Raw genomic sequence first — 56,457 nt, forward strand, 5'->3', positions numbered from 1 at the left:
GGTGGCTGAGCCTGTGCGGGTGCGCAGACTGACCGACCAGGAGGGGCAGAAGCTGCAGTAGGTCGTGCGCCGGGGATTCACGTCGCTGTGGCCGAGGCCGTCCGGAGCGACCTCGCAGCCCGCGTGTGCATCATCCGGCCGCTCTGCCCCGACCACCGCACCGGCACCCACCCAAAGGCGGTCTCGGACCGGGCGGTGTGGTGGTACCCGCGCAGGGCCCCTGCGAGCGAACCGCTGTGCTGACGGCCGCCCGGCGGATCCGTGCGGGCCTCAGGACATGCTGCCCCGGCACACCGTCCCCGCGGCCGGGGTGCGGCCCGTGCGGAGGTATGTGTCGACCGCCTCCGTGACGCAGCGGTTCTGCGGGTATGTGCCGTGGCCCTCCTCCTCGGCCGTCAGGAGCACGCCGACACCGTCGCCCAGGGCGCGGGCCATGTGGCGGGCGCCGGGATATGGCGTAGTCGGGTCGCCGGTGCCGCCGACCACCAGGACGGGGGCCGCGCCGTCGGCGTTCACCTGGGGCGTGGCGCGCTCGCCGTCGAACGGCCAGTCGTAACAGAGGTAGACGCCGGTGGACCAGGCCGCGCCGAAGACCGGTGAGGCGGCTTTGATGCGGGCCTCGTCCCTGTCGAGGCGTTCGGAGCCAGGGCGCAGGCTGGAGTCCGCGCAGGTGATCGCGGTTCGGGCGACGCGGCTGTTGTCGCGCGGGGTCGGCGCGCGGTCGGCGGAGCCGGAGTCGTCCGCGCCCTTGCTCAGCGGACCGCCGTCGTTGTGGTCGATCAGCGCGGTGAGGGCCTTGGCGAGCGGCGACCAGCCGTCTGTGCCGAGGTCGAGATGGTCGCCGACGGTGTCCGCGAGGTCGTCGGCGTCGAGGTTCCTTCCGCCGCCGGCCGGGGCGGGCTTCTTCTCCAGGCGGTCGGCCAGGCGCGCCATGCGCCGCGCGGCCTCCTCGGGCCCATCGCCGGTCGGGCAGTGGCGGATACGGGCCGCGCAGTGCGCAGCGAACCGGTCGAACGCCGCCTGGACCGCCTTGACCTGCGACACCTGCGCCTCGTTGAGGTCCTCGGTCGGATCGACGGGCGCTTCGAGGACGAGCCGTCCGACGTGCGAGGGGTACAGGTGGGCGTAGACCGCGCCGAGCGTCGTTCCGTACGAGACGCCGAAGTAGTGCAGCCGCTCGTCGCCGAGGAGGTAGCGCATCAGGTCGAGGTCGCGCGCGGTGTGCGAGGTGCCGATGTACGGGAGGAGCGCCCCGGAGTGCTCGGCGCAGGCGTCGGCCCCGTCGTAGCCGGTGTCGTCCGCGGTCTTCCCGCAGCGCACGGGGATGGTCGCGCCAACGCCGCGCGGGTCGAAGGAGACCAGGTCGTAGCGGTCGAGGAGCGGCTTGTACTGGTTGAGGTATTCGGGCAACCGGCTCATGCCGGACTCGCCGGGGCCGCCGAAGTTGAGGACGAGTGAGCCGATGCGCCGGGCGTTCGGGCCGGTGGCCTTGCGGCGGATCAGGGCGACTTCGATCGTCCTGCCATCTGGTTTCCGGTAGTCGAGGGGGGTCTTCATGGTGGCGCAGTCGTAGCCCGTGCGCGCGGTGGGCGGCGAGGTGCAGCGGGACCAGTGCAGGCGCTGGCCGGTGGTGAGCGCGGTGGGCAGACCGGCGGGCGGGTTGCTCGCGGTGAACTCCGTACGCGGCTCCGCACTCCGGCCGTCGGGAGCGTCGCGCTGGAGCCAGGCGCCGACGGCCCCGATCGCGGCGAGGACGACCCCGGCGATGATCAGCGCACCGGCCGAGAGGCCCGGTCTGCGGCTTCGTATCGGATGTGCGTCACTCATCGAAATCCCCGCGCTCCCGCCCCTGGACGCCCGCCCCGTGCCCGCATGCCCGTGTCCGTGATCGTCCGATCGTCGAATGAGTGCAGAGTACAAGCCGTCTCTGACAGCAACTCAGCTCCCTGGCGTCACGGATCCCCAACTCGGTGGACGTATGCGGTCACAGCACTAACCACTGACATCGAACGGGCGAATGGGACAACCGAGGAGCTGTTCCCCAACGTCTATGGAGTTGGGGGCAGCCTCGCCGCATTCCAGGTCAGCAGCAACGCACCCCTCCGCGCGCCCGCAGCACAGGCTGTCACTAGGGTTCAAGGACAGTCGAAGGGTTAACGATGCCGGACAAATCCTCGCCACTGTGGTGGCTCTTCGCAGCGCTCAGCGCGGCCCTCTTCCTCGCCCTGATCTTCCCGGCCATGGTCAACGGGCGCCAGAAGGCCTTCGTGGCGTGCGGCCCGGTAATGGGACTCCTGGTGGCCCTCGCCTACAGTGCCGTCTACGACTGGTCCCCGGCCGAACTGCTTCCCGTCTACTGCGCCATGTGCCTGGCCTTGGCCCTGGGCCTCGTGGGCCACCGGAAGGCGATGCGCACGTTCATGACCTGGAAGCAGGAGAACCCCGGCAAGCCCGACGACGAAGGACCGGATGGCCCCTGGGTCCTCCAGATGGCCTTCACCATCCCCGTCTTCCTCGGCGCCGCGTTCTGGTACATCGGCAACTACTGAGCTTGATCGCCCACCGCAAGCCCTCAAGCGTTGCCCGAACTTCCTTCCGGAAGAAGGAACGGACGTTCTTCCCCGCGGAGTTGGGGGCGGGCTCGTCGGGGTGCGGGGCGCCGAAGCCGAACTGGAGGTGGACATCGGTTCCTGCGCGGCGCTCGGTGCCGACTTCGGCAGCTGGATCGGAGACTGGGCGGGCAACATCCGCTGGGACAGCATCAAGGGCCGCGAGGACGCGGGTGCGGTGCTGCTGGCTGCGTACTGCACCTACGAGGACACTCGTCCCTTCATCGGCTTCAGCAACGAGGGCAAGTGCGGTCCTGGCCCTGTCCGCTCTCCTGACCTCATGAGGGTGGTGGGCCCGGGCTCCGGGCCCACCACCCTTCCCCCGCACAAGAACTGATGAAAGGGCACGACATGCTCCCGAAGGACCGGATCCGGGCACTCCTACTGGAACACGACGATCCCCGCCACCTGGAACGCCCCGCGGACTTCGACCGGGAGACCTCGCGGAACTGTTTCGCCCGACTGGTAAGCGCTCTTGAGGAACGTTTCGGGCCGTCTTGCTCAAGTGGCCTGGGCCAGGACGCCAGTTTCTACGGTGTCATCACTGTCCCAGCGGACGCGACGGGCCTCGGTCGGCCGCTCTGGGTCCTGATGAGCAACTTCGGCAGTTACTTCGTCACCGCGGAAGTGGTGGTCGGTGTGGGTGCCCCCAGCGAAGAGGCATGCCCGCCCGAGGAGTTCGTGACGTGGCTCGACGGCGTCTGTACGGCCATGGGGTGCACCTTCGTCCCGACCGAGCTGCTTCGTGAGCTGTACGACGGGCCGTCGGTCCTGGCGGCGGCAGAGGACGTGGAGCTGGCGGCGGTGCTCATAGCCGCAGGCGAGGCCGAGGCTGAGGAGGACGACGACGAGCTGGGAAAGTCGGACTGGTCCGAGCGCTACTTCGAGTACATGTGAGACACCTGAGGCTCCGGCAGTCACTGGTGATGCGGCCTGCGGCAGCCTTCGCTCTCACTCCGTCCACGTCCCGGCGGGCGATCGGCATGACGGGAGGTGAGGATCGCGCTCACGGGATTGTCGACGGCATGTACGAAACCAGGATCAGCGGGTCCGTACCACAGGGTTGGACTTCGTCTGGCACAAGCGCCGCTGGTGGTGCCGGGAGCCGGAGTGCACCAGGAAGTCGTTCGCCTTCAGGAGTGCGCAGATGCCCGCACCCGGAATTCCGCGCGGCGGGGTTTCCGGGTGCGGGCACACGCTGCTGTACGCGGACGGAGTCGTGCCCCAACTCGGCATAGCCCCCTCGGCGCACGCCCTAGCTCGTGAGATCGAGGGCCTTGGGTGACGAAGGGTTGGTCTCGGTCACGGTCGGGCGCTCGTAGCGGCTGGGGAAGGGGAAGTAGGTTTCGAGGAAATGGTGGAGTTTCTCGGTGATGCGTTGTTGCTGGTCGGCGGGGGTGTTGACGTCGTTGAGGCAGAAGAAGTCGAAGCGGCGGGCCTGTAGCAGTTCGGCCATCTTCTCGGTGGCGTCGGGCTTGGCGACGTCGATGTACCGGAGCTTGTAGCCGGCGGGGACGGCTCGGCCGGTCAGGTAGGCGTGGTGGTGGTGCATGGTGGCGCCCATGGCGATGTCGGTGACGGAGCGGAAGCGGGAGCGGCTGGTGCGCTGGACGCTCTCGGCGTAGCGCTGCTCGATCTCCCGCATCACGGATCGGATCTGGGGGTGCGGGGTGTGCATGAACTTGTTGACGATGAAGCGGCCGTGTTCCTTCTGGAGGAGGGAGCGGACGTTCTTCCCCGCGGAATTGGGGGCGGGCTCGTCGGGGTGCGGAGCGCCGAGGCCGAACTGGAAGGAGGAGAAGGGGAGCTTGGCGATGCCGTTGCCGTGGAAGAAGTGGCCCGCGGTGACAGGGCCTCCGAGGAAGACGTCGTCGTTGAAGTAGAGGTAGTGCTCGGACAGACCGTCGATGTGGTGGAGCTGGGTGCCGAGGGCGTGGGAGTTGAAGACCGGCAGGGCGTCGGGGTTGGTGAAGATCTCCTTGTGGTCGACGACCCTGATGCCAAGGGCGGAAGTGTCGAGCCAGGTGGGGGTCTGGCTGTCAGTGACGATGTAGACGTTCCGAATGAACGGGGCGTACATCTCCAGCGAGCGGAGTGAGTACTTCAGTTCGTCGTGGCTCGTGTACCGGGAGGCGCCGGTCTCGCGGGCGTGGATGCGCCTGACGGCGGTGGAACCGGTGCGGTGCGCCTCGCGCTTGGCGGCCAGCTCGGGATCGTCGCCGTCGACCCAGGTGTAGACGACGTCGACGGGGAAGTCGACGGTTTCGATGGTGGGTTGGAACAGGTCGCGGAACGTGGAGTGGGGGCGGCCGGCTATCTCACGGGTGGCAGGTATTCGGGCGTCGGCGGGTACGGCCTCGGCGATGGCGTTGGGGCGGGGCGCGACGAGGGCGCCGGGCAGGGCGGCGTCGGGCGTCTGGGTGCGCAGGGTCGTCAGGCGCTCGGCGGCTCGTTCGGCCTTGGCCGGGTCCTCGTCGGCGGCTTCCCGGGCGGCGAGCAGAGCGTCGCCGTCCTGCCAGAACTCGACGTCGCAGCCCTGGGAGAAACCCGAGAGGACCTGCCCGGCCGGACCCAGTTGGAGCTCGGCGAAGCGGATCACGCTCTGGCGCTTGAGGGCCGTGGGCAGGGAGCCGTCGGCGTACAGGACGGCGGAGGCAGGCCAGAGATCGTTGCCGGGCTTGACGGCGTAGAGGGGAGCCGTCGGGTAGAGGGCGCGCAGCGCGGTCAGGAACGCTTTGCGGTCGGCCAGGCGGACGCCGACCACGTGGCGCAGCACGGAGCGGCCGGGGACCAGAAAGTAGTCCAGCCCGGCGTGGTCCAAGGCGTCGGTGACGAGGTGCAGGTTGCGGGCGCGTGCGGCCTCAGCGGTGTACGAGCTGACCGTGCGGCCGTAGTACGTGCGGCCCTCGGCGGTGATTGCGGCGACGACCGGGTCGGCGGCGAGCATGGCCGCCCGCAGGGCCGCGATCTTCTCCTCCTTGGCCCGCTGGGTCTTGGCCTCGCACTGAGCTCTCTCGGCGGCCTCGGCCTGGCGTTGCTCCTCTTCGCGGCGTTCGCGGATGCGGCGGGGGAGGAGGCGCTCGGTGGCGGCGGATAAGGAGGTAAGCATCGCGGTATCCAGTTCTCTCCGGCCGAGGGGGGCGTGGACCGGCGGTGTGAGGTTGGAGGCAGACCTCATTGCTCAGGTGGGGTGGGCGGTCTGCAAAGGGAAAAGCAGGGATCGAAAGAGAAGCCTGGGAGGCGGAGAGGCAGACGAGTCAGACGAGTCAGACGTGAGCCTCGGTCCAGGAAAGGACCTTTTCCGGCATTCCGGGGATGGCCGACAGGGCGCCGCCGTGGGCGGAGCTGTCCTCCAGGCGCTCCGCCGCCGCACTTGTCGCCGCGCTCCATGAGGGCGCACCGACCACCAGCGCGGCCACGGCCGGCACAGATGTCCACAGTCTTCTCACAGGCTCACGCCTCTCCAATCCGATGTGGGCAGGCGTGACGGGTGGCCCTCACTGGGGACAGGGAGCCTATGAACCACCTGCGGGGCCACAGTGAAGGAAGTGTGAACTTGAGGTCATGACTCCGTCAAGAAGACTTTGGGCGGAAAGTATGAATTTGCCTTTCAAATTCCCGAAAATGGTCAATCGAATTCCTTATTGCATTTTGGAGTCATCTCTCCTCCGCAAAATGGACACGTACGTGACGTGAAGTGGTCAACCTCCTCTCCTCCACGCCGTCCAGTGCCTCCCCAATCCGGTGATGCCGAGCCGAATCGGCCGAGCCCCGACAACTTCCATGGCGGGCTGGGGACATGGACGTCACCGAACAGGGCGGCAAGGGCGAGGGTCCGGCCCAGAAGGTCAGGGTCCGCGTGTCCATGCCCGCGGGCCTCGTCGCCGCGGTGAAGGCACGGGGTGGGGGCGCGCGGGTTCTCGGCGTACGTCAGCGCGGCGGTGGAGCGGCAGATTCAGCGTGATCTGCTCGAAGAGCTGCTCCAGGAGAAGGAGGCGGAGATGGGCTCGCCCGCCTCCGAGATCCAGGAGAACGCTGCGGAGGTCTTCCGCGAGAGGGCGGAGGGGCATCCCGCCATCGATGACGGTACCGTTTCTTGTACCACTGCCTAGGAGGTGCGGTTTCATGTCCATCACCGCCAGCGAGGCTCGTCGTCGGCTGTTTCCGCTGATCGAAGAGGTCAACAGCGACCAGAGCGCCGTAGAGATCGTCTCCAAGAACGGCAGTGCGTACCTCGTCGCAGCCGAGGAATACGAAGCCCTCCGGGAGACCGCATACCTGTTGCGCTCTCCCGCGAACGCGCGCCGTCTGCTGCGCTCCTACCAGAACGCCCTGGACGGCGAATACGAGAGCCGCGAACTCATCCGTGACGATGCCGGCAAGGACCGCCCGTGAAGCTCGCCTTCACCCCGCAGGGATGGGAGGACTACGTCCACTGGCAGACCGCCGACCGGAAGACCCTCAAGCGCGTCAACCGCCTCATCGACGACACGCTCCGCGACCCTTACGACGGCATCGGCAAGCCCGAGGCACTCAAGCACGCGCTGGCGGGGGTCTGGTCCAGACGCATCACCGACGAACACCGCTTGGTCTACGTCCCCTGGGACGACGAAGTGATCGTGGTCCAGGCCCGCTACCGCTACGGATGACTGCAGGAACTCGCGGCCCGTGGCATTCAGCGACGCACTGATCTGCTTCGATGTCTCCTGTCTCACGAGCCGACAGGCAAGATCAGTCTCACTTTGATGTCAGATACTCGACATCCGACTCGCACCTGACGAGCCTGGCCCTTATCCCGTTGACGTCACGCAGCGTCCTCTGCCGGCTCGGGAACGAGGCTGATCTCGTGGTCCTTCTCCCGGTGATAGACGACCGTGATGGACGCTTCCAGCCCACGGGAGATCTTCTCCAGCAGGGCGGGGGTCGGGTGCGCGCCCGACCCCTCGATGATCGACACCTTGGCCTGAGTGATGCCGCAGCGGGAGGCCGCCTCCGACTGGGAGTAACCCAGCTCCTTACGCCGGTCGTAGAAGATCTGGGCAAGATCACCCTGAAGCCTGTAGGCCCTCTGAGCCTTGAGCCGCTCGGCGACCTCCTCGCTCTGCTCCTTCAGTCGGCGGGCCCGCAGCGCCTTGTACCTCATGTGTCCGGCCATCACGCGTCCCCTTCCCGCTCGTAGTCCTCATGCGCCGGTCCGCGTTCTGCTTCGCAGACCTTCTTGGCGTCTCTCGCCCGTTGCACCTGGGTGTCTTCACGCCGCTGGGTCTTATAGAACCAGGTCAGCAGCACAACGGACCGCCGATCCGTAAGCCAGTAGGTAAGCCGTACGTGACCGGTACCGAGGGTGAAACGCAGCTCACGAACGCCGTCTCCGAGGTACTTGGACTTCGGCTCACCCAGCGTCAGAGGGCTCTCCGCCAGCTCCCCGGCCTTCTGGTCGACCTTCAGGAAGTGTTCCAGCGGGAGGGTGTCCCGTCGATTGACTTCCGCTCCCCGGGCTTGAGCCCGGGGAGCGGAAGTCAAGAATGACCCTCAGTCGCCCTTCGGGAACGTCACCTCCACGCGGCGGTTTTTGCGGCGGCCCTGTTCTGAGGTGTTGTCGGCGATGGGGTAGTCCTCGCTGTAGCCGCGTACCTCGAAGGTGACGTCGGGGCCGAGGCCGGCGGCTGCCAGTTCGTCGTGGACCACCTCGGCGCGGTTCTTGGAGAGGGTCACTCCGTGGGCGTACGAGCCGAGGTTGTCGGTGAAGCCGAAGACGCGGACCTTCGTGGCGTTCTGGGCCTTGATCTCCTCCGCGATCGCCTGGATACGTGACCGGGCGTCGGGGTTCAGTTTCGAGCTGTCCTTGGGGAACAGCACCTCCGCCTGCAGCGCGAACGTCACGTCCTCGTTCGTGTCCTCGCGGCGTTCCTCGCCCCCGAGGTCCTCGACCACCGACTTGATGTCCAGCACCCGTGCGGGCGCGAGCGTCGCGCCGTCGGCGAGCCTCAGGCCGGGGCTGTTGGCGTCCACCTCCGGTGGTTGGGAGGTGGTGACGCTGCCCGGGGGTTCGCTGGGGTCGCCTTCGTCGGCGTACACGGGGGTCAGAGGGGTCATGAAGACGAGGGCGGTGAGGGCCGTGGCGGTGATCGCCGTGGCGCGGAGGGGGGAGGGGAGGGGCATGGTTACTCGCCCTCGGAGAGTTCGAAGGAGGCGGGCGGCATGGAGCCGACCTGGAAGGAGACCTTGGTCGTGCCTTCGGGCGGGGCGGGGAACTGGGCGTACCAGTCAGCGGATTCGCCCTGTCGAAGAGCCCCGCTGAACCTGGTGCACAGACACCGTCCTTCGGTATCGCGAAGGATGAGGTACTTCTTCTTGCCTTCCTGATCGACGAGGCTCGCCCCCGCGACGGACCCGCCGTTCTTTGCAAGCTCGCGCTCGTCGCCGCGCCAGTCGGCCGCCACCCACGACCCGCTGCTGCCGTTCGTCACCGTGCCCTCGACGGTTACGAATCCCCCGTCGTCACGTGTGGCAGAGGTGACCTTTAGCGTGATGCCGTTGCCCGTGGCCTCGGCGAGCACCTGGTCCGGCTCAGCCGCTTCGGACTCCTTGCCCTGGTCGTTGCCCTTGTCGTTGTTCTCGGCCGGGGCGGACGAGGCCGCCTTGTCGGGCTGGTCGTCATCACCGCCCCCACCGCAACCGGCCACCGTGAGGACCAGCCCAGTTGTGATCGCCACCGCGGTCAGCACCGTGCGGCCCTTCATGGTGTGCCGAAGATTCATCGGTTCGGCTTCCTTTCACTCGACCAGATACACAGAGAACAGCACGGACGCGTCGGGAAGGTCGTCCAAAACGAAATCTTCGGGGTCGATCTCGATGATTTGGTCACCGCAGTCGAGCTGTACGAGGTCCAGGGGGTCGTCGGGCGCATCGAAGTCACAGCGCGGTTCGATGACGGCCGTGGCCTGGGCCGTCGCCTCCTGCGTTTCCGTGCCCGGGATGATCGAGTCCCCGACCGTGTAGTTCGTCTGGATCTCCACCTCGTATCCGCGGAAGCCGTTGACCTCTACGAGCTGGGCACCGCCCTGGAGGGCCGAGTCGTTCGCGGCGGCCAGTTGTTGGGCCGCGGCGGTGGCTCCGACACCCGTTGCTTCATCAGGGTTGAGCCAGTCCAGCCAGTTGTCGTCCACGCCGATGGCGCCTTCCAGGCCCTCCATCAGTTCGTCCCGATCCGCCTGTGCAGCCGCCAACGCAGCAGCGTCCGCCGCGGATTGAGCTCCATTCCGCGCGGACGCTGCCTGGGCGAACACGAAAAGTGCGACCGCGGCGAAGAGCAGAATCCCCGTCAACCAGATGTAGATCGGGAGAGTCTGCCCCCGGTCGCCGAAGTGTCGCCGGGCCGTCAGCCTCCGATGACGTCGTTCACGGCGTCGAAAATCGCCTGCGAGATGAGCCCGTCCAAGCCCAGACCGTCGATCAGCGTGAAAATCCCGGCGATCAGGATCATCAGCCCCGCATACTCCACGAACCCCGCCCCGCGATCCCGCTCGCTCCCCCGCATCCGGGAGACAACAGTCCGCCTCCACGTCCCGAGCCCGCGCCTGACGCCGTGCATCGACACCTTCGCCACCATGGCCGCTGTCCTCCCACCCAACAACACCACTACCGTCCCGCGCACCGTACGTGACACCCCGCCCACTCCGAGTGGGCCCAGAGACCCAACTTCCCGACATCGGAGTCATCGGTTCCACCCCCCGTGAGCCGTACCCAGCCAGTGCGCGATCGCTTCGCTGCGCGAAGAACTGTGCAGCTTTGCGAAGATGCGGTTGATGTGGTTCTTGACGGTCTTCTCGCTGATGAAGCAGGTGGCGGCGATCTGGCGGTTGTTCATGCCGGCCGCGATGAGATCCATGACCTCCACCTCACGTGAACTCAGTCCGAAATCCCGTCCGTTGTCGTCGCGGCCGTGGAGCCCCGCCGTGTAGGCGAGTCGGGCCTTGGACGACTGTGCCACAACTGGTTGCACGTGCGAAGAGAATTCGTTCGGTTCGTACGAAACACCGAGCGATTCCGAGACAGTTTCCGCGACAGATTCCGGGACAGCCGAATTCGAGACATTCGCGCCCGAGACGACAGCCGCGGCGGACGCCGTGAACGTAGGCCTACGCTCCCTCAAGTCCCGTACCGCTGTGATCAGTTCATCGGCCGTGAACTCACCATGGACCAGATAACCCACCGCACCCAGGCGCAATGCCTCCGCCACCACCTCGGGTTCACGGCTGTACGTCAGCATCATCACCGGTGCCAGGCGCGCCAGCGAGGGCAGCGCGGTGAGGCCGTCGGTGCCGGGCATGCGTACGTCCAGCAGGACCACGTCGGGGCGGGCGCGACAAGCGAACGCTTCCGCCTCCGCTCCGTTCGCCGCCTGCGCGACGACCCGGATGTCCGGGTGGGCGTCGAGCAGGGCCGCGAGGCCCGCCCGTACGACCGGGTTGTCGTCGGCCACGAGCACACGTAAGGGCGGGCCGGGAAGTGCCTGGTCAGGCATGTGCGGCCTCCTCTTGGGGAGTGTGTGAGGGGGGTGCGGGCAGCGGTGTGCCCGAGGTTCTCAGGGGGAGGTTTACCTTGACCTCCGTGCCTCCGTGCTCGCCTCGGCGCAGCTCGATGGCCGCGCCGATCGACGTCGCGCGCTCCAGCATTCCCAGCAGACCGAAGTGGCCGGATTTCGCCAGGTGTTGTACGTCGTCCAGGGATACGGACGTGCCGGTTCCGTCGTCTCGTACGGTCAGGTGCAGTGTCGAGGCGTCGGCATCGGCGTCGGCGTCGACTTCGAGGGTTACCTCCACCCCGGTCGCGTCCGTCGCGTGCCGGTGCGTGTTCTCCAGTGCCTCCGAGAGGATGGCGAGGAGTTGGTGGGGTGCTGCGGGAGGGAGTACGAGGGTGGGGGCTGCCCGGTAGGCGAGGGTCGCCCTGATGCCCGTACGGGATTCGAAGTCGTCCACCCTTGCCGTCAGTTCCGTTCTCAGGTCTGTGGGTGGGCTCGACAGGGCTGTGTGGTGGCGCAGGTCCGTGAGCAGATCCCTGGACTCCGCCGCCGCCCGGCGGGCCGCCCCCGCCACCACCGTCGCCTGGTCCTTCAGCGCACGCGGGTCCGTGTCGTGGTCGGCGGAGACCGCGAGCGCCTCGGCCGCCAGGGCCAGGCCGTGCAGGGTCTTCGCCACCGAGTCGTGCATCTCGCGGGCGAGGCGAGCGCGTTCGGACTCGACGGCCTCCGCCACCGCGAGCCGCGAGTTGGCCTCCGCGAGGGCCTGGCTGGCCGTGCCGAAGTGGAACATCAGGTTGCGCAGGGTTACGCCGATGATGCCGGCCGCGATGCAGAAGCCGGCGATGAGGAGGGTGCTGGCGCCGGTGCCGGGGCGGTGTTCCCAGGCCCTGAACACCGTGAGCAGGACGACGAGTTGGAGGCCGGTGAAGATGCCGGAGCCGCGCCAGCCGTACAGCAGGCCGGAGAGGAGGGGGGTGCAGACGGCCGCGTATGCGAGGGGGGAGGCCGGGGACGCGGTCAGCAGGAGGATCGCGCCGAAGATCAGGTCCACGGCCATGAGGGTGGGGTGGGCGAGGAGGCGGGGGGCGAAGCGGTCCCAGTCCCTGAGCATGGCGTACGAGCCCATGACGCCGAGGACGGCTGCGGCCAGTACTCCGTAGCGGGGTGGGCCGTGTGTCGCGTTGGCCATCGCGAAGGGGGCGCCGATCGCGATCAGGGTCAGGCGGACGGCGAAGGCCTGACGGCACAGGGCCTGCAAGGCGTTGAGCTGGAGGCGGACGCTTGGCGCTGCCGCGTCGTCTGCGAAGTAGCCTGCGGCTCGCTTGGCACGGGGGGCAGTTTGGACGCTGCGGGTCCGTTGCGGCTGGTCGCGCAGTTCCCCGCGCCCCTGATAGGGCAAGGCCGTTCCCAAGCTGCGGACCGTCCGTGGCTTGGCGCGCAGTTCCCCGCGCCCCTTACGGGGCGCACCGAACCGTAGCGCAGCAGCGAGCCGACCGCCGACGGCAGCGTAAGGACCAAGCGCGCGATTCCAGACCTCGCCCATCTCAACGTCCCAAAATCGAGCCGAAGTTAGTCCCCGACCCCAGGAACATCCCCGTCGCGATCAGGATCATCGTCGCCGGAAGCATGAAGACCAGCGTGACCATCGTCGCCTTGGGGATCGTCTTCGCGGCCCTGCGGCGCGAGTTCTGGGCGTCCGTTCGCCTCATGTCCGTGGCCAGTTGGATCAGGGTGTCCGCGATCGGGGAGCCCAGTTCCTCGCCCTGCTGCAAGGCCGAGACGAACTGGGCCACCTGCTCGGACGAGTTGCGCTTACGCAGCTCGTCGAAGGCCTGGCGGCGGCTGACGCCCATGTCCATCTGGCGCAACGTGATCCTCAACTCGTCCGCCCACGGGCCCTCGTAGTGGTCCGCCACCCGGTCCAGGGCCTGCCTGAAGCCGAGGCCCGCCGAGACCACGACCGCGAGGACGTCGAGGAAGTCGGGGAGGGTGCGGTCGATGACCTCCTTGCGGTCGCGGATGGCCTGCCAGATGAGGGCGTCAGCGGCCAGCAGGCCGAAGGCCAGGGTCAGTACGGCGAACAGGAGCTGTCCGTTGGTGAAGAAGACCAGTCCGAGTACGACGCCGAAGATGCCGTACACCGCCCGGCGGGCCGCGTAACGGTTCAAGGTCAGGCCGCCGGGGTTGCCCGCCATGTCGATGCGGCGGCGCTTGGCGTCGACGCGGCGCGGGCCCATCAGGCTCAGCACCAGGGGCGCGAAGCGCATGCCGAGGCGGTCGACGGCGGAGTCGGCCTTCGAGACGCGGGTGGACCCGACCTCCAGGGCGAGGGCCAGGTCGCCGGGGAGCTTGGCTTCCGCGCGGATCATGCGGATGCCAAGGAGGAGGCTCGCGACGGCGAGGCCCGACAGGAGAGCGAGCAGCAAGGCCAGCAACGTAACTCCCCCTCACACTTCGATCTTGCCGAGTCGGCGGATGACGAAGAAGCCGACTGTGTAGAGGCCCATGGCGATCAACACCAGGATCTGGCCGACCGGGGAGCCGGTCACTCGGGCCAGGGCGCCCTCGTTCGAGGAGTTGATCAGCAGGAGGGAGCCGAGGCCGAGGAGAGGGACCGTGAAGGCGGTCGCGTTGACCTCGGAGAGCATCGTGCGGACCTCGCGGCGGGTTTCCTTGCGGTCCTCCAGGGTCTGGGTGAGGTTCCGCAGGGAGTTGACGACCGAGCCGCCCGCCTTGTTGGAGAGGACCAGCGTCGTGACGAGGACGACGAGTTCGCGGGAGGGGAGGCGTTCGGCGAGTTCGCCGAGGGTGTCGTCGATGGAGCGGCCGAGGCTCAACTGGTCGGCGACGCGGGCGAGTTCCTCGCCGGCCGGGGCCTCCAGTTCCTCGGCGGCCATCGCCAGGGCCGTACGCAGGGCGAGGCCGGCGGCGGAGGCGTTGGCCAGGAGGCGGGCCACGTCCGGGAGTTGGTTGATGAAGGCCTCGATGCGCTTCTGGCGCTGCCAGTTGAGGAAGATCGCGGAGCCCCAGACGCCGATCGCGGCCGCGATGGGGCCGAAGAAGGGGGCCAGGGCGGCGGCTGCGATCAGCCACAGCGCCACGACGACGGCAGTGACGTACGTGAAGAACTCGCCCGCCGTGAGGTCGAGTCCCGTGGCCGAGAGCCGCAGGTGGATGGTGCGGCCCAGGCGGGTGTGGCGCAGGCGGCGGTCGACGGCCGCGAAACGGCGGGCGCGGCCCGCGGCGCTGCGGAGCGGGCCGCCGGAGAGGCGGTCGACGAGGGCCTGGCGCTGGGCGCGCCCGGACGCGTACGTGTGCACGCCCGCGACTGCGAGTGTGCCGCACAGGACGGTGGCGCCGAGGGCGAGCAGGGCGGGGTTGTTCATGGCTCGCTCCTCTCAGTCTGGTCGGTCTTGTCGGTCCTGATGGTGGGGGTCATCCGATGGCCTGCCTCGTCTGGAGTACGTCGATGGCCTCGGCCACGCGGAAAGCGGGCGGCAGCGGCTCGCCCGCGACGTACAGCTTCTCCGCGACCGGGCGGGGCAGCGGCAGATGCTCGAAGTGGCCGTGGACGACGCGGTCGGGGCCGGTGGGGCGCGGCACGAAACGGGTGACGGGGGCGATGCTGAACTGTTCGCGGCCGTGCGAGACCAGCAGGGCGATCTCGGAGACCTTGCGGGAGCCGTCCGCGTGGCGGGTGAGCTGGACGACCACGTCCACGGCCGAGTTGATCTGGTCCTTCAGCGCCTCGAAGGGGATCTGGACCTCGGACATCGAGCCGAGGGTCTGGAGGCGCATGAGGGCGTCCTCGGCGGTGTTCGCGTGCACGGTGGCCAGCGAACCGTCGTGACCGGTCGACATGGCCTGGAGCATGTCGAGGGTCTCGCCGCCTCGTACCTCACCGACGATGATGCGGTCGGGGCGCATACGCAGCGAGTTGCGGACCAGGTCGCGGATGGTGATCTGGCCCTTGCCCTCCACGTTCGGGGGGCGGGATTCGAGGCGGATCACATGCTCCTGCTGGAGCTGGAGTTCGGCGGAGTCCTCGATGGTGATGATGCGCTCGTGGGCCGGGATCAGGCCGGAGAGGGCGTTGAGGAGGGTGGTCTTGCCGGTGCCCGTACCGCCGCTGACGATGACGTTGAAGCGGGCCCGGACGAAGGCCGCGAGCAGCATGAGCATCTGCTCGTCCAACGACCCCAGGCCGATCAGCTCCGGGAGCGTGTAGGCGCGGGGGAAGCGGCGGATCGTGAGGGTCGGGCCGGTGAGGGCGAGCGGCGGGATGATGACGTTCACGCGTTCGCCGGTGGGGAGGCGGGCGTCGACCATGGGGTTCGACTCGTCCACGCGGCGGTTGACCGTGGAGACGATGCGCTCGATGGTCTGCATGAGCTGCTCGTTGGAGGCGAAGCGCAGGGGCAGCTGCTCCACGCGGCCCGCCCGCTCCACGAAGATGGAGTCGGGTCCGTTGACCATGATCTCGGTGATGGACGCGTCGGCGAGCAGGGGTTCCAGTACGCCTAGGCCGAGCGCCTCGTCCACGACCCGGCGGATCAGCTGGGACCGCTCGGAGGAGGAGAGGACCGGGCCCTCGCGGCTGATGATGTGCCCGAGCACCCGCTCAAGGCGCAGGCGTCGCTCGGCCGCCGCGAGGCTGGACATCTCGGCCAGGTCGATCTCTTCGAGCAGCTTGGCGCGGTAGACGGCGACGAGGTGGCCGTCCTCGCGGCCGGCTCCGCCCTCTTCGGGGGCAGCGATACGGGCCTTGAGGCTCATGTCTTCAACTCCCTTCCGGGGGAGGGTCGTTCGCTCCGCGGGAAGTGCAGTGCGTCGTCTGCGGGTCCGTTGTGGCTGGTCGCGCAGTTCCCCGCGCCCCTAAAAAGGACGGCCTGCGGCCTCTTTTTAGGGGCGCGGGGCCGCACCGGGCTTCGCCTGCTCCGCTTCGTCGTCATCGTCTTAGCCGTCATCGTCGTTGGGCATCGTGGCCTTCTTCTCCACTTGCCAGCCCTCCCCCACGAACGGGATGAGCAGCGGGACCCGCACGGTCACCGTGGCTGTGGTCGTGTCGCCGCCCCCTTCCGGAGCGGATACGGTCGCGTCGAGCCAGTCGCTCATCGCGGCGTAGCCCGCCGCCTCCCCCGCCTCGCCCTGTGAGGCGACCCGCGCGGCGGCACGCGCGCCGGATCCGGCCTGGTTGGCGGCGTATCCGACGAGGCCCAGCTGGATGGCGGCCAGCCCGACGAGCAGCAGGACGGGCAGGAAACCGGCGAACTCCAGCATGGAGACGCCACGGTCGCCCCTGGCCCGCCTGCGCAGTTTCCGGAGTACGTTCATCCGTCGTCCTCCCCCTCCAACGCCGCGCCCGCCTCGCCCTGGACCTCCCAGCCGGCGTCGAAGCCCGGGAAGAAGAGTGGGACTTCGGCACGGACACTGGCCTTCCAGACGTCGCCCTCCTGCTGGCAACCGATCTCGGCGCCCTGCCAGGCATTGGGCAGGTGCTCCTGGCCCGCGTCCTCACAGGCAGCCCCCGCCCCCGCACCGGAAGCGGCAGCCGCCGTAGCCGCCCGCGCCGCCTCATCCGCCGCGTTCCCGGCCAACGAGTACGTGTAGCCGTACAACACGCACTGCCACAGGATCGTCATCACGACCAGCAGCAGCGGGAACATCCCGGCGAACTCCAGCGTCACCGCACCCCGGTCGCCGCCCTTACGGCGCAGCGCCAGCGCGCCTCGGTCGCCGGAGGGCTTGCGACGCTTGCCGCCGCCCCCTTCCTTTACGGCCACCAGACCCAACTCGCCCGCCAGGGCCCACAGCGCCTGCTTCACCGTGGACCGGGCGTCCAGGTCCTGCATGCGGCCCGCGTCGACCACGGACTGGAGTTCCTTGAAAGCGGCGGGTACCGCGACGTGGGCCACCTTCGTGCCGGTGACGCGTTCGACGAGGGACGGCTGGATCTCCGTACCGCGTGAGGCCCGGTTGACGACCGTCAGGGTCTCCTCGGCCTTGCGGATCTGGAGGCGGTCCCACAGGCGGACCATGCGTTTGGCGGCGCGGACGGCGACGACGTCCGGGGTGACGAGGAGGAGGGCCTGGTCGGCGAGTTCGACGGCGGCGGCGGTCGCGGAGTTCATCTGGGCGCCGCAGTCGACGACCACGACCTCGTAACGGGTACGCAGCGCCTGCAGGACCTGGCGGGCAGCCCGGTCGGTGACCTCCTCGCCGCGTTCGCCCTCCGCCGGGGCCAGCAGCAGCCCGAGCCCGGTGTCGTGGGTGTAGACGGCGTCCTGGAGGACGCGCGGGTTGATGTCGCTGATCCCGGCGAGGTCGGCGACCGAGCGGCGGAACTGTACGTCCAGGTACGAGGCCACGTCGCCAGACTGGAGATCGAAGTCCAGCAGTGCGACCGTACGGCCCGATGCCCTTGCCGCGAGGGCGAGTTGGACGGCCGTGACCGTCGCGCCCACACCGCCCTTCGCCCCGGTGACCGTGACGACGGTGCCGCCTGGCCCCGAGTACAGCTCCGGCGTACCGCTGCCGAGATGGCGCCGCATGCCGAGCGACCAGGCGGCGGCGGCCTGGACGCGTTCGGCGAGGGCGTCGTAGCCGAGGGGCAGGCCGATGATGCCGCGGGCGCCGGAGTCCATCGCCGCGGTCAGTACGCCCGTACTGGCGTCGGCGGTGATGAGCACGACCCCGACCGCCGGGAACCGCATCACCACATCGCGGACGACGTCCAGCGCGGGCATCGGACCTATCCGCTCATGAACGAGGACCACCTCGGGCAACTCGTCCAGGGACTCCGCCGCGAGCCGCGCCAGGGTGTCCAGGAGCGCCGTGGTGTCCGGGACCGGCGCGGCCGGTTCGGCGTCGGGGAGCTGGCTCAGCAGCGTGGAGAGGGCGCGGGCCGAGTCGATGTCGCCGACTGCGGGCAGGATGCGGATGGTCATCGGCACACCTTCGTGGACCCCTGCGGGGACGCCTTCGTGAGGGCTGAGCGCATCACGGCCTCCTACTTGTCCTCGTCGAGGGTGTACGAGCGGTCGTCGGGCGCGACGGCGGTGTCGGAGCCGCCGGCGACCAGGGCGAGGCGTACGTGGGTCGCGAACGACTCGGCGTAGGCGACGCGTTGGGTGTCGGCGGTGGTGAGGGCGAAGGTGATCGGGACGGCCTCGGTCGCGGTACGGCGGCGGTCGTCGCTGTTCTGGGAGGGGTCGAGGGCGGTGAGTTTGCCGACGTCGATGACCCTGGCGTTCTCGACGATGACCTTCGACTGGTCCTTGCCGTTGTCGTTCTCGGCCTCGAAGGTGGCGTAGATGTTGACCCGCGCACCCGGGTTGATCTTGCCCGCGACACCGGTCGCCGCGTCGATCATGATCGCGATCTCCTGCTGGCCCGCCTCGAGCTCGGGCCGGTCCACGATCATGTCCTGCTGGAGCAGGGAGCCCTTCTCGAGCCGGGTGACCGCGATCTTGCCGCGGATCTCGGAGAGGTCGGTGACGGCGGTCGAGGACAGCCACCGCTCGGGCATCGAGACCTTCTCGAACTGGTCGGCCGACAGCTCCCGGTAGGGCGCGACATCGCTCTTCAGGCGGTACGCCGCGACCTCTGGGCCGACTTTCGAGTTCACGTCGCGGATCACCGAGAGCACTCCGGCGAAGGCGCCCACGGCGCACAGGACCGAGAGGACCAGCAGGATGACGCCGCGGCGCTGGCGCGAGTTCACTGAAAGCTCACCTCGTAGGGGCGTACCGGGTAGTTGAGCGGGCCATGCGTTTCCGGCCGGGGGTCTGGGGGTTGTCCCCCAGGGTGATGCAGCATGACGCGGACAACCTCGATCGGGGCGGGGACAGCGGGGGTCTGGCGGTCGTGCTTGGTGCTCAGCTTGTGTTCTTGGTGCAGTGGCTGTGCTCTGGCTGTTCAGATGTACGTATGTGGCTTACGTAGTGCCTCGTGGCAAGGCGCGTACAGAAGAAGCTGCCCGGACGGTGGCGGTCGGAAGCTCCGGCGGCGGGAGCAAAGGTGCCGCACAGAAACCGCATCGGTCGCCGATGAGCTCAAGGCCGCACCAGTGGCACTCCTCGCGCCGTACGGACGAGACCAGTTGGTAGAGCACGGACACGTCGTGCAGTCCCGCGGCGAACTCGGCGATCTTCCCCGTGGCCCACCAGCGCGCGGACTCGGCGGGCAGCGGCACGGTGGCGACGCCCTGTACGCGCCAGGCGGGCGCGAGCGTCGTGGTGATCCAGTCGCCGGGCAGCTGCCCGGGCGCGATGAGCATCCGCGTGCCGAACTCGGGCCCGGCCAGCTTCTCCTCCGTCTGTCCGAGCCGTATGAGCTGGGGCCGCGGATTGGCCAGTACGGCGAACTGGGCGCCCGGCACCCATGACTTGGCGTGGGACTTGAGGGACACCGGGATCCGGTCGAGCTTGGCGACGGAGCCGAGCAGGGCGCCGGCGTAGATGTAGTGGGCGAGCAGCCGTGCGGAGGAGGCGAGCACACCCGGGCTGAAGTCGCAGGCGGAGAGCTGGCGGAGCTGCTGGGCGAGGAGGGCGAGGCCGAGCGGAGGCAGATCGATGCCGAGGACGGCGATGCGGTCGCTCTCGAGTACGGAACGCACGGCGTGCAGCCGCCGGATGACGTCGGTGGAGACGGACGCCGGGTATAACGCGATCACGTAGCCATGCTGCTCGATGAGCGTGTGCATCCCGGTGAGGGAGCTCTCGAGGCTGTCGAGGGGCTGGACGACGGCGGGCGGCGTCTGCCGGTCGTGCGTTGGGAGCACCAGATCGGAACTGGTGACTGCTATCGCGGTCGGCACGCTGCACACCACCCCGTCCACTGCGGCGGGGTGGTCGACCACCGCCTCAGATCGCCCCTGTGACGTCGTCTTGCAGCAGAACCATATCCACGGCATGGCCCGATCAACACCGGATCTCCGAGATCAACTCACCGAAGGTGCAGTCGTGATCGACACAGCGTGAGGCGCATATGCCCCAACTCAGGGATTTAGCGGGCAGGTTGAGTTCGCCACTTGATCGTTGACGGCGTTGCGTTCGGTAATGAGGCAATGCCATGATCGCACTCATGTCTGATCACGGGGGAGACAGCGCGGCGGCGGGGCATATACGTAGGTCCTGGATCTGGGACTACATAGAGGACGCCGACGGGAGCACGAGCGCGGGCGACGCTCTGACTCATCCGGCGCATCCGACTCATCCGGTGCAGGAGCCGTCGAGCCCACCGCCTCCCCCGCCCTCCCCCTCGGTGGAGCAGGGCTCATCACCTGGTACGGGCGTCGCTCACCACTCGGACCAGGTAAGCCTCCGCCGACGCGAAGTCGCCGCCCTGCTCGGCGAGTTCCGGCGTACGGCCGTGCTGTTGCCGCTCGGGGAGGACGACTCCCCGCTGACCGCGGAGTTCGGCGGTATCCGGTGGATCTACGCCTTCTCGGACGAAGCGGCGCTCGCTCGATTCGCCATCGTGAGGGGTGAAGGGGCACGGGAGTGGGCGTACGAGCGTGTCCTGGGCGCTCGGTTGCTGGATGCGGCGATTCCCGCGATGCCAGTGCCGTGCGGGGTGGCGCTGGATGTCGGGAGTGAGGGCGAGGGGGCGCTGTTTCCACCGGTGCGGGGGATCGTGCCAGACGGGGCGGCGGTGGACGGCGACGCCGCGTACGTAGACGTAACCGACAAGGCTGATCGGAACGGGGAGTTCGCGCGGTGAGCGACGACGGCGGTGGCGGCGGTGGCGGCGACGGCAGGGATCTGCAAGTCCAGGGGCTGGGCCTCATCACCGAGGGCATCACGCTGGCGCTCGACGAGTTGCGGGAACTGGGGATGATCGGCACGGCGGGCGCCGGCCGGGGTTTCTCCGATCTGGCGCTGTCGGGGCTGGAGTTGGGGCACGGCGGAGTGACCTCGGCGCTCGACTCGTTCTGCGAGCGCTGGGAGTGGGGAGTGCGCTCACTGATCGACGAGGGCAACAACTTCGCGCAGGCCGTGGGCCTGTCGGCGGGGACCTTCCACGAGACCGACCAGTACGTCGAGGGCACCTTGAAGATCGCGACGAACGCGATGATGGGCAACCCCAACCTGACCGAGGACGAGGTCAAACAGATGGGCTGGGGCGACCTGGCGCAGAACCACATGCTCGCCGACCCGGACTACAGCGCGGAGTCCTTCCAGCAGGCCAGGGACAACATCAAGCAGGGCTGGCAGCAGGCCTCCGACGACGTGATGACGTCCGAGGTGCTGGGGACGGCGGACCGGCAGTTCGTCCCGTTGCCCGAGGAGAGCGCGGCAGCCGGCGAGGCCCAAACCGAGGGGCAGAAGAACGGGGACGCCGGCTGATGGTCGACTGGCGCGACGCGCTCAACAGCGGTCTCGGCAAGGTGGAGGACGGCTGGGAAGCGGGCAAGGAACTCGTCGGTGAGGGCGTCGACAAGGGCACCGATTTCGCAGGCGACGTCCTGGACTACGCCGGCGCCGAGGGTGTCGCGGACAAGGTCGAGGACTGGGGTGACGAGGCGGCCTCGGCCCTGGGCGCCACCCCCGGCGAGCGGCAACTCGGCGAGACCGAGGACGCGAACGAACTCGTACACGGCAACCCGGGGCGCATCCGCGAGAGCGCCAAGCACCTGAAGGACTTCCGCAAGGCCTTCGACAAGGTCGGCGGGGGCATGCGCAAGCTGGACTCCTCGCAGTGGAAGGGCAAGGCGGCCGACACCTTCCGCGAGAAGTTCGCGATGCACCCCACGAAGTGGCTGCACGCGGCGGACGCCTGCGACGCCGCCGCCAAGGCACTGGACTCGTACGCGGACACGGTGACGTGGGCCCAGGGGCAGGCGCAGGAAGCCATCGACCTCTACAAGAAGGGCAAGAAGGCCTCCGACGACGCAGTGGACGCGTACAACACGAAGGTCGACGCCTACAACGCCAAGGTGGCGGCGAACCAGGATCCGGGCCCGCAGCCCGAGCCCTTCCAGGACCCGGGCAAGCAGGACATGGAGCGGGCCCACGAGATCCTCAGGGAGGCCCGCCGCCAGCGCAACGACGCCGGCCGCACGACAGCCGAGTCGGTCAGGGCCGCCCTCAAGCACGCCCCGGCCGAACCCCCGGCCCTGGACCGGCTCACGGCCAACGCGGGCGACCTGGCCAAGGCGGTCAACACGGAGCTCACCCATTTCACAGGCGGCCTGGTCAAGGGCACCGCGGGCATCCTCACCTTCGCCCGCGGCATGAACCCCATGGACCCGTACAACCTGACACACCCCGCCGCGTACATCGAGAACGTCAGCATGACGCTCTCCGGGCTCACCTCGACCGTCGCCCAGCCGGAGCGGGCGCTGAAGGCCGCGTGGGAGGGCTTCAAGAAGGACCCGTCCGAGGGCGGCGGCCGTATCGTTCCCGAACTCTTCGGCACCAAGGGGGCGGGGGCGTTGCGCGGGGTGGCGCGGGGTGCGGCCAAGGGAGCGCCGGAAGGGGCGGCGAGGTCGGGGGCGAGGAACACGGCGCGGGACGCTGTCGGGGACGATCCTGCGCAGAGCTCCCAGACCGAAGACTCCCGGGTCAACACGGACACGGACCCGATCGACCTCGCCACCGGCAAGATGTACCTGCCGCAGACGGACGTAACCCTGCCGGGCGCCCTGCCTCTGGTGTTCAAACGGCGGGTGGAGTCCGGCTACCGGCTGGGCCGCTGGTTCGGTCCGTCGTGGTCGTCCACCGTCGACCAACGCCTGGAGATCGACTCCGAGGGCGTCGTCTTCGTCACGGAGGACGGCCTCCTCCTCCCCTACCCGCACCCGGCGCCCGGCCTGCCGACTCTGCCCAGCCACGGCCCGCGCTGGCCGCTGGCCCGCGAGGACGGCGGCTACACCGTCACCGACCCGCAGACGCGCCGCGTCTGGCACTTCACCGACCGCGGCGACGACCTGGCCGTCCTGGAGCAGATCGACGACCGCAACGGCAACTGGATCACCTTCGAGTACGACGCCGAGGGCACTCCGCTCGCGATCGTGTCGAGCGGCGGCTACCACGTGCGCATCTCCACGGATGCGGGCCGGGTCACGGCGCTGCATCTGGCCGCCGGGAACCAGTCGTTGATGCGCTACGGCTATTCGGAAACGGGCGATCTGACCGAAGTCGTGAACTCCTCCGGCCTGCCGCTCCGTTTCACGTACGACGAGGCGGGTCGCGTCACGTCGTGGACGGACACCAACGACCGCTCGTACCGGTACGAGTACGACGACCAGGACCGTTGCATCGCCGAGGGCGGCACGCACGGCCACATGAACCTGCGCGTCGACTACGACGGGACGGACCCGGAAACCGGCCTGCGCGTGACGACCACGACGACCGGCGAGGGCCACACCCGCCGCTTCCTGGTCAACGACGCCTGGCAGGTCGTCGCCGACATCGACCCCCTGGGCGCGGTCACCCGCCACGAACGGGACCGCTACAACCGCCTCCTCTCCCAGACGGACCCGCTGGGCCACACGACGTCGTTCCGCTACGACGAGGCCGGCAACCTGACGGCGGTGGTACGCCCGGACGGCCGCGAGGCGCGGGCCGAGTACAACGAACTCGGGCTGCCGGTACGGGTGGTGAACCCGGACGGCACGGTCGTACGCCAGACGTACGACGACCGCGGCAACCGCACGTCGGTGACGGCTCCTTCCGGCCAGACCACGCACTTCGCGTACGACGAGGCCGGTCACCTCACCGCCGTGACCGACCCGCTCGGGCAGACGACGGCGGTGCGCTGCGACAGGGCCGGGCTGCCGGTCGAGATCACGGATCCGCTGGGCGCGGTCACGCGATACGAGCGGGACGCGTTCGGCAGGCCGGTCGCGATCACCGACGCTCTGGGCGCGACAACCCGCCTGGAGTGGACGGTCGAGGGCCAGCTGACCCGCCGTACGGCTGCCGATGGGACGTCCGAGTCGTGGACGTACGACGGCGAGGGCAACTGCACCAGCCACACGGACGCGATGGGCGGGGTCTCGCACTACGAGTACACGCACTTCGACCTGCTGTCGGCGCGCACAGGCCCGGACGGCGTCCGCTACGAATTCGCCCACGACACGGCGCTGCGGCTGACGCGGGTGACCAACCCGCAGGGCCTGACGTGGGACTACGCGTACGACCCGGCGGGCCGCCTGGTCACGGAGACGGACTTCGACGACCGCACGCTCACGTACTCGCATGACGCGGCGGGCCGTCTCACATCCCGCACGAACACCCTGGGCCAGACGGTGGCCTTCGAGCGCAACGAGCTTGGCCAGGTGCTACGCAAGGACGCGGCTGGTTCCGTCACGACGTACGCGTACGACATGACGGACCAGCTCGCCCAGGCAACGGGCCCGGACACCACGCTGACGCTGCTGCGGGACCGCTTCGGGCGCGTGCGCTCGGAGACGGTCGACGGCCGCAAACTGACGTACACGTACGACGAGTTGGGGCGCAGAACCGGCCGTACGACGCCGACCGGCGCGACGACGACGTGGTCGTACGACGCGACCGGGCGCCGCACCGGGATGGTGGCCGCAGGCCGGAGCATCGACTTCACGTACGACACGGCGGGCCGCGAACTGTCCCGCCGGATCGGCGAGACGGTCACCCTGGAGCACACCTTCGATCCGCTGGGCCGCCTGACGGAGCAATCGGTGACGGGGGCGTCCGGCCGGCCGGTGCAGCACCGGGCGTACACGTATCGCCCGGACGGCAACCTCATCGGCGTAGACGACCGGTTGGCCGGCTCGCGTCGCTTCGACCTGGACGCGGCGGGCCGGGTGACGGCGGTCCACGCGGCGGGCTGGACGGAGACGTACGCGTACGACGAGGCGGGCAACCAGACCTCCGCGGCCTGGCCGCCAGGCCACCCGGGCCAGGAGGCGACGGGCCCGCGTACGTACGAGGGCACCCGCATCACCCGCGCCGGCAACGTCCGCTACGAACACGACGCACTGGGCCGCATCACCCTCCGCCAGAAAACCCGCCTGTCCCGCAAGCCGGACACCTGGCGCTACGAATGGGACGCCGAGGACCGCCTCACGTCGGTGATCACCCCGGACGGCACCCACTGGCGCTACACGTACGACCCCCTGGGCCGCCGCACAGCAAAACTCCGCCTGGCACCCGACGGCGAATCGATCGCGGAACGCATCGACTTCACCTGGGACGGCACAACACTCTGCGAACAGACAACAACCTCGGCGGAGCTGCCAAACCCAGTCACCCTCACCTGGGACCACCAGGGCCTACGCCCCATCGCGCAAACGGAACGCATAGCGTCGGCGGAGGCCTCCCAGGAGGAAATCGACTCCCGCTTCTTCGCGATCGTCACGGACCTGGTCGGCACACCGAGCGAGCTGGTGGACGAGCGGGGCGAGATCGCGTGGCGGACGCGCAGCACCCTGTGGGGCACGACGGCCTGGGCGAGGGACAGCACTGCCTACACTCCCCTCCGCTTCCCGGGCCAGTACTTCGACCCGGAAACGGGCCTGCACTACAACTACTTCCGCCACTACGACCCGGAGACCGCGCGATATCTCACCCCTGACCGGCTGGGTTTGACCCCTGCGCCCAATCCCGCGACCTACGTTCAGAACCCTCATTTGTGGTCTGACCCCCTGGGTCTGGCTCCAGGTGAGTGCCCCCAAGAAGCATGGCGTAACGGGTCGGAAGGCCCTCACAACGCCGCCAATGGCGAGCGCCTACGTGAGCAGCTTCGCGAAGAGGCCGGACCTGTTGGGTCCATACAGGGGATTGAGGACATTATGAACAATCCTGATGTACTCAGCGGAGGAGTTACACCAGATCAAGTGCGAGGCGCAGTGATCAATGCACCCGGCTGGAGAGAGGAAACTCTCGGTAGAGGTGGTCACGCCGGGCAAGGATGGGTGTTGCGTGAATACAATGAACTCGATCACCCTACTGGCCGAATGCTTCGATGGCATCCTGGCGGGGGCCATCACGGAGAGGGAGCGTACTGGCGAGTAAAGGGATGGGAAGGAAATCTAGGAGGAGACGAGGAAGGAATCATCAGATGAAGGTCGACGTCGCCGTCCGCCAGCTTGAACAAGCGTTGGAGCGCCTCTCATGGGACGCGGAACGACAGATTGATTACACACGCCGCTTGGGCGTCGGGGTGGACGAACTGGCCTTGGAATTTGATGACTCTTATCGCCCCGTTTCCAGATTGATCGAGGAAGGCTTGCTCCCGGAGGCTCTCAGCGAAGCCATTAAATTCATAGATCAGTCGCTTGAGGGGATGACTCGAACCCCTGAAGATAAATGGACCGAGGATGCGGTTCGGGCTTCGCAGGAATGGCTCGATATGCGTAAAACAGCCCGGCAGGCAGTCAGCTTGCTACAAGGAATAGAATTCGACACGGATGACGATTGAACCAATGCCGTTCTTGAATCATCAGGAACTCGATGTCACGGTGATGGCAACTTCCCCCGTGGGTGCGCAAGTCGAGTCAAATGGTGAAGTCGGTTTTGTCGATCAGGCGAAGCACCCTTCCTGGTGGAATACCGAGGTGCCACCGCCCCGTATAGGCGATCGTCTGCATGTCGTCGTTCTCGACGCCAGCAGAAACCCTGCCCGCTTCAGCGCACTCGATAGTGACATTCAAGTGGCTCGTGAGTTGCGTTCTCGATGAACACTTACGCAACGACATTTTTGATCGCGCTCCACCCCGGAGCAATTTAGCTAGCCACCAATCCCCCGACGAGCAGGGAACATGACGCACGAAGAGTCAAATGGACAGAGAAACAAGCTTCCGGTCGAGGCGGAGGAGCCGAAGCGATTGGTGAAGGCCGGCTTCGGGGATTCCAGCATCACGGTGTACCAGGCATATCCCAGGGAGATCGCCGAGCGAGCCGTGCACGCGGGAACCTTCGTGGCGCCGTTCAAGAAAGAGCGGATGACCTGGATCAAGCCATCTTTCCTGTGGATGATGTACCGCTCAGGTTGGGCGACCAAGCCGAACCAAGAGCATGTGCTCGCCGTCGAGATCTCCCGCGCAGGCTTCGAATGGGCGCTGGCTCACTCGGCACTGAGCCACTTCGATCGTCGGGTGCACCCGGATGAGGGTTCCTGGCGGCAGGAGGTCAAGGAAAGTCCTGTGCGGATCCAATGGGATCCCGAACGGTCGCTTTCCCTCGATCCGCTGCCCACACGAGCGATCCAGATCGGCCTCTCCGGAGAGGCAGTAGAACTCTACGTGCACGACTGGATCACCAGCATCACAGACGTTACCGACCTTGCCCGATCCATCCACTCCGATATTCGTGACGGAAATACTGAAGAAGCAACCCAGAAACTCCCCACCGAGCGGCACTATCCGCTTGCAGAACAGATCCGGCGGCGGATCGGGGCGGACGGGTAGTCGAGAGTCGTGACGCAGGTCTGGCTGGATGAAGCGCGGGGTTTGGTCGCCGACGTCTTAAATGACAGGGTCTCGGACGTAGATAGGGCCTGGGTGTGCGTGAGAAATGCGAATCGCGTCAAATGGGGTGCCTGGCTGGGCTGTTGGTCCAGCGAAAACGCGTCACCCGGAGAAGATGAGGTGAGGAACTTCCTTCGCGCGTTGGCTGGCTTCATTGACGGCAACGCGCCAGTAGGCCCCAGAGGTCCGGTGCTGACCGAATATTTTTTCCAGGTGGGCTGGAACGCATGGGGCCCTGGAACACCCAAGGCACTCCTTGAAGTGGCAGCCTCTCAGCCTCCGAACTGCGGATTCCCTTCTCGGATCCAGGACTTCCGGATGGATTGTTGAAAGAAGATTTCCACCCCGTCGAATATGAATACGTTGGCCCTGCGGAGATAAAGGAACTCGTTCGATACGGCACGGGATTTCGATTTGAATCTGCAGAAGAGCTCGAATGTTTCCTCACCTCTCGTGATCGTGACGAACTGAGCGAGCCCTTCACGTTTATCGCTTTTTTCATTTGAGTCAGCCCATCAAAAAGGATAGAAAACCGCATGTCGTTCGGTCCTCCACCCCCCAATTCTGGGCCTCCCACACCGCCTCCGTGGACCCCGCCAACCGAGATCGAGCAGGCGCTCTTCGAGGCCAAGGGACGGGGCGACTGGCCGGCGTACTTCGATACGCTCGCGCGGAATCGGGTGTACTTCGAGATACGGCGGGACAAGGCAGACACCATGCCGAGCGGTACGTATCCCGCGTTCGGTCGTGATACTCGGACCGGAGGCCCGATCTGGGCGGTGTACACCGAGGGGATGCTTCCCGCTCCGGAGCCGCACCGGGTGTTCGCCTGGAACGACCTCGGCTGGTTCGCCCGCGAGTGGGCGCCCACCGATCCTCCGATGATCGTGGTCAACCCCGGTAGTCCGTGCGAAGCGTTCCTGCCCTCGGCGCCCCCGCACTCCGCGGCTTGGGCTCAGCATTCGGAGCGGGTGGGGGTTCTCTCGTACACGCCGGGCCTGCGTACCCTCCGCGTCGGCGGCCCTCTGCAAGGCCCCGTGGCTCACGGACTGGCCTGCGGCGCTCTGCTTTTCGTCCGGGACGGTTTCCCCTGGAACGCCATGGCTTATCACGGCCGGGGCTATCGCGGAGAGCGCAAGACACTTCGACAATCGTGGGGCGTCACCGATTCTGCGGAATGGCAGTACCAGCAACGCACTCTTCTGGCACTCGATGGCGCCAACCCGGTATGGGAGTTCGCACTCAGCCTGCGCCGTGCCATCGCCCGTGACTTCGGAGGCTACATAGACACCTCCTACTGGCGGGATGCGGCCGCCAAAGTCCTGCGTCACCGTGATTCCGGCGAGATCGTGGTCACTCCAGACGGTGTCACCAAGGCCGATCCTCGCCCAGAGGCGGAGACCGAGGCTCGTATCAAGGGCGTGCAGCATCTCATCGGCAGGATCACCCGTTACGAGGCGCGTTTCCGGGCCGACGGCATCCTCGACGAGAACCGGTATGTCACCTCTGTCGACGCCTGGGATCTGGGCCGGGCTTCGGGCATGGCCCGGTGGGGTCTTGGCGCGCGCTACTGCGACCTGAAGGAAGCCGAGTCCGCGGTCATCGAGGCAGGCCGGGCCGCAGCTCGCTCCTACCGCTCCTGGCAGGACTTCTCCGCCGGCTACATCCTCGGGCGCTGTCTCCATTTCGACGACGAGGAGTTCGGGGAATGGTACGAGGACATGGTCTCGGCTCATCGGATTCTGATGTCCGAGCCTGGGAGTCCGTGGCTCAACATTCCGTTCAAGTAGGGCAAGCCCATGGGGGCGATGGCCAGTTCGAACCACACCACCTTCCAGCCGGTGGTTAGAGAGCGGGTACGGAGGGAGTAGTGGCAGGGCCCCTGGGGCGTACGGGGTTTGAGGTACGGCGCGTACGCGGCTGAGGTTGGCGCGTGCGGAGCTGGGGGTTGGGGCGTACGGAGCCAAGGTCGGCGCGTATGGCGGCTTCGGGCGGATGAGAGGGGTCGAGCGAGAGGTCTTGACAAGTTTATTGGTCTGGACCAGCTTGTACGGCCAGCGGTGGCCACCGTTCCCACTCAACTCCCCCCACCGGAGGCCGAAATGAACCGCGTACCAGGCATGCCCGGATCCACCGGATCCAGACGACGGCGGTGGGCGCGAGCCCTGGCCGCCGTGCTGACCGGGTCCGTTCTCACCTTCGTCGCCCTGGCCGCCCAAGCGCCGGCGGCGGAGCGAGACGCCGCCGCCCTGCCCAAGCACGCCGTGACCGGGTACTGGCAGAACTTCAACAACGGCGCGACAGTCCAGAAGCTCTCCGACGTCCAGGCCCAGTACGACATCATCGCGGTCGCCTTCGCGGACGCCACCTCGACGCCGGGCGCCGTGACCTTCAACCTCGACTCGGCCGGGCTCGGCGGCTACACCGTCGACCAGTTCAAGGCCGACATCAAGGCCAAGCAGGCCGAGGGCAAGAAGGTGATCGTCTCGGTCGGGGGCGAACGCGGCACCGTCTCAGTCAGCGACTCCGCATCCGCCACGAACTTCGCGAACTCGGTCCACTCGCTGATGCAGGAGTACGGCTTCGACGGCGTCGACATCGACCTGGAGAACGGGCTGAACGCCACGTACATGACGCAGGCGCTCCGCTCCCTGTCCTCGAAGGCGGGCGCGTCGCTGGTCATCACGATGGCGCCGCAGACGATCGACATGCAGTCGACGTCGAACGGCTACTTCCAGACGGCCCTGAACATCAAGGACATCCTCACGGTCGTCAACATGCAGTACTACAACAGCGGTTCCATGCTGGGCTGCGACGGCAAGGTGTACAGCCAGGGGTCTGTGGACTTCCTTACGGCGCTGGCCTGCATCCAGTTGGAGGGCGGCCTGGCTCCGTCCCAGGTGGGCCTCGGCCTTCCCGCCTCCTCCAGCGGTGCGGGCAGCGGCTACGTTCCCCCGTCCGTGGTGAACAACGCCCTGGACTGCCTGGCCAAGGGCACGAACTGCGGCTCCTTCAAGCCGCCGAGGACCTACCCCGACCTGCGCGGTGCGATGACCTGGTCGACCAACTGGGATGCAGCGGCGGGCAATGCGTGGTCCAACGCGGTGGGGCCGCACGTGCACGCGCTGCCCTGACAGTTCCCTGGCGGGTTGCCCCCCGCCTGGACCCGAGCCCGGCGGCAATACGGCCCGCATACGCGAGCAACCGCCGGGCTTCCAGGTGATGAGACGGAGGGTGTCCTGGCGAGGCCAGTCCAGGGGAGGGAGGGGTGTGCGCCCGGAAATGTGACAGTGAGGGGGCGATCTGTCACATTCGCGGAACTACCTCCGGGTGGGTAGCCGCCATACAGCACGTGCGTGGACGCGGAGCCTCCGGCTGCTCGACTCAGCCCTCACCACGCGCTCTCATTCGCGGTCAGCGGCCAGTTCGAACCACACCACCTTCCAGCCGGGCGTTCGGGAGCGGTTGGGGAGCGGGTAGCGGCCCCAGCAGTCCGCCAAGGCTTCCACCAGGTACAGGCCCCGGCCGAAGTCCTCGTCGGGGGTGCAGGGCAGTGGGGCGGGGAGTTCTGGGTGGTCGTCCATGACTCCGATACGTACGACTCCGGCGCGGGTGCGGAGTCTGACGGCTACCGGGCCGTCGGAGTGTTTCACCGAGTTCGAGACCAGTTCCGAGGTCAACAGCTCTGCCGTGTCGGCCAGTTCGAGGGAGTAGTTGTAGTCGAGGAGGGCCGTGCGGATCGTGCGGCGGGCGATGCGTGGGGCTCGGGAGTTGTTGGTCAGGTGGAGGTGGCATTCCCAGGTGGCGGTGGGGATGAGGGCTGGGGGTGGGGTGACTTCGGGCATGCGGGAACTCCGTTCCGGGTGAGATGGGGTGAGGTGAAGGGGGTGGTGGCAGTCGGTGGCCTGTCGCGGGCATGCATCCGCGATGCGCTTCCAACTGCCGTGGGTAGCATTTGCGTTACTGAATGTACTGAAGTTGGGGGCTAATTTGGCCCCTCCTGGTGGAAGTTACGCCCAATCGTGGTTCAGTCGAACGCGCAAGCGGCAGACTGCACACGACCGCTCGCGGAAGGAACGGCATGGCAGCGAGGACGTCTCCCACGGAGCGCCAGAGGCGGCTGGGGGCGGAGGTGCGCAGGATGCGCACCTCCGCAGGGATCTCCGCGGAGTACGCGGCGGGACTGCTCGGTGTGGACCGAGGCAAGATCTCCCACATCGAGTCCGGAGTGCGCGCGATCAGCCCGGAACGGTTGCGCACCCTCGCCTGCAACTGCGACTGCCGGGACGAGGGATACGTCGAGGCACTGGCCGAGATGGCTCAGCCCGGCCAACGGGGCTGGTGGGACAAGTACCGCGGGTCACTCCCCCAAGGGCTGCTGGACATCGCCGAGTTGGAAGCGCACGCCGTCCGGATGCGGGCTGCATACTCCATGCACATCCCTGGCCTCCTCCAGACCTCCGACCACGCGTTCGCCATCTTCCGGGTTGTCATCCCACAGCTGCCGGAGCATGAGGTCGCCCTGCGCCTGGCTCACCGCGTGGAGCGCCAGCACGTACTGGACGGCGACAATCCGCCCGAGTTCGTCGCCATCGTGCACGAGGCCGCGCTGAGGATGAGGTTCGGTGGGCGGGAGGTGGCTCGGGCCCAGCTCGACCATCTGCTGAAGAAGTCCGAGCAGCCCAACATCACGCTGCTGGTCATCCCGTTCGAGGCGGGGGCGTTCCCCGGCGCGGGGCAGACCGTGCTGTACGCGGAAGGGCCGGTGCCGAAGCTCGACACGGTGCAGATCGACAACTCGCACGGGCCCGACTTCCTGCACGCGGACACACAATTGGCGAAGTACCGTGCCCACTTGGACTGGATGGAACGCATCGCTCTGTCGCCGAAGGCGTCACGCGACTACATCCGCGACATCGCCAACAGCCTTTGAGGAGAAGCCCGATGGATCACATCACCTGGGAAGAGCCCTTCTGCGGTGAGGGAAACTCCTGCTTCCGCCTCGGCATCGACGACCGGGACAACGCCTACATCGCCATAGCCGGCGCCGAAGACGCGTACCTCACCGACACCCGCGAAGCGCTCCGCACCCTCATCCGCGACATCAAGGCGGGCAAGGCCGACCACCTCCTCTGAGGGTTCCGGTAGGCCGTAGTTGCCGGGAGGGGCGGACTCGGCCCGCAGCCGTCAGCGTCAGGTGTACGAGATAGGGCTGGGCCCCGGACAGGCGGAGGCGCTGCATGTGTACGGGGGTGAAGTGGTGCCGGATGGCGGTGGTCAGATCCTCGCGGTCGGGGAGGAGGAGTACGGCTGTGCCCTCGGGGGCGAGGACGCGGCGCAGTTCCGTCCACCAGCGGGAAGGGGCGGTGGCGAGCAGGCCGCGGGCGTGAGCCTGGGTGCCCCAGGGCGGGTTGCACAGGACGCGGTCGATGGAGTCGTCGGGGAGGGGTAGGCGGCCGGCGTCGGACCGGCGGATGGTGACGGGCAGCTCACCGGCGTTGGCGCGGGCCGCGGTGACCGCGTCCGCGGACAGGTCGAAGCCGTGGAAGCGGGCGTCGGGTTGGGCGAGTACCGCCTCGATCAGCAGGGTGCCGGCGCCGCAGCACGGGTCGAGGACGGCGTGGCCGGGGCGGATGTCGGCCAGCGTGGCCATGGCGGCGGCGAGCGGCGGGTGCAGGGTGCCCGGGATGGTGCGCTGCTTGTACGCGCGGCGGTGCAACGGTCGGTCGTCGACCCGCAGCATGAGCGTGGCCCGTGTGCCGTCCAGGGTCAGCCGCCAGCCACAGCTGCCCGGCGGGGGCGCGGTCCCCGTACGCCGGGAGTGATAGGGGACGCCGAGCCGTCGCGCCAGGGCCTGGCCGACGACGTCCTCGGCGTCGTACCGGGTGAGCGTGCGCCTGCCGAGGAAGGAGGCTGAGACGTCGATGCCGGTGATCCCCCGGGCCGACGCTGTCGCGCTGTGACGGAGGGAGCTGTGACGGAGGGACAGGAGGTGGTCGGTGTCGGCGAGACGGGCGAGTTCGGTGAGTTCGTGCAGGCGCTGTCGCGTTGTTCCGATGTCGGGGCGCTGGGCGGCGAGCAGGAACACGTCGTCGGCGGTGCGCAGCGGTGGCGTGGGCCGGTGCGAGCGGAAATGGACTTCGCGGTGGCGTAGATCGGTGACGGCGCCGAGCCCGGACCCGAGAACCTCGGAGGCGACCACGGCCTCCAGGCCGCGGAGGCAGCGCGCCACGAGGGGCGTGTGCATGGTGTTGTTCTTCTTCCACGTCAGCACTCGGGGCAGCGCTCCGCTGCCCCGCCTCGTCGGCGACGGGGGGATCCTCGCTTCGCCGACGGTGCCTAGCGGAGGTGGAAGAAGTACGTCATGGGTGAAAGTCTAACTGCCCTGCGATCCTGGTGACTTCGAGAGGGAACCGCGACTGCGGACGGAGTTGCGGGTTGGCACACGATCGCAGCCGCACGGCGGGGCGCAGGCCACACAGCGGCGCGGGGAGTCGGCCCCCCGCGCCGACTCCCCGCGCCCAGCCCCCGCCCGCGGCACTCGACGACGGAGCCGCAATGGCCGGCGAGGTCGTCAGGACGGCAGCGGCACCGCTCGGGCGTACGATCCCTCAGAATCCGGACGGACGCGGAACATTCGTGCTGATGTTGCCGTACACGGAATTGTCGCCGTAAGCGACCCTGATGAAGATGTTCGAGCTCCGGCCGCTGAAGCTCGCGGTCCTCGTCGTCCAGACGCCGTCGCACTCCTTGACCCGCTTGCTGTTCCCGGTGTCGGACGCGATGACATTCGCGTAGCCGCACACTCCGTCCGTACTGGAATCGAGCAACTGGAACTTCACCGTCTGCCAGTAGGCGCCGTCAATGATGTTCTTTCCCCAGGTCACCGTGCAGTTCCGCGTCTTGGCGTGGACATTTCCGTTCCTGTCGTCCACGTGCAACGACTCGCAGGCGACGGTCTTGGTGCGGTCGCCGTCGTCGGCGGCGGCCGGAGCCGGCGCGACCGCCGCCCCCATGAGCGTCGCGGCCACTGCCAGTCCGGAGACGCCGACGGCCTTCCTCCGGGATGTCGACATCGGGCGTACAGACATTGGTTTCCCCTTCTGAGTCATTTGCGTGCTGCGGAGCTTCGCCGTGGTGGTCGTTTTTCCTGATCTCACGGCTTGCCGGCACACCGCTTCGCGGGCGGGCCCCTCGATCGCCTGCGCGCTTCGCACGTCACACATCGTGGACGGAGGCCCTGTGTGAAAACCTTGTCGATGTCTTGTCGCGGTTGTATGGACCTGCTGTGATGACCTTGCTCGATGTCGGCGGGCCTTGAACGGACAGATGCCATGGTGGAGTTACGGCTGCTGGGCCCGGTGGAACTGCGGGTGGCAGGCCAGGCGGTGCAGCTCGGGCCACCTTTGCGGCGGGCCTTCTTCGCCGTCCTCGCGGCCGAGGCCGACCGCTCGGTTTCCGCCGAGACGCTGATCCACCGAGTCTGGGGCGAGGATCCGCCGATGGAGGCCCGCGCCTCGCTCTACTCGCACGTCAGCCGTCTTCGCCGTGTCCTGGCCGATGCGGCCACCACTGTGGACCCCGGCGAGGAGGACGACGGCACACCGCCGCAGTTGCTGCGCCTGGCTGGCGGCTATCTGCTGCAGGTCGCGCCGGACCGAGTCGACCTGCACCACTACCGGCAGTTGTCCGAGCAGGCGCGCGACCCTGCCCTCACCGACGTGGCGCGAGCCGCGCTGCTGTTCCAAGCTCTCGGGCTGTGGCGTGGCGAACCACTGGCGGGAGTCCCCGGCCCGTGGGCGGCGCGCACCCGCGAGAGCTGGACGCAGCGGCGCATCGACACTTTCGTGGACTGGGCGAACGCGACGACCCGGTCGGGCAGCCCGGGCCTGGTGCTCGACCGGCTGCCCGATCTGGTGGCCGAGCACCCGCTGGTCGAGCCCCTGGTGACCGCGCTGATGCGGGCTCTGCAGGCGGTCGGCCGCGGCTCGGAGGCGCTGGCCTGCTACGCCGGATTGCGGGAGCGGCTGGCCGAGGAACTCGGCACCGACCCCGGGCCTGAGGCACAGCAGGTTCACCAGGAAGTACTGCGCGGCCATCACGCCACCCCGCATCAGCCGACCGGAGACACCCGGCCGACAGGAGACACCGACGGGCCCCGGACACCGGAGCACCCCGCGACGCCGGTCGTCGCCGGTGCGCCGCCGGCCACCGGCACGGACACCGGCACGGTCCCGGCCCCCCAGGCCGTCCCACGGCAACTCCCCGCCGGAGTCCTGGGGTTCGTCGGCCGGGAAAGCCATCTCAAACAGCTCGATGCGCTGCTTCCCCCACAGGACGACGAGGCAGCGGGAGCCACGGGCGTGATCACGGTGATGTCCGGTACGGCCGGTGTGGGCAAGACGGCCCTGGCCGTGCACTGGGCCCATGGGATGCGCGACCGGTTTCCGGACGGGCAGTTGTACGTCGACCTCAGCGGCTTCGGGCCCACCGCACCGTTGCGACCGGTCGACGTCCTGGGCCGGTTCCTGCGCGCACTGGGCGTGCCGACGGAACAGGTGCCGGCCGAGCAGGAGGAGGCCGCGGCGCTGTACCGCTCCCTGCTGGCAGGCAAGCGCATGCTGGTCCTCCTCGACAACGCGGCCAGTGCGGACCAGGTACGGCCGTTGCGGCCCGCGGCCCCCGGCTGCCTGGCGGTGGTCACCAGCCGCGATCGGTTGAGCGGTCTGGTGGCGCGTGACGGAGCCCGGTCGCTCGTCCTGGATGTGCTGACCGACGCGGAGGCACACGACCTGCTGGCCCAGATGCTGGGCGAGGAGCGTGCCCGGTCCGACACGGAGGCCGCGGCGTGGCTTGTCGAGTGGTGCGGCAGACTGCCCCTCGCCCTGCGGATCGCGGCCTCTGATGTGGCGGGCCGGGACAACCTCGGTCTGGCTCGGTACGCGGCCGAGCTGAAAGACACCGACCGGCTCGGATCGCTGGCTGTGGACGGCGACGCGCAGTCCGCCGTACGTACGGCCTTCGACCACTCGTACCGTGCTCTGCCGCCGGAGGCCCGGCGGATGTTCCGGCTGACCGCGTCCGCCCCCGCCCCGGACGTGACCGCCGACGCGGCCGCCGCCCTCGCGGGCGTGACGCCGCGGCAGGCCCACGAGGTGCTGGCCCGGCTGACGGCGGCGAGCCTCGTGCACCAGCAGTCGCCCGGCCGGTATGCGTTCCACGACCTGGTGCGCCTGTACGGCACCGAATGTGCCGAGGAGGAGAGCCCGGCCGACCGTGCCGAAGCGACGAGCCGCCTTCACAGGTACTACCTCGCCACGGTGACCGCCGCCTCACAGTTGCTTTATCCGGACAAACTGCGTCTGCCGGCCGATGCCGTAGGTGCGGCGGGCAGTACCGAGTCCGTACCGCAGCAGGTCGCCACCGTGCTGAACGACGAGTCCGCGGCTCTGGGCTGGCTCAACGCCGAACAGCCCAACATGCGTTCGGTCATCGAGGACGCCGCCCGGCATGGCTCCCGGAAGACCGCGTGGCTGCTCGCCGACAGGCTGCGCGGCTTCTTCTGGCTCGGGTCCCACGCTTCCGACTGGCTGGCGGTGGCGCAGGCCGGCCTGGCTGCCGCACGGGCCGACGGCAATGCATGGGCCGAGGGCGCGGCCCGGCTCAGTCTCGGGGACGCCTGTATGCGACAAGGCCGGTTCGGCAGTGCGCTGGAGCACTACACAGGTGCGCTGGCCTGCACCCAGAGCGTGGGATGGCGGGACGGGCAGGCAGCCGTCCTCAGCAACCTCGCCGGCGTGCACTGGGAACAGGGCCGTCCCCGCCAGGCGACCGATCACCTCACCCGAGCCCTGGTGATCAACGTCGAGACCGGCCGGGTCGCCGGACAGGCCACCATCCTGGGAAACCTCGGCGTCCTGTGCCGGGAACTCGGACAGCTGGACCGGTCCGCGGAATACCACAGGCAGGCCCTCGCCCTCGACGAGAGGATCGGCTCCGCCGTGACCGCGGCCATCGACGTGGCCAATCTCGCCGAGGCGATCTGCCTGCAGGGACACCTCGCCGAGGCAGAGGACGGCTTGCTACGGGCTCTGCACCTGCACCGGGAACTCGGTGACCGGGATACCGAGAGCTACACGCTGTGCGTCCTGGCCCGGCTCCAGGGTGACCTGGACCGCCCTCGTCAGTCCCTCGACACCGCACGGACCGCGCTCGCTCTCGCCCGGGAGAACGACCACACACGGCATGAGGTGGACGCTCTGAACGCCTTGGCGAGCGCCCATCTGTTGCTCGTCGATCACGGAAGGGCTCTGAGCCACTACGAGCAGGCGCTGCGGATCCTGCGGGAAACCGGTCAGGACCACTGCCACGCGGCGGTCGAGAGCCTCGTCGGACTGGCGGACACTCACCACCGCACCGGCCGCGGACCATCGGCCGCGGAACTGGCCCACCGCGCTCTCCACACGAGCCGCCGCACCGGATATCGGCTCTTGGAAGGCCAGGCTCTCACCGTCCTCGCCGGCATCGCGCTCGTCGGCGGTGCGCCGTCCCAGGCCGCCGAACACGCCCGCCGCGCAGTGGAAGTTCACCGTGCCACCGGGCATCGCATGGGCCGGGTTCAGGCTCTGCACCAGCTCGCCAGGGCGGTACAGCAGACGCACGGGTACACCGCGGCCCTTTCCCTGAAGCGCGAGGCGGAGGCGATCCACCTGCGGATGAGAGCACGGTGACGCCCGGCCCGCATGGGCCACCCGCTTCCGGCACCAGAAGACGGATCCTCGTACCGTGCACACCTCGACTGGATGGAGCGCATCGCCCTGTCACCGGAGACCTCGCGCGACTTCATCCGCGACATCAAGGCAGGCAAGGCCGACCACCTCCTCTGACGGCCTGCTAGGCCTGTATCGAAGGCAGCCGGGTGTACGGCCTGTTCCATCGTTGGCGACGGGGCAGTTTCTGACGAAGCGTCACCATCCAGCCGCAGGACGGTCGTTCGGCGACCCAACCACCGGGGCGAGTGCCCCCACCCGTTCTCGTCGGCGGGCCTCACGGTATGGTGCGTGATTGAGGGTTCAAGATCATTTACCGAGCCCCGGATGCTTTGCCGGACCATGCCGTACCGGCACTCGGGACCTGCACGGCATCCGCCCCCACAGCCAGGAACTCGTTCAGAAACACCTTTCTGGAGACACACCTGATGAAGCTCGCCAGACGTCTCGTCCTCACCACCACAGCTCTCGCCGCCGTGACCGCCGGCACGCTCTTCAGCGCGACGATCGGCCAGGCCACAACCTCGAAGCCCGCCGGCGCCGATACCGCCGCCCCCACCACGCCGAAGGTCCCCGACTCACTGAAGGTCCCTGATGGCAACCGGCTCACCGGTGTCTTCTCCGCCAAGGGTGTCCAGGTCTACACCTGCACCGACGGCGCCTGGAAGCTCCTGGAACCCGCCGCCACCCTCTCGGCCAAGAACGACAAATCCCACCGCCCCATCGCCCTCCATTCCCGCGGCCCCGTCTGGGTGTCCACGGTAGACGGCAGCGCGGTCAACGCCGCCGCCCTCGCCACCTCCCCCAAACCCGGCACCATCCCCGAACTCCTCCTGCAGTCCACCGCCACGCGCGGCACCGGGGTCTTCGCCGGCGTCTCCTACATCCAGCGCCTCAGCACCCAGGGCGGCGTCGCCCCCACCACCGCCTGCACGGGCACCGAGCAGGTCAGCGTCCCCTACTCCGCCATCTACACCTTCTACAAGCCCGCCAAGTGATGCGGTAAGCGGTAAGCAGTAAGAAGCAACGGCAGGGGCCCCTCGGGACGATCTCGAGGGGCCCCTGCCGTGCAGTGCACCGGGCAGGATGCGAATGACGGCCTGCGCCCACGGCCCGTTCGGAAACGGTGAAACATTTCCTGGGGTCCACCGCATCAATGAGGTGAGGGCGGTACGGGGAAAACACCAGGGGCTCACGGGGGACGTAGGCATGAGACAGAGGGGCGAGGACGGCTACACCGAGTTCGCTGCGGCGCGGGCCGGGCATCTCTACCGGTCGGCCTGTCTGCTCACCGGCGGCGACACCCATCTCGCCGAGGATCTCGTGCAGGAGACCCTCGGGCGGCTGTACGTCAACTGGCGGCGGGTGTCGCGCGTCGGTAATCCCGCGGGGTACGCGCAGACCGTCCTCACCCGTACGTTCCTCGCCCACCAGCGGCGGCGCAGCAGTACCGAACGTGCCACGGACCTCCTTCCCGACCTGCCCGATCCACACAGCGCCACCGCCGACACGCCGCTGCGGCTGACCCTCGTGGAGGCGCTGGGGAGGCTGTCCGCCAAGGACCGGGCCGTGGTCGTCCTGCGGTACTGGGAGGACCGCAGCATCGAGGAGACCGCCGACGCGATGAACGTCAGCTCGGCCGCCGTACGCACCCGCTGCGTACGGGCCCTCGGCCGGCTGCGGGTGCTCCTCGGCGACGGCCTCAGCGAGTACGCGGCCCGCTGAACGGCCACCGCGACCCAGCTCGACTCCCATTCCAACGACTTCCAACGACCTTGCAGAGACGGTGGTTTGCCATGCCCGCTGAAGATCACGAAAGCCACGACGTCGACACCGACCTTTTCGAGGACCGGCTCGGCCTCGCCATGCGCCAGGCCGGCGGCTCCTTCGAGACCGACCGGAGTGGCCTCGTCGCCGCCGGAGCGGTACGCGGTCGCAGGCTCCTGCTGCGGCGCCGGGCCGCCGTCGTGGGAGGCGTGGCCGCCGTCGTCCTCGTGGGGGCGGGCGGGACGCTGCTCGTGCCCTGGGGCGGTGCGGGCGACGGGCGGCAGTCCGTGGCCGCCACTAGCCCGACCCCGACCTCGACCCCTCCTGCCGAGAGCGACGGGCGGCAGTCCGTGGCCGCCACTAGCCCGACCCCGACCCCGCCCCCTCCCGCCGAGAACGACGGCAAGACCTCTGACGCCGAGCCACCCGAGCCACCGGAGACCACCCCGAGCACCCCTCCGGGTGCCGACGGTTCCTCGATCGGGCAGACGCTCACCTCTCTGCTCCCCAAGAACTTCGACGTCGTCTCGTATGGCGGTCAGGCCAACGATTACGCGTACGTCGTGGTCGACGACGGGAAGGGAGAGAGTCTGGTCCAGATCAACATGCAGCCCGATATGTCGGATTTCGAGGACCAGCTCTTTGGGCCCGCCGCGGAGATCCTGCCCGATGGCACGAAGGTCGCCACGAGCCAGGGTCCGGGCGAGAAGGGTGTCGCGGGCGCCGTCATGTGGACCGTCGACACCATCAGGCCCGATGGCCGGCGCGTGGTCGTCAGCGCCTTCAACTCCGGCTCACAGCGCGACGACCCGACCCGCGAGACACCCGCGCTCACCATGCAGCAGCTCAGGGAGATCGCCACGAGTACTAAGTGGCTACAGCTCGGGTAAGCACCCCGCGCCTGATGAGCGCGTCAGAAGAACTCCGACCAAGGCTGGTCCCAGATCTGCTTCACGCACAGGACGATGAAGAGCAGGCCCGCGATCACCAGCATGGCGTTGCTGAGCGGGCCGTTGCGCCATTCCCTCGGTGTGCGGGAGGAGTTGAGGAGCCAGACCAGGGTGAGGGCGAGGAAGGGGAGGAAGGCCGCGCCGAGGACTCCGTACAGGATGATCAGGCGGAAGGGCTGGCCCTCGAACAGCAGGATCATCGGCGGGAAGGTCAGCCACAGCAGGTACGCACGGAAGGGCCAGGACTTCTCGCGGGCGCCGGACGCCACCTCCTCGCCGGAGCCGGACCCGGACGCCACCGCGTCGCCCGTCACCGCGCGGCGCGCCCGGTAGCGCTCCACGAAGTCCGCGAACATCAGGCTGACGCCGTGCCAGACGCCGATCAGCGAGGTGAACGACGTGGCGAAGAAGCCGATGAGGAAGAACTTCGACGTCGCCGTGCCGTACTCGTCCTCCAGGATGTCGCCGAGCTGGATGAGGCCCTTGTCGCCGCTCGCGATGGCGATGTTCGAGGCGTGGAGGAGTTCCGCGCCGACGAAGAGCATGGAGATGACGAAGATGCCGGTCGTGGCGTACGCGACGCGGTTGTCGAGGCGCATCACCTTCATCCAGCCGGTGTTGGTCCAGCCCTTCGCGTTGACCCAGTAGCCGTACGCGGCAAGGGTGATGGTGCCGCCGACGCCGCCGACCAGGCCGAGGGTGTTGAGGATGGAGTCCTTCTCGTCGGGAAGGACGGGGAGCAGGCCCGCGAAGGCGTCGCCGAGGTTCGGGGTGACGCGGATCGCCAGGTACACCGTCACCACGAACATGACGCCGACCAGCACCGTCATGACCTTCTCGAAGACGGCGTACTTGTTGAACCAGACGAAGACCAGGCCCACCAAACCGGTGAGGATGGCCCACCACTTGAGGTCCATGACGTCCGGGAAGAGCGCCTGGAGTGGCAGGCCCGAGGATGACATGGCCGCTGCGCCGTAGACGAAGCCCCAGATCACGACGTAGACGACGAAGAACCACGTCGTCCAGCGGCCGAGGCTCTCCCAGCCGTCGAACAGGGTGCGACCGGTGGACAGATGCCAGCGGCCCGCCGCCTCGGCCAGGGAGATCTTGACGAGACAGCCGAGGATGGCGGCCCACAGGAGGGTGTAGCCGAAGTTCGAGCCGGCGATGAGGGTCGCGACGAGGTCGCCCGCGCCGACGCCGGTGGCGGCGACCACGATGCCGGGGCCGATGTATTTCCAACTGGATTTACGGGGGCTGGAGTTGGCCTCGCCCGACGCCGCTTCCCCTGAGTTTCCCGCCGTCTTGCCGGTGTTTCCCGTGGTGTCCGCCATGCCGATCAAGAAAGCGCAAAGCGGGCGATGGCACAAGGGGGCGTGCGTGTATGCGCGTTCGACCTTCGCCTGGTCTTGACCCGGTCATGCCAGACCTTCACGATGAGCGCCACACCCGCACAGACGTCGCACTGATCCACCCCCCGCTCCAACCCCCCACTTTCCGGAGACCCCGGAAGTCCTGGAGAATCTAGGAGACTCAATGCGGCTACGCACCAGAGGCAGGCGCACCGCCTTCCTCGGCACCCTCCTCGCGCTCGCCCTCGCGGCACCCATCACCGCCACGACGACCAGCGCGTCCGGAGCGCCCGGCACGGCCCCGGTGGCCGCGTCCGAGGCCGACCGCGAGATCCGCCAGTACGAGGTCCACATGCACTCGGACTCCAAGTCCCGTACGGCACTTCAGAAGTCCGGCGTGACGGTGGACGACTCCGACGACCACACCGTGTTCATCTCCGGCCGCGCGGACCAGGTCAAGAAGCTGCGGCAACTCGGCTACGAGGTCACGCTGCTCGGCGCCGCACCCGACCGGTCGCGCGGCGAGGAGGACGTACGGCCCCTCGACTTCCCCTCCGCCGACTCGCGCTATCACAACTACGCCGAGATGAACACGGAGATCAGCCAGCGCCTCTCGGCGTACCCGAACATCATGAGCAGGCGCGTGATCGGGAAGTCGTACCAGGGCCGGGACATCGTCGCCATCAAGATCAGCGACAACGTCGCGACCGACGAGTCCGAGCCCGAAGTCCTGATGACCCACCATCAGCACGCGCGCGAGCACCTCACCGTCGAGATGGCCCTCTACCTGATACGCGAACTGGGCGCCGGTTACGGCTCCGACCAGCGCATCACGAACATGGTCAACAACCGCGAGATCTGGATCCTCCCCGACCTCAACCCGGACGGCGGCGAGTACGACATCGCGACCGGGCAGTACCGCTCCTGGCGCAAGAACCGGCAGCCCAACAGCGGTTCCTCGTACGTCGGTACGGACCTGAACCGCAACTGGGCCTATCGGTGGGGCTGTTGCGGCGGTTCGTCCGGTTCGACGTCCTCCGACACCTACCGGGGTCCGGCCGCCGAGTCCGCGCCCGAGGTGAAGGTCGTCGCCGACTTCGTACGCAGCCGGGTCGTCGGCGGTACGCAGCAGATCAAGGCGGGCATCGACTTCCACACGTACAGCGAGCTGGTGCTGTGGCCCTTCGGCTACACGAACGCGGACACGACCACCGGCATGACGGCCGACGACCGCAACGCCTTCGCCACGGTCGGCGGGAAGATGGCCGCCAGCAACGGCTACACGGCCGAGCAGTCCAGCGACCTCTACATCACGGACGGCTCGATCGACGACTGGCTGTGGGGCGATCAGAAGATCTTCGGCTACACCTTCGAGATGTACCCGGGGTCCGCGTCGGGCGGCGGTTTCTACCCGCCCGACGAGGTCATCGAGCGCGAGACGTCCCGCAACCGGGACGCGGTGCTCCAACTGCTGGAGAACGCGGACTGTATGTACCGGTCCATAGGCAAGGAGGAGCAGTACTGCTGACGGGCTGGTGTTGTGAGTGAGGGTGCGCCCCGGCTCGGCCCGGGGCGCACCCTCACTCATGCACTCATGAAGTACGCGGTTAGTCCTGGAAGTACGCGTCCAGGACCTCGTCCAGCTCCGTCTCCCACTCCTTGACCTTGGCGCGGGACGGGATGCGGAGCTCGACCGGGTACCAGCGGCGTTCGGGGGTGTGCACCGTGATGGTGTACCAGCGGCCGAAGCGCGAGGTCTCCGACTCGACCGCGCCGATCTCGTCCCAGCGGAACTCGGCCTCGTGGTCGTCCAGGCGCAGTCGTACGCCGCGGTGGTCGGCGGTGATCTTCGCGCGGTAGTCGGAGGCCTCGAAGACGGGGCCGTCGGCGGAGGGCTCCTCCGAGTCGTCCGACTCCGCCTCGGCTGCCTCCTCCGGCTCCTCCGACTCCGACTCGGCGGTCTCCTTCGCCTCGTCCGAAGTGTCCGCCTCGTCGGACTTTGCCGGGACGTCCTTGTCGGAGGCGTCGGCGGCCTGCTCGGCGGCCGTTTCCGTCTCCTCGGAGGCGGTCTCCTCGACCGGGTCCTTGGCGTCCTTCGGGTCCTTGGGATCGGCAGGGCGCGGGCCCGTGATGCCGGGGACGAACGCCGGGTCGGCTGCCGCGCCTTGCAGGGGCTGGATGCTGGGTCCTATGCGCTGCTCCACGGTGGGCAGTATGGCCGATGAAGCTGTGGCGTGGGGGGCCGGGGCGTCACTCGTCACCTGAGTGATGCCAAGGTCCGGGCAGCCGCTATACGAACACGCTCAGCGCCGCCGCCACCACGAACCCGGCGACGGAGAGCACCGATTCCAGGACCGTCCAGGTCTTGAGGGTGTCCCGTTCGGAGAGGCCGAAGTACTTGGCCACGATCCAGAAGCCGCCGTCGTTGACGTGCGAGGCGAAGATGGAGCCCGCCGAGATCGCCATGATGACCAGGGCGATGAAGGCCTGCGAGTGGTCGCCCTCCGACAGCAGCGGGGCCACGATGCCCGCCGTCGTCACGATCGCGACCGTCGCCGATCCCTGGGCCACGCGCAGCACCAGCGAGATCAGATACGACAGGACGAGCACCGGCAGGCCCACGTCGTTGAAGGTGTCCGAGAGGGCCTGCGCGACCCCGCTGCCCTTGAGTACGGCGCCGAAGATGCCGCCCGCGCCGACAACCAGCAGGATGTTGCCGACCGGCTTGAGGGAGGCGGTCGACACGGTCTCCAGGGACTTGCGAGACCAGCCGCGGCGGATGCCGAGGAGGTAGTACGCGAGCAGCAGGGCGATGGTGAGCGCGACGAAGGGGTGGCCGAAGAACTCGATCACGCTGCGGCCCGTGGAGGGGTCGAAGGCGATGGAGGAAAACGTTGCCAACAGGATCAGGAGCAGCGGGGTGCCGATGATCGCGAAGACGACGCCGAGCGGAACCGGCTTCTCCGGGGGCGTCACACCGTCCTTGCGCTGCTCCTCGGCGAGCGCGGACTTCGCCTCGTCGGCGGCCTCCACCATGTCCTGCGGTACGGGGACGAAGAGCCGACTGCCGATCCACGCGGACCAGGCCCAGGCGGCGAGCACGGCGGGGATACCGCAGACGATGCCCATCAGGATGACCCAGCCGAGGTCGACCTTCAGCAGTCCGGCGGCGGCGACGGGGCCGGGGTGCGGCGGCAGGAAGGCGTGGGTCATGGACAGACCGGCGAGCAGCGGCATCGCGTAGAGCACGATCGACTTGCCGCCGCGCTTGGCCGCCGCGTACACGATCGGCGCGAGCACGAAGATGCCGACGTCGAAGAAGACGGGGATGCCGAAGATCAGACCGGTCAGGCCCATGGCGAGCGGGGCGCGCTTCTCTCCGAAGAGGCCCAGCAGCCGGGAGGCGAGCACCTCGGCCCCGCCGGACACTTCGAGCACGGCACCGAGCATGGTGCCCAGGCCGATGATGATCGCGACATGGCCGAGTGTGCCGCCCATCCCGGACTCGATGAGCGAGACGGCGTCGGAGCGCTGGACGGTGCCGAAGAGTTCGGTGACGGAGAGGCCGGCCGCGAGGCCGACGGCTATGGAGACGGCGAGCAGCGCGACGAACGGCTGCAGCCTGACCTTGATGATCAGGACGAGGAGAAGAACGATGCCGAGGGCTGCGATGGTCAGCAGACCGGCGGTGCCGTCGATGACGGTGAGCAGACCGCCGGTGTGGGGTGGGGTTTCGGCGGTCTCTGCGGCGAGGGGTATGGCTGTGAGGGGGGACGGCATAGAGGGGGGCCTCTTCTTAGGTGCATTGGGCTTTCGGGCAGGGGGGATCGCGGTGCGGCGACCGGGGAGCGGGCGCCGCACCGTGAGGACGTACGGGGTGCGGGAGTTGAGGTGAGAAGTCGGCTCAGCCGAGTACGGCCAGAGCGTCGATCTCGATGAGGAGGCCTGCCGGCAGGCCGACGTAGACCGTCGTACGGGCGGCGGGGGGCGCGGTCAGGCCCTGCTCCTCGAAGTACTGGTTGTAGATGCCGTTCATCTCGGCGAAGTGGTCGACGTCCGTCAGGTAGACGCGGACCATCATCACGTCGTCCCAGGTCGCGCCGCCCTCTTCGAGGACCGACTTGACGTTGGCGAGCGTCTGGAGGGTCTGTTCGCGCAGGGTCGGGCCGGCGGGCGTCGGCGGCTGCCCCTCCACGGCGGGCAGGAAGCCGACCTGGCCGGCGACCTGGAGAATGTTGCCCTTCTTGACTCCGTGCGAGAACTTGGCGGGTGGGGTGGTGTGGGTCTTGGGGGTGAGCGCGACCTTCTCGGTCATGAACTTCCTTCCTTGGCTGGGGTATTGGCTGGGGTGTTGCTGCCTGAGTACTCCCGGCTGATGGCGTCCGCCGTACGGCGCACCAGTGGGAGCAACGTGAGAAGTTCGTCGGCGGTGACGACGACGTTCGGGGCGGAGACCGACATGGCGGCGACGACGCCGCCGTCGGTGCCGCGGATGGGGGCGCCCACGCAGTTGATGGACTCCTCGTGGCCGCCGAGGTCGGTGGCCCAGCCCTGTTCTCGTACGGTCGCCAACTCCTTGAGGAAAGCGGGGGCGTTGGGGATCGAACGGGCCGTGTACATGGGGTAGTCGAGCTTCTCGGCGAGGACGCGGCGCTCGGGTTCGGGCAGGTCGGCGAGGAGCAGCTTGGCGACGGCGGCGACGGTGATGGCCACCGGCTTGCCGATACGGGAGTACATGCGCACCGGGTAGCGGCTCTCGACCTTGTCGATGTAGAGGACCTCGCCCTCCTCGTACACGGCGAGGTGGACGGTGTGGCCGCACTGTTCGTTGAGGCGTACGAGGTGGGGGTGGGCGATCTCCCGGATGTCCAGGTTCTCCACCGCCTCCTGCGCGAGGGCGAAGAGGCGGGCGCCGAGGCGGTAGCGCTGGTCGGACTGGCGGTAGACGAGGCCGTGCTCGTGGAGGGTGCGCAGGAGCCGGAGCGCGGTGGACTTGTGGACGCCGAGCCGTTCGGCGACCTGGCCGAGGTCGGCGGGGCCCTCGGCGAGCAGCGGCAGGATGCTCAGGGCGCGATCGACGGTCTGGCTCATGGGGTACGTACCTCCTCGTTGGCCCGCGTCCACCCGGGGCCGAGTCGAAGTGTCCCCCACGCGCCGTCGTCGAGTGCGACCAGCCGGTCGGCGTGCTCGCGGGTCGCGGGCGCCGCGAGGTCCCCGGGCACGGTGAGCGCGGCGGCGGCCATGAGATGACCGTGCCTGATTCGGTCCCGCACCGGGAGCCCGCGAAGGGTCGCGGACAGGAATCCGGCGGCGAAGGCGTCCCCGGCTCCCACATGGGCGACCACGTCGACGTGCAGGGCGGGGGCGTAGGTGACGGTGTCGGGGCCCGTTCCCTGCGCCGGACCCGTCCCTCCGCGCTCGAAGACGGTGGCGCCCCGGGCCCCCTCCTTGACGACCAGCACCCGTGGCTCGGGCAGCGTCGCGCGGATCGCGGCGGGGCCGCCGGTGACTCCCCAGGCGGCCTCGGCCTCGTCGGCGCCCACGAAGACGAGGTCGCTGCCGCGGGCCAGGTCGAGCAGGGTGCCGCCCGCCTCGGTCCGGTCGTGCCAGAGGTCCACGCGGTAGTTGACGTCGAAGGAGACGAGGGGGCGGCCGGGGCGGGGCGCCGTGAGGTCGCGGAGGAGAGCGAGGCAGTCGTCGGAGAGGGCGGCGGTGATACCGGAGAGGTGGAGCACGCGGCCGGAGCGGATCTCCTCGCCCGGCATGTTGGCGGGGGACATCGCGGAGGCGGCGGAACCCGAGCGGTAGTAGACGACCTCGGCGGGCGAGTCCTCCTCGGCGCCCCCGTAGGCGCCGTCAACGGCGTCCGGTTCACGGAGATCCTCCGTGCCCTGCGCCCTGCTCGCCCCGCCCACGCCCCGCGCAGAGCTCGCGTCCGCGACAAGCGCCCGCTCCCCCGCCGTACGGAAGTAGATGCCCGTGGGCCGGGACGGGTCGATCCGGACCGCACTCGTGTCGACGCCGCGGGCGGCGATCCGCTCCACCAGGTGCCGCCCGAAGCCGTCGGCGCCCACCCGGCTGACCCATTTCGCACAGTGCCCGGCGGCAGCCAACCCGCACGCCACGTTGGACTCCGCACCGCCGATGCCCCGGTCGAAGGACGGTACGTCGGCGAGACGCCCCGGCCGGGAAGGCAGGAACGTGACCATGGACTCGCCGAGCGTGACGACGTCCACGGCGTCCTCGGCGGCTTCGGGACGAGCGGGTCCGGTGCGGGTAACGATGGCGGAGGCTCCTCGTCGGTTCGCGGGTCGCAGCGGCTCCGTTGACCCGGCGTTGGGCGAGATGTTAGACAGCAGTGAGCGCTATACGCAATGAGCGTTGCATATAGCGCAACATCATTCGACAGGGAGGCTCCATGGCCGCCGACTCAGCCGCCGACACCGCCGCAGCGCGTGCAGAAAGCGCGGAACGTCTCGCCGCGCTCGCCGAGGAACGCGTCGACCACCGCTTCAAGGGCCTCCCTCCCGACGCCGACGGTCTGACGGTCGGCGAGCTGACCGCCCAGCGCCGCAACCTCTTCACCGACGGCTTCACCACCCCCGTCCTCGCCCTCTCCGCCGAGCGCCTGGAGCACAACCTCCAGCTCATGGAGACGTACGCGACCCGCCACGGTCTCGCCTTCGCCCCGCACGGCAAGACTTCGATGGCACCCCAGCTCTTCCACCGCCAGATCGAGTACGGGGCATGGGGAATCACCCTCGCCGTGCCGCACCAGGTGCGGGTGGCCCGCGCCTTCGGCACCCAACGCGTCTTCCTGGCCAACGAGTTGGTGGACCCTGCCGCGCTGAAGTGGGTCGCCTCGCAGCTCGCCGCCGACCCCGCCTTCCGCTTCATCTGCTACGTCGACTCCGTGCGCGGCGTGGAGCTGATGGACGCCGCGCTGCGCGAATCCCGAAGCGGGTCCCAGAGGGGATCCACCCGCCGCGTGGACGTCGTCGTCGAGCTGGCCGCGGGCGACGGCGCCCGGACCGGCGTCCGTACGGAGGCGGAGTGCGCGGCGGTCGCGGACGCGGTGGCCGCAGCGGACACCCTGCGGCTTGTGGGCGTGGCGGGTTACGAGGGCGAGGTACCGGACGCGAACCCGGAGCGCGTGCACGCGTGGCTCCGCCGCCTCACCGCACTCGCCGCCGACTTCGACAAGGCGGGCCGCTTCTCCGGAGCGGGCCTGGAGGAGATCGTGGTCAGCGCGGGCGGCAGCGCCTGGTTCGACGCGGTGGCCGACGTCTTCGCCGGGATCCCCGAACTCTCCCTCCCTGTACTGAAGTTGCTGCGCTCCGGCGCGTACGTCTCGCACGACGACGGCCACTACCGCCGGATCACCCCCTTCAACCGCGTCCCCGAGGAGGGCGCCCTCCACCCCGCCTTCCGCCTCTGGGCGCAGGTCGTCTCCCTCCCCTCCCCCGAGCAGGCCTTCATCAACGCGGGCAAGCGGGACGCGGCGTACGACCTGGACCTTCCGCAGGCCCAGGCGGTCCGACGCGGCGGAATCGAGCGCCCGGCCACCGGCATCACGGTCACCGGCCTCTCCGACCAGCACGGCTGGCTCCGTACGGCCCCGGAGGCGGACCTGCGCGTGGGCGACTGGCTCGGCCTGGGTCTCTCCCACCCCTGCACGTCCTTCGACAAGTGGCAGCTGATCCCGCTCGTGGAGGCGGACGGCACGGTGGTGGACTACGTCCGCACGTTTTTCTAGCCCACCCACCCACCCTTTCGTCGGGGGCAAGCCCTCGACACCTCCAGGGGACGCGCCGGAGGCGCGAACAACTCGACAGCTCGGGCGGAGCCCGGAAAGGCGGCACCATGGACCTCGTCATCCGCGACGCGGAAGTCGTCGACGGCAGCGGTGAGCCCTCCTACCGCGCCGATGTGGCCGTCGAGGACGGCAGGATCACCGCGATCGTCAAGGAGGCCGCGGCGGCCGGCTGTCTGCGGCCCATCGCCACCCGCGTTCTCGACGCCGAAGGCCTCGTCCTCTCCCCCGGCTTCATCGACATGCACGCCCACAGCGACCTCGCCCTGCTCCGGGACCCGGACCACAGTGCGAAGGTCGCGCAGGGGGTGACCCTCGAAGTCATCGGCCAGGACGGGCTGTCGTACGCGCCGGTCGACGACCGTACGCTCGCCGAGGTGCGCCGCGCGATCACCGGCTGGAACGGCCACGGCGACGACATCGACTTCACCTGGCGTTCCGTGGGCGAGTACCTGGACCGCCTCGACCACGGTTTCGACGGCGAGGGCATCGCGGTGAACGCGGCGTACCTCATCCCCCAGGGCACCGTCCGCATGTTGGCCGTCGGCTGGGACGACCGCGAGGCGACGCCCCAGGAGCTGGACAGGATGCGGCAGTTGGTGGCCGAGGGGCTGCGCGAGGGCGCGGTCGGACTGTCGTCCGGGCTGACGTACACGCCGGGCATGTACGCCAAGGACGCCGAACTCACCGAGCTGTGCCGGGTGGTGGCCGAGTACGGCGGCTACTACTGTCCGCATCACCGCTCGTACGGAGCGGGTGCCCTGGACGCGTACAAGGAGATGGTGGAGCTGACGCGCACCGCGAGCTGCTCCCTCCATCTCGCCCACGCCACCATGAACTTCGGCGTGAACAAGGGGAAGGCCCCGGACCTGCTGGCGCTCCTCGACGACGCGCTCGCCTCGGGGGCGGACATCAGCCTCGACACGTACCCCTACACCCCCGGCAGCACAACTCTTGCGGCGATGCTGCCTAGTTGGGCGAGCGAGGGCGGCCCGGAGGCGACCCTCGCCCGGCTGAAGGACGAGGACACCGCCGAACGGATCCGCCACCACATGGAGGTCGTGGGCGCGGACGGCTGCCACGGCGTCCCCATCGAGTGGGACACCATCGAGATCTCGGGCGTGACGAACCCGGCCTTGGGGGACCATGTCGGCCGTACGGTCCAGGAGTCGGCGGACCTGCGCCGCGAGACGCCCTGGACGACCGCCCGCCGACTGCTCCTCGACGACGGGCTCGGCTCGACGATCCTGCAGCACGTCGGCCACGAGGAGAACGTCCAGCAGATCATGCGCCATCCCGTCCACACCGGCGGCTCGGACGGCATCCTCCAGGGCGACAAACCGCATCCGCGCGCGTACGGGACGTTTCCGCAGTATCTCGGCCGATACGTACGGGAGTTGGGCGTCCTCGGCCTGGAGGAATGCGTCGCGCATCTCACCTCGCGCCCGGCGGCCCGGCTGAGGCTGCCGGACCGCGGCCTTGTGCGTGAGGGGTACCGGGCCGACCTGGTCCTCTTCGACCCGGCCACGGTCGCCGCGGGCGCGACCTTCGAGGAGCCGCGCACGCTCCCGGTCGGCATTCCGTACGTCCTGGTCGACGGCCGTTTCGCCATCGAGGACGGCCGGCGCACGGACGTACTGGCGGGGCGGGCGGTCCGCCGTACTGCCACGTGACCGCCCGCCTTCCAGAAGCTACGGCTTGGGCAGGGTGCACCCGGGGCGGCTCAGGTCGATCTTGTTGTCGAGCCCGACGCAGGGGATGATCTGGTACGTCTGCTGCCCGTAGTTGATGCCCTCGCGGACGGTGATGTTGCCGCTCTCGTCGACCTCACAGGGGTTGTTGTCGGTGCAGCGGGCGCCGTCCTCGTTGCCGGTGTTGTTGACGGCGACGACCTTGCCGGTGGCGTCGTCGACCACGGGCGAACCGGACGTACCGCCGATGGTGTCGCAGGCGGAGGTATAGCGGACCGAGTCCTTCCAGGTCCAGGCGCCCTCGCGCAGGCGGTACGCGAAGCCGTCGACGCTGCAGCTGTAGATCCGCTTCCAGTAGCCGGAGACGACGCTGATGGCGGTTCCGGCGGTGGGGCGCGCGGAGTTGAGCTCCAGGGCCTGGATGTCGTACGAGTCCTGTATCTGCTGGTACGTGCTGGTCAGCTGGTACAGCGAGACGTCGGTGTCCGTCATCGTGGCGTACGCGATCTTGTCGGCCCGGAGAGTCGCTACGCGCGTACCGGCCGAGTTGAGCAGCCCGAAGGTGCGGCTGGACGGCTGGTCGACGATGACCTCGCCTGGCTCCGGGAAGCCGGCCTCCAGGCAGTGGCCGTTGGACATCACCAGGGCGGGATCGTCCGCCTCCGAGTCGGGCATGCGCACGACGGAGCCGGAACAGTTGCTGAGCGAGACCGTGCCGGCGAAGTCCACGGCCTGGGCCTTCGGCGCGGTGACCCGGGACAGGTTCGCCGTGGTGGACGTGACCGCGTCATGGGCCACCGATGTGACCGTGTCCGTGTCCACGCCCTTGCCCGCGGTCGAGGCCGGTGCCGTGGGCTCGGCCGCGGCGCCGGTTGCCGCACCGGCGGGTACCGCGCCGAGCCCGGCGAGCGCCAGGGCGCTGAGCGCGGCGACGAGAGGTTTTCTCATGTGGGGGTCCCCTCTTACGACTTGGGCGACCGGAGAATTTCCGGTCGCCCGCTGCATTGTCATGCGCATTGTGATCGTAAAGGGGCGTGTGAGCAAGGAGTTGTATCAGGCCGCCGATTGGAGTTGGTTCACGCCGTACGGCCTGGCGGTTGCCGCTACTTGGGGCGCTTGGTGGCTCCCTGCCCCCGACCGGGGTTGCCATTCCCCTTGTCCGGCTCGCTTGTCGGGGCGGCGTCCGTAGTCGAGGGTGTCCCGGTGGCGGGTTCGCCGGCTTCACCGGATCCAGCGGAACGGGAGTCGCTCGGTGAGGGACTCGCCGAGACCTTGTCCGGCGCCTCGGACGACGACCCGTCCGAGGCCTTGGATGTCGCCCCTGACGGGTCGTCGACCAACGGGGCGGTCGAGCCCGGTTCGTCCGTGGCCGAGGAGGACTGCTGAGCCTTCGGCGCCTCCTGGTCCTCCTTCTCGGAGGACTCGGAACCGAAGAGTCCGGAGATCACGACGGCGAAGATCCCGATGCCTGCCACACCGGCGGCCACGGCTACGCGCCTCTTCATCCGGAACCGGCGGCGACGCATCAGCCGCTCGTGACGCCCTACGTCATCGGGGAGATCCGCGTCTCCCGCATCCTCCACGTCCTTCGTGGGCTCGATGCGGAGCGTGTTGTCGTACGCGTTCTGCCACCCGTGCGCGACCGCCGGGTCCGCGTACTCGTCGTACGGCGGGTACGGCGGAGCCGTGTCGCCGTACGGGTAGTACACAGGCGGCGCGCCTTCGCCTTCGCCTTCGACGTTCTCCCGGTATGCGTCGTTCACGTCGTACGCACCGGTTGACTTATTCGCGGCATAGGCGTCATGCGTACTTCTGCCGCGCTCTGTGTCCGGAACATGGTGGGGGATTGTAGAGAAAAGAGGGGCCTGTGGTGTAACTGAGGACGATATCCATCCAAAGCACCACGTCTCGCGTGGTGGAAAACACGTCCCACGGAGCGTTACGCGGCCGTAAGCTCGCGGGCATGCAGGTGATCCAGTCGACCAAGCTCGCAAACGTCTGTTACGAGATCCGGGGCCCGGTTCTCGAGGAGGCGATGCGCCTGGAAGCGGCAGGTCACCGCATCCTGAAGCTGAACACCGGGAACCCGGCGGCATTCGGCTTCGAGTGCCCGCCCGAGATCCTCGAGGACATCCTCCGCAACGTGTCGTCGGCGCACGGCTACGGCGACGCGAAGGGCCTGCTGGCCGCGCGCCGCGCAGTCGTCATGCACAACCAGACCCTCGGCATCGAGACGGACGTCGAGCACGTCTTCATCGGCAACGGCGTCTCCGAGCTGATCGTGATGGCGATGCAGGGCCTGCTCGACGACGGCGACGAGGTCCTCGTACCGGCGCCCGACTACCCGCTGTGGACCGCGGCCGTCTCCCTCTCCGGCGGTACGGCCGTGCACTACCGCTGCGACGAGCAGTCCGACTGGATGCCGGACCTCGCCGACATCGAGCGCAAGGTCACCGACCGGACCAAGGCGCTCGTGATCATCAACCCGAACAACCCGACAGGAGCGGTGTACGACGAGGCGATGCTGCGCGGCCTTACGGACATCGCACGCCGGCACAATCTGCTCGTCTGCTCCGACGAGATCTACGACAAGATCCTGTACGACGACGCCACGCACACCGCGACCGCCAAGATCGCCCCGGATCTGCTGACGCTCACCTTCAACGGGATGTCGAAGGCGTACCGCGTGGCGGGGTACCGGGTGGGATGGATGTCGATCTCCGGGCCGCGGGCGCACGCCGACTCGTACATCGAAGGCCTGACGATCCTGGCGAACATGCGGCTGTGCGCGAACATGCCCGGTCAGCACGGTGTGGTCGCCGCATTGAGCGGCCGGCAGACCATCAACGACCTTGTGCTGCCCGGCGGTCGACTGCGGGAGCAGCGGGATGTGGCGCACGAGCTGCTCACGCAGATTCCGGGCGTGACGTGCGTGAAGCCGAAGGGGGCGCTGTATCTCTTCCCGCGGCTCGATCCGAAGGTGTTCAAGATCAAGGACGACCGGCAGATGGTGCTCGATCTACTGCGGGCCGAGAAGATCATGGTGGTGCAGGGTTCCGGGTTCAACTGGCCGGAACCCGATCACTTCCGCGTCGTCACGCTGCCCACGGAGCGGGACCTGACGGACGCGGTGACACGGATCGGGAACTTCCTGGACGGCTACAGCCAGCCGTGACGCTGCGTAACTCTCTGGATCTCTTCTGCGAACCGGCTCAACTTTAGACAGAATCCAAGCTAGGATGGCTTCCTGTCAGAGCAGCAGGAGGCCGTCCCCATGTACGAACCGATCCGCACCAAGTCGGTCCACACGCCGGCCGGCAGCGCCGACTTTCCGCACCGGTCGCGGGAGGAAGAGCTGGACATCCAGCTCACCGGTCATCTCGCGGCGTTGCTCGCGGTGACGGATGAGCTGCGCGGCCTTGAGTCGTCGGCCGACCTGGACATGGCCGCCGAGCGCCTGGCCAGGCAGGTGGCACGACTGCGCGGCGGCCGACCGCCGGTCCGCACGTCGGCAGGCCTGCACGAGCCGCAGCTCGTCGCGCTCCACGAGCGCGCGCATGCCCTCGCCGGGCGCGCCCTCGTCGTGGCGGCGTCCCGAGCGGACACCGCGGCGGCGATCCTCGCGGCGGAGCGCATGGACGCCCACGCCGCCGCGATCACCTCCGAACTCGCCCCGCACTGAGCCCTCCGGGCTCCCCTCGATCGGCCCCGGTCCGCGCGCACCCGCAGCGGCGTGCGGACCGGGAGCCATGGCACTGCGTTCGCTTGAGCGGTTGGGTTCGTTTTCGGCTGCGGGTTCGTTGTGGCTGGTCGCGCAGTTCCCCGCGCCCCTTGGGTTGGTGGGGGGTGCGGGGCCGTGGGCCGGTGCGTCAGCCCGTCGCAGGCCGGGCATACGGCCCTGGCCTGGTACAGGGTGCGGGTTCTCCGAGACAGAAGCTAAGCGACGGGCATACGACGCACCGGCCCACGCCCCCTCCCGCCGGAGAAGGGGCGGGGCTGGGGAAGAGAACCCCTCCCACCCCACCTCCGGCCTGGGGGCGATACCGGGACTGGCCAGCCACCCCCCGTTCATCCTGATCGCCGAGGAATTTTGGATTCCGCGAGCAAGCTCCCGGTGTGAGAAGAATCGTCGCAGTCGTCCTCGCGGTGTTCCTGATCGGCGGAGTGGCAGCAGCCGTCGTCGCGGGCCGCGAAGGGCAGGACAAGGGCACGGCAACGAAGACCGTGCGAGCAGTGATCGGGTCGGAGAAGGCTGAGTTCTTCGCCGATCCCGACGTGGTGAAGGCCCTCGCTGCAAAGGGCTACACCGTGGAGACGGAGACGTCGGGTTCCTGGGCCATGGAGGGCCTGGATCTGAAGGGATACGACTTCGCGTTTCCGGGCAGCCAGGCGCCCGCCGCCGAGCTGGCGAAGAAGTACGGCGTACGGCAGCCGCTGCCGCGCCCCTTCTACTCGCCCCTCGTGGTCGTGGCGCACCGCAACGCCGCCGAGGTGCTGGCCGCGAACGGACTCGCGACCGTCAACAA

Annotated in this window: 56 protein-coding genes (1 of these 56 running past the window's edge); 27 read left to right on the forward strand and 29 right to left on the reverse strand. The window is 68.5% G+C overall.

Annotated features, from left to right (window positions below):
* Window positions 1-270: 270 nt before the first annotated feature.
* Entirely contained in the window at window positions 271-1,827 is a 1,557-nt protein-coding gene (locus tag OP79_RS26745) for an alpha/beta hydrolase (RefSeq protein ID WP_033323614.1), read from the reverse strand.
* Between the two features lie 332 nt (window positions 1,828-2,159).
* On the opposite strand from OP79_RS26745, the gene OP79_RS26750 reads away from it, so the two are divergent.
* The 3 genes from OP79_RS26750 (at window position 2,160) to OP79_RS50570 (ending at window position 3,506) form a co-directional block, all read left to right on the forward strand.
* Entirely contained in the window at window positions 2,160-2,549 is a 390-nt protein-coding gene (locus OP79_RS26750) for a hypothetical protein (protein ID WP_033323616.1), read from the forward strand.
* Window positions 2,550-2,649: 100 nt separating this feature from the next.
* Window positions 2,650-2,946, forward strand: a complete 297-nt coding sequence (locus tag OP79_RS26755; RefSeq protein WP_033323618.1) for a hypothetical protein — start codon at window positions 2,650-2,652, stop codon at window positions 2,944-2,946.
* Between the two features lie 14 nt (window positions 2,947-2,960).
* Window positions 2,961-3,506 carry a hypothetical protein gene (locus tag OP79_RS50570; protein WP_051744945.1) on the forward strand — a complete coding sequence of 182 codons (546 nt, stop codon included), beginning with the start codon at window positions 2,961-2,963 and terminating at the stop codon, window positions 3,504-3,506.
* 358 nt (window positions 3,507-3,864) lie between these two features.
* On the opposite strand, the gene OP79_RS26770 is transcribed toward OP79_RS50570, so the two are convergent.
* Both OP79_RS26770 and OP79_RS55380 read right to left on the reverse strand, forming a co-directional pair.
* Window positions 3,865-5,718 (reverse strand): stealth family protein, encoded by a 1,854-nt coding sequence (locus OP79_RS26770; RefSeq protein ID WP_051744946.1) that lies wholly within the window; start codon window positions 5,716-5,718, stop codon window positions 3,865-3,867.
* Window positions 5,719-5,875: 157 nt separating this feature from the next.
* Window positions 5,876-6,028 (reverse strand): hypothetical protein, encoded by a 153-nt coding sequence (locus tag OP79_RS55380; protein ID WP_169786217.1) that lies wholly within the window; start codon window positions 6,026-6,028, stop codon window positions 5,876-5,878.
* A gap of 483 nt (window positions 6,029-6,511) precedes the next feature.
* Here OP79_RS55380 and OP79_RS26775 point away from each other — a divergent pair, with 483 nt between their 5' ends.
* Genes OP79_RS26775 through OP79_RS26785 form a run of 3 tightly spaced genes read left to right on the forward strand, consistent with a single transcriptional unit; the run spans window position 6,512 to window position 7,258 of the window.
* Window positions 6,512-6,721 (forward strand): hypothetical protein, encoded by a 210-nt coding sequence (locus tag OP79_RS26775; RefSeq protein ID WP_033323620.1) that lies wholly within the window; start codon window positions 6,512-6,514, stop codon window positions 6,719-6,721.
* A gap of 13 nt (window positions 6,722-6,734) precedes the next feature.
* The gene (locus OP79_RS26780; RefSeq protein WP_033323623.1) at window positions 6,735-7,004 is read left to right on the forward strand and encodes a type II toxin-antitoxin system Phd/YefM family antitoxin; all 270 of its coding nucleotides are present in this window, start codon (window positions 6,735-6,737) and stop codon (window positions 7,002-7,004) included.
* Window positions 7,001-7,258 (forward strand): Txe/YoeB family addiction module toxin, encoded by a 258-nt coding sequence (locus OP79_RS26785; RefSeq protein ID WP_033323625.1) that lies wholly within the window; start codon window positions 7,001-7,003, stop codon window positions 7,256-7,258. The genes OP79_RS26780 and OP79_RS26785 overlap by 4 nt, the downstream gene beginning before the upstream one ends.
* Before the next feature lie 155 nt (window positions 7,259-7,413).
* On the opposite strand, the gene OP79_RS26790 is transcribed toward OP79_RS26785, so the two are convergent.
* The 15 genes from OP79_RS26790 to OP79_RS26860 all read right to left on the reverse strand — a co-directional run bounded on the left by OP79_RS26790 (window position 7,414) and on the right by OP79_RS26860 (window position 19,951).
* Window positions 7,414-7,764, reverse strand: coding sequence for a helix-turn-helix domain-containing protein (locus OP79_RS26790; RefSeq protein WP_051744947.1), 351 nt, complete (start codon window positions 7,762-7,764; stop codon window positions 7,414-7,416).
* Window positions 7,764-8,132, reverse strand: coding sequence for a type II toxin-antitoxin system RelE/ParE family toxin (locus tag OP79_RS26795; RefSeq protein ID WP_051744948.1), 369 nt, complete (start codon window positions 8,130-8,132; stop codon window positions 7,764-7,766). Before OP79_RS26795 ends, OP79_RS26790 begins: the two co-directional genes overlap by 1 nt.
* Before the next feature lie 9 nt (window positions 8,133-8,141).
* A complete protein-coding gene (locus tag OP79_RS26800) occupies window positions 8,142-8,705 on the reverse strand; it encodes an OmpA family protein (protein WP_425428614.1) in 564 nt (187 codons plus the stop codon).
* A 68-nt stretch (window positions 8,706-8,773) separates the two neighbouring features.
* The gene (locus OP79_RS26805) at window positions 8,774-9,370 is read right to left on the reverse strand and encodes a hypothetical protein (protein WP_033323629.1); all 597 of its coding nucleotides are present in this window, start codon (window positions 9,368-9,370) and stop codon (window positions 8,774-8,776) included.
* Window positions 9,371-9,385: 15 nt separating this feature from the next.
* Window positions 9,386-9,937: a pilus assembly protein TadG-related protein gene (locus OP79_RS26810; protein ID WP_245685458.1), complete on the reverse strand. Its 552-nt coding sequence runs from the start codon at window positions 9,935-9,937 to the stop codon at window positions 9,386-9,388.
* A 53-nt stretch (window positions 9,938-9,990) separates the two neighbouring features.
* Window positions 9,991-10,221 carry a hypothetical protein gene (locus tag OP79_RS26815; RefSeq protein WP_245685459.1) on the reverse strand — a complete coding sequence of 77 codons (231 nt, stop codon included), beginning with the start codon at window positions 10,219-10,221 and terminating at the stop codon, window positions 9,991-9,993.
* 105 nt (window positions 10,222-10,326) lie between these two features.
* Complete coding sequence (locus OP79_RS26820) at window positions 10,327-11,136, reverse strand: response regulator transcription factor (RefSeq protein ID WP_033323632.1); 810 nt, start codon at window positions 11,134-11,136, stop codon at window positions 10,327-10,329.
* Complete coding sequence (locus OP79_RS26825) at window positions 11,129-12,508, reverse strand: sensor histidine kinase (RefSeq protein WP_169786220.1); 1,380 nt, start codon at window positions 12,506-12,508, stop codon at window positions 11,129-11,131. The genes OP79_RS26820 and OP79_RS26825 overlap by 8 nt, the downstream gene beginning before the upstream one ends.
* A 169-nt stretch (window positions 12,509-12,677) precedes the next feature.
* Window positions 12,678-13,568, reverse strand: coding sequence for a DUF5936 domain-containing protein (locus OP79_RS26830; protein WP_033323634.1), 891 nt, complete (start codon window positions 13,566-13,568; stop codon window positions 12,678-12,680).
* A 12-nt stretch (window positions 13,569-13,580) separates the two neighbouring features.
* Window positions 13,581-14,519 carry a type II secretion system F family protein gene (locus OP79_RS26835; protein WP_033323636.1) on the reverse strand — a complete coding sequence of 313 codons (939 nt, stop codon included), beginning with the start codon at window positions 14,517-14,519 and terminating at the stop codon, window positions 13,581-13,583.
* Window positions 14,520-14,568: 49 nt separating this feature from the next.
* The gene (locus OP79_RS26840) at window positions 14,569-15,909 is read right to left on the reverse strand and encodes a TadA family conjugal transfer-associated ATPase (RefSeq protein ID WP_033323638.1); all 1,341 of its coding nucleotides are present in this window, start codon (window positions 15,907-15,909) and stop codon (window positions 14,569-14,571) included.
* Window positions 15,910-16,089: 180 nt separating this feature from the next.
* On the reverse strand, window positions 16,090-16,467 hold the full coding sequence (locus OP79_RS26845; RefSeq protein WP_051744949.1) for a TadE/TadG family type IV pilus assembly protein: 378 nt from the start codon (window positions 16,465-16,467) through the stop codon (window positions 16,090-16,092).
* Complete coding sequence (locus OP79_RS26850) at window positions 16,464-18,080, reverse strand: CpaE/TadZ family protein (protein WP_033323641.1); 1,617 nt, start codon at window positions 18,078-18,080, stop codon at window positions 16,464-16,466. The genes OP79_RS26845 and OP79_RS26850 overlap by 4 nt, the downstream gene beginning before the upstream one ends.
* Before the next feature lie 62 nt (window positions 18,081-18,142).
* Complete coding sequence (cpaB, locus tag OP79_RS26855; RefSeq protein WP_033323643.1) at window positions 18,143-18,856, reverse strand: Flp pilus assembly protein CpaB; 714 nt, start codon at window positions 18,854-18,856, stop codon at window positions 18,143-18,145.
* Window positions 18,857-19,069: 213 nt separating this feature from the next.
* Complete coding sequence (locus OP79_RS26860) at window positions 19,070-19,951, reverse strand: hypothetical protein (RefSeq protein WP_245685466.1); 882 nt, start codon at window positions 19,949-19,951, stop codon at window positions 19,070-19,072.
* A 266-nt stretch (window positions 19,952-20,217) separates the two neighbouring features.
* Here OP79_RS26860 and OP79_RS50575 point away from each other — a divergent pair, with 266 nt between their 5' ends.
* From OP79_RS50575 to OP79_RS26895, 8 genes are all read left to right on the forward strand, one after another.
* Window positions 20,218-20,856, forward strand: a complete 639-nt coding sequence (locus OP79_RS50575; RefSeq protein ID WP_342669555.1) for a hypothetical protein — start codon at window positions 20,218-20,220, stop codon at window positions 20,854-20,856.
* The gene (locus OP79_RS26870; protein WP_033323646.1) at window positions 20,853-21,482 is read left to right on the forward strand and encodes a hypothetical protein; all 630 of its coding nucleotides are present in this window, start codon (window positions 20,853-20,855) and stop codon (window positions 21,480-21,482) included. Before OP79_RS50575 ends, OP79_RS26870 begins: the two co-directional genes overlap by 4 nt.
* Window positions 21,482-26,185: a putative T7SS-secreted protein gene (locus tag OP79_RS26875; RefSeq protein ID WP_078492026.1), complete on the forward strand. Its 4,704-nt coding sequence runs from the start codon at window positions 21,482-21,484 to the stop codon at window positions 26,183-26,185. The genes OP79_RS26870 and OP79_RS26875 overlap by 1 nt, the downstream gene beginning before the upstream one ends.
* Window positions 26,182-26,541 (forward strand): hypothetical protein, encoded by a 360-nt coding sequence (locus tag OP79_RS26880; protein WP_033323648.1) that lies wholly within the window; start codon window positions 26,182-26,184, stop codon window positions 26,539-26,541. Before OP79_RS26875 ends, OP79_RS26880 begins: the two co-directional genes overlap by 4 nt.
* On the forward strand, window positions 26,531-26,800 hold the full coding sequence (locus tag OP79_RS52160) for a hypothetical protein (protein WP_245685461.1): 270 nt from the start codon (window positions 26,531-26,533) through the stop codon (window positions 26,798-26,800). Before OP79_RS26880 ends, OP79_RS52160 begins: the two co-directional genes overlap by 11 nt.
* Before the next feature lie 81 nt (window positions 26,801-26,881).
* Entirely contained in the window at window positions 26,882-27,529 is a 648-nt protein-coding gene (locus OP79_RS26885; RefSeq protein WP_051744950.1) for a DUF4291 domain-containing protein, read from the forward strand.
* An 854-nt stretch (window positions 27,530-28,383) separates the two neighbouring features.
* Window positions 28,384-29,379, forward strand: coding sequence for a DUF1266 domain-containing protein (locus OP79_RS26890; RefSeq protein ID WP_245685462.1), 996 nt, complete (start codon window positions 28,384-28,386; stop codon window positions 29,377-29,379).
* 312 nt (window positions 29,380-29,691) lie between these two features.
* A complete protein-coding gene (locus tag OP79_RS26895) occupies window positions 29,692-30,723 on the forward strand; it encodes a glycosyl hydrolase family 18 protein (RefSeq protein WP_078492028.1) in 1,032 nt (343 codons plus the stop codon).
* Window positions 30,724-30,993: 270 nt separating this feature from the next.
* Here the strand turns inward: OP79_RS26895 and OP79_RS26900 are convergent, their stop codons facing one another.
* Window positions 30,994-31,434: an ATP-binding protein gene (locus OP79_RS26900; RefSeq protein WP_033323652.1), complete on the reverse strand. Its 441-nt coding sequence runs from the start codon at window positions 31,432-31,434 to the stop codon at window positions 30,994-30,996.
* Window positions 31,435-31,670: 236 nt separating this feature from the next.
* Between OP79_RS26900 and OP79_RS26905 the strand changes: the two genes are divergently transcribed.
* Window positions 31,671-32,522: a helix-turn-helix domain-containing protein gene (locus OP79_RS26905; protein ID WP_033323653.1), complete on the forward strand. Its 852-nt coding sequence runs from the start codon at window positions 31,671-31,673 to the stop codon at window positions 32,520-32,522.
* 11 nt (window positions 32,523-32,533) lie between these two features.
* Window positions 32,534-32,725 (forward strand): hypothetical protein, encoded by a 192-nt coding sequence (locus OP79_RS26910; protein ID WP_033323654.1) that lies wholly within the window; start codon window positions 32,534-32,536, stop codon window positions 32,723-32,725.
* Here OP79_RS26910 and OP79_RS26915 read toward each other — a convergent pair.
* Both OP79_RS26915 and OP79_RS26920 read right to left on the reverse strand, forming a co-directional pair.
* Complete coding sequence (locus OP79_RS26915; RefSeq protein WP_078492037.1) at window positions 32,694-33,836, reverse strand: methyltransferase domain-containing protein; 1,143 nt, start codon at window positions 33,834-33,836, stop codon at window positions 32,694-32,696. The genes OP79_RS26910 and OP79_RS26915 overlap by 32 nt on opposite strands.
* 364 nt (window positions 33,837-34,200) lie before the next feature.
* Window positions 34,201-34,680, reverse strand: a complete 480-nt coding sequence (locus OP79_RS26920) for a hypothetical protein (RefSeq protein WP_157857369.1) — start codon at window positions 34,678-34,680, stop codon at window positions 34,201-34,203.
* Between the two features lie 243 nt (window positions 34,681-34,923).
* Between OP79_RS26920 and OP79_RS26925 the strand changes: the two genes are divergently transcribed.
* The 5 genes from OP79_RS26925 (at window position 34,924) to OP79_RS26940 (ending at window position 41,015) form a co-directional block, all read left to right on the forward strand.
* Window positions 34,924-38,319 (forward strand): AfsR/SARP family transcriptional regulator, encoded by a 3,396-nt coding sequence (locus OP79_RS26925; RefSeq protein WP_051744951.1) that lies wholly within the window; start codon window positions 34,924-34,926, stop codon window positions 38,317-38,319.
* Window positions 38,320-38,331: 12 nt separating this feature from the next.
* Window positions 38,332-38,475 carry a hypothetical protein gene (locus tag OP79_RS55385; RefSeq protein WP_157857370.1) on the forward strand — a complete coding sequence of 48 codons (144 nt, stop codon included), beginning with the start codon at window positions 38,332-38,334 and terminating at the stop codon, window positions 38,473-38,475.
* Between the two features lie 311 nt (window positions 38,476-38,786).
* Complete coding sequence (locus OP79_RS26930) at window positions 38,787-39,356, forward strand: DUF3455 domain-containing protein (RefSeq protein ID WP_033323656.1); 570 nt, start codon at window positions 38,787-38,789, stop codon at window positions 39,354-39,356.
* Window positions 39,357-39,567: 211 nt separating this feature from the next.
* A complete protein-coding gene (locus OP79_RS26935; protein ID WP_033323657.1) occupies window positions 39,568-40,083 on the forward strand; it encodes a SigE family RNA polymerase sigma factor in 516 nt (171 codons plus the stop codon).
* Between the two features lie 71 nt (window positions 40,084-40,154).
* Window positions 40,155-41,015 carry a hypothetical protein gene (locus OP79_RS26940; RefSeq protein ID WP_033323658.1) on the forward strand — a complete coding sequence of 287 codons (861 nt, stop codon included), beginning with the start codon at window positions 40,155-40,157 and terminating at the stop codon, window positions 41,013-41,015.
* A gap of 23 nt (window positions 41,016-41,038) precedes the next feature.
* On the opposite strand, the gene OP79_RS26945 is transcribed toward OP79_RS26940, so the two are convergent.
* Window positions 41,039-42,409 (reverse strand): Nramp family divalent metal transporter, encoded by a 1,371-nt coding sequence (locus tag OP79_RS26945; RefSeq protein ID WP_033323659.1) that lies wholly within the window; start codon window positions 42,407-42,409, stop codon window positions 41,039-41,041.
* 202 nt (window positions 42,410-42,611) lie between these two features.
* Here OP79_RS26945 and OP79_RS26950 point away from each other — a divergent pair, with 202 nt between their 5' ends.
* A complete protein-coding gene (locus OP79_RS26950) occupies window positions 42,612-43,955 on the forward strand; it encodes a M14 family metallopeptidase (protein WP_033323660.1) in 1,344 nt (447 codons plus the stop codon).
* Window positions 43,956-44,034: 79 nt separating this feature from the next.
* Here the strand turns inward: OP79_RS26950 and OP79_RS26955 are convergent, their stop codons facing one another.
* From OP79_RS26955 to OP79_RS51065, 5 genes are all read right to left on the reverse strand, one after another.
* Window positions 44,035-44,631, reverse strand: coding sequence for a hypothetical protein (locus OP79_RS26955; protein ID WP_033323806.1), 597 nt, complete (start codon window positions 44,629-44,631; stop codon window positions 44,035-44,037).
* 85 nt (window positions 44,632-44,716) lie between these two features.
* Window positions 44,717-46,207 (reverse strand): GntP family permease, encoded by a 1,491-nt coding sequence (locus OP79_RS26960; RefSeq protein WP_033323661.1) that lies wholly within the window; start codon window positions 46,205-46,207, stop codon window positions 44,717-44,719.
* A gap of 124 nt (window positions 46,208-46,331) precedes the next feature.
* A complete protein-coding gene (locus OP79_RS26965; protein ID WP_033323662.1) occupies window positions 46,332-46,742 on the reverse strand; it encodes a RidA family protein in 411 nt (136 codons plus the stop codon).
* The gene (locus OP79_RS26970; protein ID WP_033323663.1) at window positions 46,739-47,518 is read right to left on the reverse strand and encodes an IclR family transcriptional regulator; all 780 of its coding nucleotides are present in this window, start codon (window positions 47,516-47,518) and stop codon (window positions 46,739-46,741) included. Before OP79_RS26970 ends, OP79_RS26965 begins: the two co-directional genes overlap by 4 nt.
* Complete coding sequence (locus OP79_RS51065; protein ID WP_281193244.1) at window positions 47,515-48,663, reverse strand: sugar kinase; 1,149 nt, start codon at window positions 48,661-48,663, stop codon at window positions 47,515-47,517. Before OP79_RS51065 ends, OP79_RS26970 begins: the two co-directional genes overlap by 4 nt.
* Before the next feature lie 182 nt (window positions 48,664-48,845).
* Here OP79_RS51065 and OP79_RS26980 point away from each other — a divergent pair, with 182 nt between their 5' ends.
* Both OP79_RS26980 and OP79_RS26985 read left to right on the forward strand, forming a co-directional pair.
* Window positions 48,846-50,183, forward strand: a complete 1,338-nt coding sequence (locus OP79_RS26980) for an amino acid deaminase (protein WP_033323665.1) — start codon at window positions 48,846-48,848, stop codon at window positions 50,181-50,183.
* A 107-nt stretch (window positions 50,184-50,290) separates the two neighbouring features.
* The gene (locus OP79_RS26985) at window positions 50,291-51,913 is read left to right on the forward strand and encodes an N-acyl-D-amino-acid deacylase family protein (RefSeq protein ID WP_033323666.1); all 1,623 of its coding nucleotides are present in this window, start codon (window positions 50,291-50,293) and stop codon (window positions 51,911-51,913) included.
* An 18-nt stretch (window positions 51,914-51,931) separates the two neighbouring features.
* Here the strand turns inward: OP79_RS26985 and OP79_RS26990 are convergent, their stop codons facing one another.
* Window positions 51,932-52,879, reverse strand: a complete 948-nt coding sequence (locus OP79_RS26990) for a S1 family peptidase (RefSeq protein WP_033323667.1) — start codon at window positions 52,877-52,879, stop codon at window positions 51,932-51,934.
* Window positions 52,880-53,034: 155 nt separating this feature from the next.
* The gene (locus OP79_RS26995; RefSeq protein WP_033323668.1) at window positions 53,035-53,694 is read right to left on the reverse strand and encodes a hypothetical protein; all 660 of its coding nucleotides are present in this window, start codon (window positions 53,692-53,694) and stop codon (window positions 53,035-53,037) included.
* 200 nt (window positions 53,695-53,894) lie between these two features.
* Here OP79_RS26995 and OP79_RS27000 point away from each other — a divergent pair, with 200 nt between their 5' ends.
* From OP79_RS27000 to OP79_RS27010, 3 genes are all read left to right on the forward strand, one after another.
* Entirely contained in the window at window positions 53,895-55,106 is a 1,212-nt protein-coding gene (locus OP79_RS27000) for a pyridoxal phosphate-dependent aminotransferase (protein WP_033323669.1), read from the forward strand.
* 99 nt (window positions 55,107-55,205) lie between these two features.
* Window positions 55,206-55,613, forward strand: a complete 408-nt coding sequence (locus OP79_RS27005) for an SCO4983 family protein (protein WP_033323671.1) — start codon at window positions 55,206-55,208, stop codon at window positions 55,611-55,613.
* A 434-nt stretch (window positions 55,614-56,047) separates the two neighbouring features.
* Window positions 56,048-56,457, forward strand: the 5' end (the start) of a protein-coding gene (locus OP79_RS27010) for a substrate-binding domain-containing protein (protein ID WP_033323672.1). Its footprint extends 664 nt past the window's final position; the window shows 410 of its 1,074 coding nt (coding positions 1-410); its start codon is at window positions 56,048-56,050; the stop codon falls past the right edge of the window.

The sequence above is a fragment of the Streptomyces yerevanensis genome (assembly GCF_000716805.1).
GTDB classification, from domain to species: Bacteria; Actinomycetota; Actinomycetes; order Streptomycetales; family Streptomycetaceae; genus Streptomyces; species Streptomyces flaveus.

Coding starts and splice junctions, on each gene's coding strand:
- OP79_RS26745 (WP_033323614.1), bottom strand. CDS start 1,827: ATGAGTGACGCACATCCGATACGAAGCCGCAGACCGGGCCTCTCGGCC.
- OP79_RS26750 (WP_033323616.1), top strand. CDS start 2,160: ATGCCGGACAAATCCTCGCCACTGTGGTGGCTCTTCGCAGCGCTCAGC.
- OP79_RS50570 (WP_051744945.1), top strand. CDS start 2,961: ATGCTCCCGAAGGACCGGATCCGGGCACTCCTACTGGAACACGACGAT.
- OP79_RS26770 (WP_051744946.1), bottom strand. CDS start 5,718: ATGCTTACCTCCTTATCCGCCGCCACCGAGCGCCTCCTCCCCCGCCGC.
- OP79_RS26780 (WP_033323623.1), top strand. CDS start 6,735: ATGTCCATCACCGCCAGCGAGGCTCGTCGTCGGCTGTTTCCGCTGATC.
- OP79_RS26790 (WP_051744947.1), bottom strand. CDS start 7,764: ATGGCCGGACACATGAGGTACAAGGCGCTGCGGGCCCGCCGACTGAAG.
- OP79_RS26800 (WP_425428614.1), bottom strand. CDS start 8,705: ATGACCCCTCTGACCCCCGTGTACGCCGACGAAGGCGACCCCAGCGAA.
- OP79_RS26805 (WP_033323629.1), bottom strand. CDS start 9,370: ATGAATCTTCGGCACACCATGAAGGGCCGCACGGTGCTGACCGCGGTG.
- OP79_RS26815 (WP_245685459.1), bottom strand. CDS start 10,221: ATGGTGGCGAAGGTGTCGATGCACGGCGTCAGGCGCGGGCTCGGGACG.
- OP79_RS26820 (WP_033323632.1), bottom strand. CDS start 11,136: ATGCCTGACCAGGCACTTCCCGGCCCGCCCTTACGTGTGCTCGTGGCC.
- OP79_RS26835 (WP_033323636.1), bottom strand. CDS start 14,519: ATGAACAACCCCGCCCTGCTCGCCCTCGGCGCCACCGTCCTGTGCGGC.
- OP79_RS26840 (WP_033323638.1), bottom strand. CDS start 15,909: ATGAGCCTCAAGGCCCGTATCGCTGCCCCCGAAGAGGGCGGAGCCGGC.
- OP79_RS26845 (WP_051744949.1), bottom strand. CDS start 16,467: ATGAACGTACTCCGGAAACTGCGCAGGCGGGCCAGGGGCGACCGTGGC.
- OP79_RS26850 (WP_033323641.1), bottom strand. CDS start 18,080: ATGACCATCCGCATCCTGCCCGCAGTCGGCGACATCGACTCGGCCCGC.
- OP79_RS50575 (WP_342669555.1), top strand. CDS start 20,218: ATGTCTGATCACGGGGGAGACAGCGCGGCGGCGGGGCATATACGTAGG.
- OP79_RS26875 (WP_078492026.1), top strand. CDS start 21,482: ATGGTCGACTGGCGCGACGCGCTCAACAGCGGTCTCGGCAAGGTGGAG.
- OP79_RS26880 (WP_033323648.1), top strand. CDS start 26,182: ATGAAGGTCGACGTCGCCGTCCGCCAGCTTGAACAAGCGTTGGAGCGC.
- OP79_RS52160 (WP_245685461.1), top strand. CDS start 26,531: ATGACGATTGAACCAATGCCGTTCTTGAATCATCAGGAACTCGATGTC.
- OP79_RS26885 (WP_051744950.1), top strand. CDS start 26,882: ATGACGCACGAAGAGTCAAATGGACAGAGAAACAAGCTTCCGGTCGAG.
- OP79_RS26890 (WP_245685462.1), top strand. CDS start 28,384: ATGCTTCCCGCTCCGGAGCCGCACCGGGTGTTCGCCTGGAACGACCTC.
- OP79_RS26895 (WP_078492028.1), top strand. CDS start 29,692: ATGAACCGCGTACCAGGCATGCCCGGATCCACCGGATCCAGACGACGG.
- OP79_RS26900 (WP_033323652.1), bottom strand. CDS start 31,434: ATGCCCGAAGTCACCCCACCCCCAGCCCTCATCCCCACCGCCACCTGG.
- OP79_RS26905 (WP_033323653.1), top strand. CDS start 31,671: ATGGCAGCGAGGACGTCTCCCACGGAGCGCCAGAGGCGGCTGGGGGCG.
- OP79_RS26910 (WP_033323654.1), top strand. CDS start 32,534: ATGGATCACATCACCTGGGAAGAGCCCTTCTGCGGTGAGGGAAACTCC.
- OP79_RS26915 (WP_078492037.1), bottom strand. CDS start 33,836: ATGCACACGCCCCTCGTGGCGCGCTGCCTCCGCGGCCTGGAGGCCGTG.
- OP79_RS26920 (WP_157857369.1), bottom strand. CDS start 34,680: ATGTCTGTACGCCCGATGTCGACATCCCGGAGGAAGGCCGTCGGCGTC.
- OP79_RS26925 (WP_051744951.1), top strand. CDS start 34,924: ATGGTGGAGTTACGGCTGCTGGGCCCGGTGGAACTGCGGGTGGCAGGC.
- OP79_RS55385 (WP_157857370.1), top strand. CDS start 38,332: ATGGGCCACCCGCTTCCGGCACCAGAAGACGGATCCTCGTACCGTGCA.
- OP79_RS26930 (WP_033323656.1), top strand. CDS start 38,787: ATGAAGCTCGCCAGACGTCTCGTCCTCACCACCACAGCTCTCGCCGCC.
- OP79_RS26935 (WP_033323657.1), top strand. CDS start 39,568: ATGAGACAGAGGGGCGAGGACGGCTACACCGAGTTCGCTGCGGCGCGG.
- OP79_RS26940 (WP_033323658.1), top strand. CDS start 40,155: ATGCCCGCTGAAGATCACGAAAGCCACGACGTCGACACCGACCTTTTC.
- OP79_RS26945 (WP_033323659.1), bottom strand. CDS start 42,409: ATGGCGGACACCACGGGAAACACCGGCAAGACGGCGGGAAACTCAGGG.
- OP79_RS26950 (WP_033323660.1), top strand. CDS start 42,612: ATGCGGCTACGCACCAGAGGCAGGCGCACCGCCTTCCTCGGCACCCTC.
- OP79_RS26960 (WP_033323661.1), bottom strand. CDS start 46,207: ATGCCGTCCCCCCTCACAGCCATACCCCTCGCCGCAGAGACCGCCGAA.
- OP79_RS26965 (WP_033323662.1), bottom strand. CDS start 46,742: ATGACCGAGAAGGTCGCGCTCACCCCCAAGACCCACACCACCCCACCC.
- OP79_RS26970 (WP_033323663.1), bottom strand. CDS start 47,518: ATGAGCCAGACCGTCGATCGCGCCCTGAGCATCCTGCCGCTGCTCGCC.
- OP79_RS26980 (WP_033323665.1), top strand. CDS start 48,846: ATGGCCGCCGACTCAGCCGCCGACACCGCCGCAGCGCGTGCAGAAAGC.
- OP79_RS26985 (WP_033323666.1), top strand. CDS start 50,291: ATGGACCTCGTCATCCGCGACGCGGAAGTCGTCGACGGCAGCGGTGAG.
- OP79_RS26990 (WP_033323667.1), bottom strand. CDS start 52,879: ATGAGAAAACCTCTCGTCGCCGCGCTCAGCGCCCTGGCGCTCGCCGGG.
- OP79_RS27000 (WP_033323669.1), top strand. CDS start 53,895: ATGCAGGTGATCCAGTCGACCAAGCTCGCAAACGTCTGTTACGAGATC.
- OP79_RS27005 (WP_033323671.1), top strand. CDS start 55,206: ATGTACGAACCGATCCGCACCAAGTCGGTCCACACGCCGGCCGGCAGC.